Here is a 54,224-nt window from a genome sequence, read left to right on the forward strand (position 1 = left end):
TCTCAGGCTCTGGCACAGGGGCGGCCGGGGGCACGACCTCGACCGCCGGGGCCTCAGGCGACCGGGCCGGGGTGGCCATGAAACCGCGGTGCCCCGTCAGGCCCACGCGGCGGAGGGCCTGGTAGGCCCCGCTCTCGGAGATCCCCCAGCGCGACGCTAGCTCGGGGATGCTCGTCGTCTCCGCGTGATCGAGGCGGATCTGGTCGGCATCCGGGGCGCGGCCGCGCACGCGGGGGGCCGGGGCGGTGGCGGTCTTGGCGGGGGCGACGGTCATGGGGGCTGGCTCCTGGATTGACGGGGTGACCGGTGCCTCGGCGAGGCCCGGGAAGACGGCGGCAATGGCGGCTGGGTCATGCCCGACGAGTGCGGCCGCGAGCTCGCCGTCGGCCTTGGGCAGGCGGTAGCGCCCGGTGCTGGGCTGATCTGGCACCATCGCGAGGGCGACCCGCAGGACGCCAGCGACGGCGCGCTCGTGGGCATGCCGGGCCTCGATGCGGGCGGCTGCGTCGGCATCGCCCCGGTTCGCGGCGTGGCCATCCTGCGCATTGCGGCCGCGATCTCGTGGGGAAATCCGCGGCATGTCGAGGATGCCTCGCTCGTGCTCGACGCACATGAGCGTGTTCAATCCCATGCCGGCCGCCCGCTCTCCCGCCTTGCGGGATCCCAGAACGAACCCCGCCTCGATGGCGACGGCCTCCTGCTCGGGGCTCGCCGTCCGCACCCGGCTCGATGCAGAGACCGTCCCGGAGAGGATCGCGCGGCCGGCGCGGGCCAGGCCCCCCAGGGTCCTAGGTTCGATCCAGTGCCAGCGCTCCTCGGCCGCCTCCGCCCCGCAGGCGGCGAAGATCCTGGCGACCTTCTCGGGCGAGGGCGTCTCGTAGACGAGCTTGTTGATGCTCGCGCAGCCCTCGCCCATCACGACCTCCCGAGCGAAACGAATCGCTCAACCTTCGCGAGATCCAGCGCGGCGAGGATGGAGGCCCCGGGGGCCCGGCGCCCGGCGACGACGTCGGAGACGTATGCCGGGCTGACACCTGCCGAGGTAGCGAACGCCCGCTGGCTACCCGCGTCCCTGATCGCCCGGGACAGGCGCAGGCGGACGTCGTCTTGCGTGAGATCGGTCATGCCGCCCTCCTCGTAGCGGCGACCCGCTCACGGGCGGCGGCGACGTCCGCCGGGCGCCTGGAGGCCCGCGGCCATTCAGTGTGCCCGCGCTCCCGCAAGAGTTTGAGCACGAGCCTGTCCGTCACGCCGGCCGCCCGGGCGGCGTACGCGACACCACCGAGGCTGAAGACCGCGTCGACCACGCCCTGCTCCTCGGCGGGCGAGAGGCGGCGGCTTGCGTTGCGCGCGCGGCCCTCGACGAGTGCGCGGCCTGCTTCGACGAGCGCGCGGACATGGCTCTCAGTGAGCCACCCGTACCTCTCGTAGAGGCACTCCCACACGCCGTGGAGCTGTTCGAGGCGGTGGTACGCCTCCAGCGGCGGGATCTGCCGGTGGAGGGATTGGTCGAGTTCGAGCTCCCTGTGAGACGCCATGCGCACCGTATTACCCTCCGCTTATCCGCGTACTGGAGAGATTGTGAGAAGCGAATCACCAGAATGCCAGAGCCAACGCGGGGTCGAGCTCAAATAAATCGCCCAATGGTAGCTAACTCCAGTTAGCTACCATACGGAACCGCCCGGCACCCTTATTTGCACCCGCATTTCAACAACACGGTGTTGTCCAAAGCGTTGTTGAAATCGTACCTCCGCGTTGTCGAAACAAAGTCCTGGCGGTTTCCAAGGTCCGCGCTACCCTTCGCTTGTACGCGGATTTGTGGAGACGATTCGATGAACACCTGCGAGATGAACACCGCCGGCCCGCCCGAGGCCTTCGACCTTACTTGGGCTATCCGCAAGGAGATCCCCGACGGCCGCGTCCTCTACGTCGCGGAGGCGTCGACGCCCGAGTTCGAACAGGCCTGGAAGGTGATCGGGATGGAGATCAGGCATTTGGGCTTCAGCCTCACCGAAGGGCGGCCCGGGGATGGTTGGACGGGGTCGAGGCCCACGTTCTGGCTGGCGAAGGCAGGCTGGAGCGTCCCGGCCTGGGCGCGCTACCAGGCGCTCCTGCCGGCCGCCATCAAAAGGGTCGCGGAGTACGAAGAGATGCAGGAGCGCATCAAGGCTAGCTGGGCCGCAGACCGGGCCGCAAAGGCGGCCTTCGTCCCGAACGCACGCGCCGCGGCCCGAGCGAGTCTCGATGCCCGCCCGTGGGCATGGACCAAGGCGGAGAACGCCGCCGAGGCCGAGGCCCTCCTCGCGCGTGAGGACCTCGACACCGCCGGTGCGAGGAGGTTGAACAAGTTGACCCGTGCGGCGGACGGGAACGTGGAGCGCGCCCGGGCCACCGCCGCGACCGCCTCCACGGCCGAACTCTCCCGGGCAGGGGATGCCCGGGTCCGGGAGGCTGCCCGGGAAGCGGTCGCGCTGCTCACAGGCAAGGACCTCGACCGCGCCACGACTACGAACCATGAGGGGTGGGGTAGGTCGACCTCGATCCTTGGGCACGTCCTCGCGGACATGGGCGAGCTCGACGAGGCGCAGGCGTCCCACGCCCTGAGGATCCTCAAGACACACAGGCGCCAGTTGCCGGCCGAGTTGGCGGTGCGGGTGTTCGGGTCCTAGCCGGACTTGGGCTGCACGGTCAGGGTGGCCTCGTAGCCACAAGCGTCAAGGGCGGCGAGGAGGCGGGCGAGACCCCACCCCTCGAACGCCTCGGCACGAATTTCTGACCTCACCTTGGGGGACCGGACGCCTTGGCCGAGGGCGGCCGGATATGCGGACGGGAGGCGTTTGCAGACTCGCTCCCGGGCGCCGGGCTTCTCGACCTGGCCTGCCACGAGGGCGAGGAGCCGGTCCTCCATGGAGGCCGCGGCCCGGGCCCCGGCGGCCGCATCGTACCGGGCGATGATCTGATCGCCCCGGGTACGGGTCTCGCGTTTCGTGGTCACCAAGAGCCCCGCCAGCGTCCGGCACAGGGCGGCGTGTTCGGGGTAGCGCGCCTCAGTGGCGTATGACGTGGCGGTGGGCACGGGAGGGCTCCGGAGGCGAATCGCCTATCACCAGAATGTACGGTCGTAAGCCGCTGCCACAATGGGGGAATTCCCTCAAACTGGCCTCAGGCGGCCATCGCAAGCGCGCGGGCCGGGCGGGAAGCGGCCGTCCTCGTCATGCGGGACTGGACCGGGGCGCCGGAGACGGTGATCGAGACCGGGATACCGAGGGCCTGGGCGACGTCGATGAAGGTGGCGGGCGACCATCGGATCGCCGTGGGGCCTTCCAAGAGCTTCCACTTCTTGTGCCGGTCGAACCGCAATCCCGTGAGGGCGGCGACCTCGTCGTTCGTCAAGCCGCGCTCATGGATGACCCGGATCACCTCGCCGTGGAGGTGATCTCGGACCGCGTTCAGGAGGGCGCCGGCGCCGGACAAATCGCTCATGGGGGCCATTGTGCCCCCAAGGTCGGCATACTCAATCCTGCGCGCGAGGGTCGTTCCCCCGTCCTGGGGAACCACGGGCCGCGAATGGTCCAACAATGGTCCGCGGATGGTCCGCCGCCGTCCCATTTGCGGGCCATTTGTGGACCGCGGATGGTCCGCAAATGGGCCATTCGCGGCCTGGGCTCGATCAGCCCCCAACACCCACGATGATGAGGCTCGCACAATTCGCGGCCGGCCCCTTGGCAACGACCTCGACGAGGGACCCGGCCGCCACGAATGCACCGGTCGTAGCCCATACCCCGGCCGTTGCCCCGGCCGCGAACGAGATGGTCCCGATTTCGGAGCCGTTCACCCGGAGCGAGAACGTGACGGCCGCCGTCGGGGCGGGGCTCATGCGGGCGATGGAACCCGGCGCGCCCGACGGAATGAAGAGGAACCGGAGGGGCACGTGGCCCAGCACGACGTCACCCGTCGCGACCGGGCCCCGCCACCGCTCGCGGAAATCGTTGACGCCCTGGATCGTCAGGATCTGCCACCGGTACGTCGTGCCCGGAACGTTGCCGGGGCCGGCGGGGACGGCGTCGATGGCCTGGTACGCGAGGGTCGCCGCCTCGTTGACGGTGACGATGTCCCCGATCAGGTAGGACATGTCGGCCGAGTAGACCCCGGCGTAGCGTTGGTTCGCGTCCTTGCCGCCCCTGGCGATGTACGCGAGCCTGCCGGCCGCGAGATCGCCCTCGAACGTGGTCGCCTGGTGGGCGACGCGGGCGACGTAGCTCGACCGCGTGAGCGGGTAGTAGAACCAATCGCCACTCGCGTAGACCGTCCCGACAAGCCAGCCCTCGGGGCGCTCGTTGAGGGGGGCGGCCGCGAGGGGGATATCCGACAGGGCCCGGCCGGTCGTGGAGACGAGGTGGAACGACCTGCGGTCCGCGGCGACGACGGCGTCCGCCACGCCCTCGGCCTGGAGGCCCTGGGCGTAGAGCGCGTCGATGCGGCCGCGCAGGTAGCGCAGGGTCGCCGCGATGACGCCCCCCTTGAGGGGCGGGTCGCCCGGCTTCCAGTCGGTGAAGACGTCCGTCATGTGTGCACCTGGCCTTTGACTGGGTAGCGGTAGGTCGTCGTCCATGGATCCGGGGCTTTGAGCCCTCTGACCTGCCGGAACGAAACGAACTCGACGCTCCCGCCTGGTTGCCCGGGGTCCGGCGCCGGCGAGGCGATGGCGGCCGCGGGGGGCGGGATCTGGTAGGACGTCTCGACGACGGTGACCTGATCGCCTCCGGCGAACGTGGACCCGTCCCACCGCTCGGCGCTCTCCTCGGTGGTCACCGACCCGCCGGTCACGCGAGGCAGGGTGGCGAGAGGCGCGTTCACGTCCTCGGCGACGTCCTTGATGAGGCTGACGAGTGGATCGGTCGGCATCAGGGCTCTCCCTCTTCGGTTAGGCGGATCCCCCTGGGGGACCGCGTCAGATCGGCCGTCACGCGGTACTCGCGGTCGATGACCTTGGTCGTCACGAGCGGGACGAGCTCCACGTCCACCGTCGTCGCGACCTTCCCGGCGGCGGCGACGGGGTCCTCCTGCCCGAGGGCGGCCGCGCGCTTGAACGCCGCTAGCTGCTCGTCGATCTGACCCCTCTTCTGGTACTGCCGGAGGGCGTACCCGGGCTCCGATAGGAGCTTGGGGTCGACCGGCAGGGACAGGGGGTCCGCCTCCCAAGTCCACTCGATGTCGTCGCCGGCGGTCAGGTAGGTCGTGTCCTGCTCGATGAACTCGGCGTCGGCATAGTCGCTGGCGCCGTAGCTGCCCGTCGCGGCGAGGCGCGCGGCGAGGTCGACGCCGGTGCCGGGCGGGATGGCCAGCGTCAGGTTGACCGTCTCGCCCTGGTCGCCGTGCCACACCTCTTCTATCGACATGACGCGGCCGCGCACGGGCTTGAGGTCGGGCGTCCCCTGCCGGCCGGGCAGGAGGATGCGGACCTCGCAGTCCAGATCCAGGGCGGGCCCGAGGGCGAGGAGGTCCTCGCGCAGGCAGGTGACCGTGACCTGCCAATCCTGGAATCTGTCGAGGCCTGCGACGCGCATGCGCAGGATCATGCCGGCGATGCAGGCCTGGCCCCGGGGGCGCTCGAAGAACTCGGTGGCGGCCGGGTCGTCGAGCGCCGGGGCGAAACCGGTGTCCACCCAGCGTGGGTCCCGCTCGTAGACCGTCTTCCTGATGACGGTCTTGACGAGCCAGAACGAGGTGAGCCCGTCGACGCTCGCGCGGTAGGCCTGTCCGCCTTTCAGGACGACGTCGCCCTCGTTGTACTCGCGCCCCTCCTCATGCTCCGCGAGCTCGGCGAACCCCTCGATGCCGTGCGGGTCGCTGATCGAGATCGTCCCCAGGTCGAGGTAGTCGACCACCGCGCTGGCGCCCGGCTGGACCGGCATGCGCAGGGTGATCCTGGCCGTCTCGCGGATGCTCTGGTTCCACTGGTACGTGACCGGCCACGCCGTCATGACGCTCGTCACGGTCCGGAGACGGACGTACTGGGCGATGCTCTCGTACTCGAACGTGGGCCCGTAGAAGGTGTCGGTCCTCGGGGTCCCGTTGACCAGGACCTGCAGGTAGGAAATGCGGCGGAACGCACCCCGCCAGACCCGGCCGGTCTCGATGGGGGCCGTCTGGCCGACGACCGGAGTGACGATGGGGGAACCCAGATTCCATCCGACGTTCGCCGCGAGCGACCCCTCGGCCTGGCCGGAGAACCCCGTCAGGGAGACCACGGGTCCGATCCACGATCCGATGTCGCAGGTCCCGGTTGCGTTGACCTGGAGTTGGCAGACCAGCTTGGCCCGGACCTCCCGGACCGCACCCTTGCCCGGGACGACCTGGAGGGACGCCGCGTCGTACGCGTCCGCCAAGTTCCAGACCCCACGGGAGGCGGCGTGGTCGCGCCAGGCCACGGCGTGGGTGACGGGGTCGTAGTGCCAGTACCCATGCCGGGTCTGCCCGACGGCGTCCGCCAGGTACTCCAGGCGCCCGAACAGGCGGTCTAGGTAGGGAAGCTGCTCTGCCGTCGGGTCGTCGTCCGCGAGGGTGCCGTCCTCGTCGTACTCGCTGGGCACGGCGACGCCGAGGACGGCCGCGGCCGCGATCTCCTTCGCGCGGATGAGCGCGTCGCTGTCGAGGCTGCACTCGACGTCGAGCGTGAGGGTCTCGCCGGACACCGCGGGCGGCAGGGTGCGGACGATGCCCCGGGCGCGGACCTTCCACGAGAGCATGGCGCCATGCTCCGCCTCGACGAGGGCGCAGGCCCTGGGCTGCCCGGTCTCCCACACGGACCAGCCGGGGTTTTCGAGCTCGATGGACATGTGGGGGAGGCCGTCCCGGGAGCGGGACAGGGTGCACGCCATGACCAGGTCGTCGTGGTCGAGCACATAGAGCATGTCGGCCGTGACGGGCTGCTGCACGTCATCAAGCCAGATGAGGTACGGCAGGGTCACGCGAGCACCACCAGGGCGAGGCCCCAGCCTTGCCTGCCCTCGATCTCCGTGGCGGATCCCGGGTCGATGGACAGGACCTGGCACGGTAGGATGGGGCGGTACCGGACGAGCACGTCGACCTCGGCCGGCTCGGCGAGGGTGACGACGCGGCCGGCGACCGTGAACGCAACGCGGCGGTTGGTGTCAGACCGGTGCGCGATGACCGCAAAGCCGGACGGCTTCCTGGCTTCCGGGCACGGCGAATAGCGGAGCGCGACGGACGAGAGGCCGGCGGGGATCACGGCGCCCTCGAACCGGACGCTCTGGAGGAGCACGGGGTCCCGGACGCGCAGGTGCTCCCACGCCGGGGGGAGTCTGTCCTTGCAGGACAGGGTCACCTTGTGGACACGACGATGGGCGGGCCCGAAAATCTTGGGGAGACCCCGCCAGGTCATGCGGACCTGGTGTTGCTGGAGGTCCTCGTGCGCCTCCTCGATGCCGAGCTCGGCGCCGGCGGCGAGGGGCACGCCCGAGATTTTCGCGCGCGTGTGCCAGGGGATCGGGGGCGTAGCCATGCTCCCAACGGACCCCGCCACCCGTGGCCCGTGCAAGGCCACGGGTGGCGGGATCACATGCGGTTGGCCGCCGCCCTGGCGCGCGAGATCGCGTCCTGGTCCATCCAGCCCGGGACGGCCGTCTGGGTGCCGTCGGCCGCCTTAAGCTCGAACACGACGGGCACGCGCGGGACCTCCGAAGCGACGGGAGTCTGGATCGGGCTGGGCGGGGTGTAGGCGGACGAGAGAACGTCGTTTCTACCGCGCTCCGACCGTAGCTGCTCCTCCCACGCCCGCTGCGCCTGCGTCCGGTCCTGGGAAAGCTGGTTCGCGAAAGTTGAGGCACCCCCCGTCTCCGCGTTCCGTGCGAACTGGGCCTCGACCTCGCGAAGCTTGCCGTCCGTCCCGTTGACCCAGTCGGCCAGCTTGTCCGTCATCATGCGCAGGCCGGAGAGCGGCCCGTCACCCTGTGCCAGCGCGTAGATCCCGAGGCCGCCACCGACGCCCCCGAGGAGGGCCATGACAAGGGGGTTCGTCGCGAAGGCCGCAATTGCGGACAGCTTGCTCCAGAGCCCTGACAGGGCCGTGGTGAGGGCCGCGACGACACCGGCCGCACCCGCGCCAGCCCCGCCCGCACCGGCCGCGGTGGCCCCGACACCGAGGAACGCGGCGAGCCATTTCAGGGGCCCGAGGACGATCCCAAGGGCGGTGGACAATGCGCCCAATACTCCAGTGAACTTCAGAAACGCGACGAAGAATAGTATCGTCTCGAAGTTCAATCCCGTCGTATACTTGACGAAATCGAAGATCTGATCGTAGACGGCCTTGAACCAGGCCCAGCCCTCCTTGGCCGCGTTGGCCACGAAAAGGAAGCTCTCCGCCAGGCCCTGGGCCCCAGGGAAGGTGAGCCCCGCGAGGGCGGCCGTGACCTGCTCGGCAGGCGCCCCGATCTGCGACCAGACAAGGGCCACGTCGGACCCGACCTGCCTGAACCACATCACCCACGCCTCGACCGCCACCTTGGCGGCGTCGAAGTCCTTGAGCATGCCGGCGAGGGCCTGGCCGGGGCCGGTCATGGCCTCCCGGTCACCACCCCACACCGCGCCGAGGTCGGCCCACACACGCTTCACGTCGGTCGCGAACTGGACGATCTTGTCCCTGGCCCCGGGGATCCAGGCGAACTCATAGGATCCGACATCCTGGTCGTTTCCGGTGACGGCGGACTTGAGCTCGAACGCCAGGCGCTTGGCCGCCTCGACGCCCTTTGCGACCCCATCCCGGATCGACAGGAGCCACGGAAACTCGGTCACCTGCGCGCGGTCGTTGACCGCCGCGTAGAAGCTCTCGCGTGCGAAGCGGCCCACCCCCTCGATGCCGGTCCGCAAGGCAAGGAGCCATGGGAACTCGGTCACCATGGCATCGTCGCCACCGATGGTCAGGATGAGCTCGCGCGCCAGGCGCCCGGCCGCGAACAGGCCGGTCTGGAGGTGACCGATCCAGGGGAACTGGGCCCTGGTCGCCTTGTCCCCGGACAGGGCGGCATACAGCTTCTGGAGACCGGGCGTCGCTTTCTGGATGAGGTAATTGACCCAGGACAGGCCGTTGCGCATCTCGATGAGCCAACGGTTCTGGATGGGGTGCCGGGGCGCGAACGAGTGCAGGACGAGGCCGTGCTTGGCGACCTCGTCGTTCGCCGACTTCCACTGGTCCTCGTAGCTCGCGACGCCGTCGTTGGCCCCCTCCCATCCACCGGACCACACCCGCGCAAGGTCGCGCAGGAGGACGCGGCTGTCCTCCGAGAATCTGTAGAGCCACCCCATGGTCTCGTCGCCGAACCGGGTGATCCCGACCGACAGGGCCTGGAGCCACTCCTGGAGGGCGGGGCCCGCGACCACGAGGGCGCGCTGTTGGAGCCCGTCGAACGAGGTGCCGACGTCGTAGACCGCGCCCTTGAACGCCCTGGCCCTGGCGATGGCAGCCTCGTCGATGAAAGTCCCGCTGGCCTTGAGGGAGGCGAGCTCCTTGCTGAGGTCGACGGCGCCGCTCGACAAGTCGTTGAGGAGCGGCATCAGTTTGACGACGTCGTCCTCGCCGAACATCTGGGCGAAGAATGCGACGCGCTCTGTCTCGCCCAGCTTCTTCGATGCGACGATCACCTCCCCGAGGAGGTCATCCATCTTGCGGATCTTGCCATCCGCCCCGCTGACCGAGACCCCGATCTGCGCGAAATAGGCGGCGAGGTCGCCGGCCGGGTCAGAGAGAACGGCTTTCGCCTGGGTCTGGAACTGGACGAGGGTCTGCCTGATGTCGTCGACACCGATGCCGTAGCTAGACCCGGCCTTCGCCAGGGCCTGGTACGTCGAGAAATCCATGCTCGACGTCTGGCTGCTGTAATACTGGTCGAGGATGCGGTCGGTCGAGGCGGAGCTCGCTTTGTAGGCGGCCGCGCTCACGCCGGTGGCCCCGGCGGCGGCGCCGGCCGCGGCCTTGAGGCCCGTGGTGATGCCGGTGCGCGCGACGGTGCCGGCGACACGGACGGCCGTCTGCCCGAGCCGGGCGAGGAGCGAGGTCGCCTGGGCTCCCAACGCTTGCGCCAGGCCGAGCCCGGCGTTCGCCGCGGCGGCCCCGATCTGCCCGACTGTCTCGATGACGGCCGCGGCGGCCGCCTCTGCCGCCTCGGCCTGGGCGGCTGCCGCGGCCTCCGCTTCCTCGGCCGCGCGGGCCTGCTCGTTCGCTAGGCGCTCCGCCTCGTCGGCGGCCTCGCGTTCCGCACGGGCGAGCTCACGAGCCGCGCGCTCCGCGGCACGGGTGGAATCTAGCGTCTGTTCCCTAGCCTCGCGGGCTGCGCGGTCCGCGGCGCGCTGGTCGTCGCGACGCTGCCTGTCCGCTTCCCTCTCGTCGCTACGGCGCTGCCGGTCCGCCTGACGCTCGGCCGCGTCCGCGGCGCGCTCCGCCGCACGGTCGGCATCCCGCTGAGCACGAGCGAGGTCACGGTCACGCTTGTCCGCGGCCCGACGGGCAGCGGCTTCACGGACGGACGCTGCCCGGTCCGCACGGTCGGCCAGCCTCTCGGCCGCGCGCGAGGCATCCCGGGCGGCCTGGTCCGCCTGACGGGCCGCGACCTCGATGGCACGGCGCTCGTCGATGGTCCTGGCGCGGGAGAGGCGCTCCTCCTTGTCCGCCTGGCGCTCGGCCGCACGGACCGCGTCACGGGCGGCGCGGTCCGCATCGCGGGCCTGCTTGTCGATCTGGCGCTGGCGAGCGACCTCGGCCGCGGCCGCGTCACGGGCGGCACGGTCCGCGGCCCGCTCGGCATCGCGCTCCGTGGCCTTCCGGTCGCGTTCGGCCTTGTCCGTGGCACGCTGCTCGGCCGCGCGCTGCCGGTCGGCCTGGCGCTCCTGACGGTCCGCCTGACGCTCTGCCTCGCGGCGGGCCGCGATGGCCTCACGGGCAGCGCGCTCCTCGGCCTGCACGGCCTCCCTGGCGGCCTGCTCCGCGGCCCGGGCGCGCAAGTCCGCCTCGCGCTCGGCGATGCGGGTGACCCGCCTCTCAAGGGCCTCACGCTCGGCGATCTCCTCCCGCACCAGGCGCAGGCGCTCCTCGGCGGCCGCCTGTGCGGCGGCGACGCTGTCACGGCCGTTGTCGAGCTCGGAACGGTGGGCGGCCGCGGCCGCGCGTGCTCGCTCCAGGGCGACGACGCGCTCCGCCTTCGCGGCCTCCAACGCCTGGAGGGACGCACGCTCGGCGTACTCCGACTGGATCGGGCGGTTGTATGCCCGCTGGGCCGCCGCCTGCCTGATCTTGGCAGCATCCGCGGCCGCGGCCGCCTCGTCGGACGCCCGCTTCGATGCGGCCTCGCGCTCGGAGGCCGAGGCTCGGGCGGTGCCCACGCTCCGGCGGCCTTCCTCCTCCGCCTCGCGCAGGAGGCGGGCGTTCTCTCGGGCCGTGTTGACCACCGCGTCCCGGGCGGCCGGAGCCTCCCCGGGGGAACGGACCGCAGGGGCGGCCGCGGCGGCGGCACGGAGCTCAGACTCCCGAACGGCGACGCGCGTGAGCGCACGCTCCAGGGCCTCCCGGCGTTCCTTCTCCTCGGTGGCGAAACGGACGGCGGCCGCGGCCTCTTCCTCATCCGCCAAGGTCCGGAGTGCGGCCTGGCGCTGGGCATGCGCGGTTAGCGCGTCCTCCTCGACCTGACGGCGCTGCGCCTCGTCGGCCCTGGCGCGTGCCTCGGCCTGGGCCTGGGCGGTGGCTCGGGCGCCGGCGTCGATACCCTGCTCGGCCCGGAGCGCGGCCCTGGCCGCCAATGCGGACGCGACGGCGTTCCGGCGGTCCGCCATTGCCTGCGGCCGCAGGGCCTGGTCGCGCTCGCTGCCCGGGTCGATGCCGTCAACGAACCGGCGGCTCTGGGCCGCCTGGGCGCGGGCGGCCGCGAGGCGGTCCCGTGCGGCCCGAATGGCGGGGTCCTCGGCGGCGCGAACGGCCGCGATGACCTCCGCACGCGCACGGGCCCTGGCATCCGCCGCGGTCGTGTCCACCACCGGCGCCGGCGGCACCTGGGGAACCTCGGGCATCGGGGGACGCAGGCGGGCGCGCTCCTCCAGGGCCTCCCCGATGCGAAGGCGCCGGGCACGCTCGGCATCTGATCGGGCCCGTCGCTGGTCGAACGCCTCGTCCGGATCCTCGGACGTGGGCTGGGCCTGGATCTCGCGCAGGGCAAGCCTGGCCTCCGCTGCCCTGGCACGGGCGCGGGTGAGTTCGGCACGCTCCTCGGCATCGGCCCGGACGGCGGCCGGCACCACGGGAGGGGCCGCCTCGACCGGCGGGGACTCGACCGGGGCAGGCTGCGGTGGCCGCGGCCTCTTGTACTTCCTGACCGTCCTGACCTTCGCCTCGGCCTTGACCTCGGCCTCCGCGCGGGTCTCGACCTCGGCGACGACGACGGCCGTGACCTCGCGCTCCAGCGCCATGCGCTCGGCCGCGGCAGCCTGGTCCGCGCGGCGGCGGAGCATGGCCTCGCCCTCGATGGCGGCGGTCGCTTCCCGGGCGGCGGCCATCGCATCGCGGACTTCCGCGCGGCGCGCCAAGGCTGTCTCGACCGCCTTCCGGCGGTAGCGCTGCTGGCTTTGGAGCTCCTGCTGACGCTCCTCGGTGCCGGCCTCGGCGTCACCTGGCTGGGCCGCCCATGCCCGGGTCGCGACGAGATCACGCCTCGCCTCGGCCGCCCTCCGGCGACCGGTGAGGAGTCCTCCCTGGGCAATGTAGACGCGGTTGGCCCCGCGGTACCGGGCGGTCCTGACGTCCCGGTCCGCCGGCTGGTCGTCCTCGACGCCGGCGGCGCGCGCGGCCGCCACGGCCTGTTGGACACGGGCCCGGGCGGCGAGGCGCGCCTGTACCAGGGCGCGCCTCTCGGCCTGCGCCTGGGCCATCCCGGCGGCACCACGGTCGAAATCCGTGGCGCCCGCGCGTGCCGCTTTCCAGGGCTTCTTGAGCGCGGCGAACTGTATGCGCGCGTCCGCCCGGGCCTTGGCCTCGGCGGTGTTGTAGACGGCGTCCGTCGCGGCGGCACGTGCCTCGGCGGCGGCCCGTGCCTGGATCGCCTCGGCCCGACGCTCCTCCGCCTCCGCCGCCATCCGGGCGGCCGCCTGCTCCGCCGCGGCGGCGGCGGCCTTTGCTTCCTCTGCCGCCTGGACCTGGTACCTCGCGAACTCGATTGCCCGGTCCGCGGCGGTCTTGGCAGCCCGTTCCCTGGCCGGTGCCTCGGCCTCGTCGAGCACCCCGGCGCCGGAGGCACGGGTCCGTGCGGACCGAAGGTTCTCGCGCTCGATAACGAATGCCCGCGCGGCATCGCGACGGCGCTGCCCCGCGAGGTATGTCTCCGTCTCAGCCTCAAACCGCTCGCTGGCGTCCCGGGATTTCAGGCCGGGGCGGTAATACCGGAGCTCGTTCCGGGCCTCGCGCGAGGAGGTGCGCGCCTCCTCGATGCCGTCCTGCGCGGACCTGACACCGGCGATGGCGGCCGCTTTGTCCTTGGCCGACGGGCCTCGCGGCTTGCGCGGCTTGCGGACCTTCACCTCTGCCTCCGCGCGGACCTCGACCTCGGCGACGACGACGGCCGTGACCTCGCGCTCCAGCGCCATGCGCTCAGCCGCGGCCGCACGCTCCGCCCGGGCGCGAAGCATGGCCTCGCCCTCGACGGCGGCTGTCGCTTCCCGGGCGGCGGCCATCGCATTGCGTGCGTCCGTCCGGCGCGCCAGGGCGATCTCGACCGCCCTACGGCGGCGGCGCTGCTGGCTCTGGAGTTCCTGCTGTCGCTCCTCGGTGCTGCCCTCGGCGTCCGCCGGCTGGGCCGCCCATTCCCGAGTCGCAACGAGCTCGCGCCTCTCCTCGGCCGCCTTGCGGCGACCGGCGAGGAGGGATGCCTGGGCAATGAAGACGCGGTTGGCCTGGCGGTACCGGGCGGCCCTGGTGTCCGCGTCGCCAGGCGTATCGTCCTCGACGCCGGCTGCACGGGCAGCCGCGACGGCACGCTGGATGCGGGCCCGGGCGGCGAGCCGCGCCTGGACCAGGGCCCGCCGCTCGGCCTGCGCCTGGGCCATGCCGGCGGCACCACGGTCGGCATCCGTGGCGGCCTCGCGTGCCGCTTTCCAGGGCTTCTTGAGCGCGGCCAACTGGGTGCGGGCGTCCGCCCGGGCGCGAGCCTCGGCGGTGTTGTAGGCGGCGTCAGTCGCGGAGGCCCGCGCCTCGGCGGTGGCCCGCGTTTGGATCGCCTCGGCCCGACGCTCCTCCGCCACTGCCGCCAGCCGGGCGGCAGCGTGCTCTGCCGCGGCGGAGGCGGCCTTTGCTTCCTCTGCGGCCTGTACCTGGTACCTCGCGAACGCGATTGCCCGGTCCGCGGCGGTCTTGGCAGCACGTTCCCTGGCCGGCGCCTCCGCCTCGTCGAGGACGCCGGCACCGGAGGCACGGGCACGAGCCTGCGCACGGCTCTGGCGATGGATCACGAATGCCCGCGCCGCATTGAGCCTGCGCTGCTCCGCGAGGTATGTCTCCGATTCCGCTTCAGACCGCTCGTCGGCATCCCTGGAGTTCAGGAGGGGGCGGTAATACCGGAGTTCGTTCCGGGCGAGCCGCGAGGTGGTGCGCGCCTCCTCGATGCCGTCCTGCGCGTCCCGGACGCCTGCAATGGCGGCCGCCCGGACCTTGGCGGATGGCTTACGGGCCTTCGTCTTCGCGGTCGAACGGATCTCCGCCTGCTGTTCCGTGACGCGCGTGAGGTCACGCTCCAGGGCCGCGCGCTGGGCGAACTCCTGCTCGGCGATCCGGATCCTGTCGTCCGCCGCGGTCGCGGCGGAGGCCACCATCTCACGGGCCGCCGCGAGCTCTGCATTGACCTCGCGGCGGCGGGCGAGGCGCTCCAGGACTTCGACCCGGCGAGCGGCCTTGGCGCGCTCCAGGTCGGCCATGGCGCCGGGGGCGCGGTCCATGTCAGAGTCGTCGAGGGTGCGCTGGGCAGCGCGCTGGGCCCGGCGGGCGAGGCCGGCACGGTAGGTCCCGGCAGCGCGAAGGTTGCGCGCCTCCTCGGCCCGGTATGCCGCCTTCGTCTTCGCCGCGGCGAGGTCGTCCGCGGCCGCACGCTTCGCCGCATCGACGATGGCACGGTTCGCCGCGATGCCTGCCATGGCGGCCTGCTGGGCCTTGGTCGCGTCTGCGAACGCCTTCGTTGCGCCGGCGGCGGTGGCCGCGGTGGCGCTGTCCATGCCCTTGAGGCTATCGCGGACGCCCTTGAAGTCGGACTTAACCTTGTCGAGGCCGTCGACGCCGAACTTCGCGCGGAAGTCCGCGACCTCCCTGCGCATGGTCATGGCGTCAACATCTCCAGTCTCAACCGATCCGGTCTAGGACCCACTTGCGGTATGCGTCGGGGTCGGTGCCCATCGCCGCGGCGATGGCGGCGGCGAGCCTGGCCTGCTCCTCACCCTGCCGGGCCTGGCGCCTGGCGGTGCGGGCCCGGACCTCGGGTATGCTGAGGTCCCAGGCCCCGGGGCCGATCTCGGCCTCAAGGTCCAAGGTCTGTCGGATGATCTCCACGAGGAGGTTCCGGCGGATGTCGCGGGTATCAGGCTCTACGTCCGCTTCCGCGACTTCGGCGTGGCCTTCGAGCGGGACCGAGAGGTCGTCGCCTTCCCAGCGGTCCTCGTCGACGTAGTCGGGGCGGACGACGTCTGAGCTGAGGACTGGCTCTGCATCACCCGCATCAGTGTCCCGCTCATCGCTCGTCCGACGCGGCCCAAAAAACCCGCCGGGTCATCCTGCCAGGTGCCATGCTGGATGGTGGTGAGCGCCGGCTCGAACTCGTGCTCCGGGACGCCCAGGAGCCATTGCTCGATCTCCGCGTCGCCCGGGGCGCCGATGCAGATTGCGATATGGGCGGCGTCCGCGAGGGGGCCGTCCACCAACTGGGCCGCCATGTAGGCGTCGATGTCCGGGTCGACCGGGCTCTCCTCGCCGGCCTGGGCCGCCTTTGCGGACACCCCGATGGCGGCGCCGAAGGTGTAGAAAGCTTGGACGCTCTGGAACCTTGCGACGTGCTGGGTGAACTGCGCGACGGTCGGGGGCCTCCACGGGACATGCTTCCCGTGGAGGATGATGGTCCCGCCCTTCGCGGTCGGGGTGACCGCGAGGACGGAGAGGAGCTCGCTGCGCGAGAGGAGGTTCTGGGTCACAGACACGTCCTCAGAGCAGGTCGATCATGTAGCCGTACTCGTAGCCGGCCTTCTGCGTGTAGTCGGCCTCCATGCTGCCCGAGGCGGTCGCCTTGACCACCTCGCCGCTGCCATCGGCGATCCACTGCACGTCGCCACCTTCGCCACCGAAGGTAAGCTGCGGCACGACGATCTTGCGGTTGGTGCCGCGCAGGTTGTTCTGGCGGAGGAAGAACCGCCCGGTCAGGGACAGGGTCTGGAGGAGCTCCACGACGTTGGTGGAGGCGGTGCCCATGACGGCCGGCGCGGAGAACGACACGACGACGTCCTCGTTGACGTCCGCACCCTCGGGCCAGACCACGATCTGCACGACGCCGGACTTGCTGTCGTGGCGGTAGGTGGCGGGCGGGATGACCTCGCCGCCGACGGTGACCGAGGTCACGACGGTCCCGATCAGGCCAATGGAGGCGGCCTCGTCGATGGCGGTGTCGCCGGCCTTGAGCTCCAGCCACTCGTTGACCATGACGCCGGGGAAAGACTGATCCTTGGCGGGCACCAGGGCCTGGGTGAACGGCTTCACATTGGCAAGGTGCGAGAGCGCCAGGCCGAGCGTGTTCATCGTGCCGAACTCAACGTCGACGCCGCCGGTGAGCTGGCCGTAATCCGTGGCGATGATGCCGTTGCCGGGCTCCTCGGGGGTCCGGATCTCGGTCTTCGTCGAGCTCTTTTTGAACGTGGCGGTCGCGTGCCCGAACGGGATGAGCGAGGAGGTGCCGCGCAGCTGGAAGGCGCACTGGCCCGACGGCTTGTTGAGCAGCTTGGGGTCGAGGGGCTTGAAAACGGCTCCGGCCATGATGGCCTCCTGTTACTGACGGGGGGAAATCGTGGCCGGATCGTTCTCCGGGCTCACGTACTGGACGAGGAAGGCGAGGAGGAATCCCCCCTGCGAGCCCTTCTCGGATTGGAATGTCTGGGGCTGGCTGGACACGAGGCGGACGTCCTCGACCTCGATGCCGAGGGCCCGGGGATCCGCCAGCGCGGCGCGCACCTGGTTGGTGAGGGCACGGCTCGCCGCCTTGAAGTCCTCACGCCCCTCGTCGAGCACGACGATGACGTCGACCTGCTGGTGCCGCTCGATGATGCGGTCGCCGGGCTCGCCGACCAGGTAGTCGTGGATGAGCTCGTTCCCGAGGCCGACGACGGCGGCCGGCAGGTGGGCGTCCTTGACCGGGAGCTCCTCCGGCGTGAGCACGCGCTTGAGCCCCGGGACGGCCGCCTTGATGCGGGCCCGAAATGCGTCCTCGATCTGTGTCAGTGCGTCGGCCAATGAGTTGCTCTCTCGTCGTACGAGAGGCAGGTTCGAGGGTCACCCGTGGCCCGTGCAAGGCCACGCCTGAGCCCTGGAGGCCGCGCAGCATGGCAGACGAACTAGGACCCCTGGGATCCGGGCCGATCCGGTGGCCAGGACCCGGCGACAAGCTGTTCACGTCGGGCGGCCCGGACGATGCGCTGCTGACCCCGCATCACGGCCTAAACCTCATGGCGACGGGCTATCTCTCCGCGGCCGGGCTCTTGGTCGAGAAATCGGTCGGACACGACTTCGGCCGTGACACGCTCGTTTGGCCGATTGTGTTCCTCTACCGCCAGTACCTCGAACTGGAGCTCAAGGAGGGCATCGCGGATTTCGGGGCCGCGGCAGGCATCGACGCCAACTGGACGACCCATGACCTCCGCACGCTCTGGAGGAGCTACAAGCGGACGGTTGATCACTATGAGATTGGAGGCGACGTCGAAGCGACTAAGGCGGTCGCGCGGGCCATCAACGAGTTCGCCGAGATCGACCCTGGATCGTTTTCGTTCCGGTTTCCCGTGAACAGGGATGGCAGCCGCATCGCTCGGGACGGCCACGAACGCATCGACCTCGAACGCCTCCGGGACGTGATGCGCGGCATCTCGAACTATTTGTCCGCAACCTCCGGCCTACTTACCGATATGATCAAAGCTTGGCCGGACGACGGACCAGAGTACGACGGACCAGAGTACGAGGGACCAGAGTACTAGGCCGATCCACTTGCGCTCGCGTGCGTTATTTCTCATCGATCCCCGGCATCCAGAAGGAGGTTGCGGCTGCCGTACATGCGATAAGGGGCCTAAGCCCTGGCTAGCGTCAGCCTGCGCCAGGACCCTTCCCAGGGCTCCACCATGAGGACGCGGTAGGTGTCGCCCTCGACCTCAATGGCGCAGGCGCCGGCCGTGCGGCGCTGCCGGACGCGGAACGCGGTGGAGTTCGTGAGGGCGACGATCTCCTCGCCGGCCTCCAGGTCCTCCAGGTCACCCTCGCCGGCGAGGGTGATCCGCACTGCCTCGCCGCTGTCCTTGGTGGCGTCGACGTACTGCGGCTGGATCAACTGGAGCTTCACCAGGCCGCCCCCGTCTGCGAGCGCCGACTGGACCTGCCACAAGGCGCCGGAGACCCAGAGGAGGTCCCCCTTCTCCACGTGCGGCGCGTCGGCCTCGTTGATGGAGGCGAGGGGCTCCCCGTCCAGCATGGGGACCTCGCCGCCCATCCGGTCCCGGACGATCTCCCGGCGGATGAAGCTTGCCCGGAGGGGCACCATGCCGTGCACCCTGCTCTCCAGCCGGGCGGGCTCCGCCAGACTCGATTGCGTCAGAGTGCGGGCGAGGACCGCGAACAGCGGGGAGGTCACTCGGTGGCCCCTTCGAGCGCGACCACCCTGGCCCGGAGGATGGCGACCTCGGCAGCGAGGTTGCGGAGTAGGGCGTCAATACCACGCCCGTCGACCGCGACGCCCGTACCCGACAGTGCCGTGCCTCTACTGGCACCGTACGTAACGCCCAGATCAAAACCGAGTACCTCGGCCGCGTAGGTCGTGTCCGAGCCGGTGAATTTCACGGATGCGTGCCCAGTCGAGGTCAGCGTGTGACTGTCCCGAAGGGCGAATGTGGGCTCCCCGAACGGGGAGCCGCCGGCGGCATTGACGGCCGTGTTCAGCCTGTCGACGACCCTGTCGGGGGTGGTGTCGGTGACGTAGAGCGGGACCGTGACGGGCACCCCGCCCGCCAGGAACGTGACCTCGCCGTCGGCGCTAGGGGCGTAGTAGCGGGAGGGCGCCCCGATGCCGCGGACGAAACTCTCGGTCACGGGCAGGACGGCGCTCAATCTGTCGTTGCCATGTGCCACGTCCTCCGTCGAAAGCGGGAGGCGGGCCTCGACGACCGGCTCAAGGATCGTGGCGGTGTCCAGATCCAAGCCGAGCGCAACGCGGGCCGCGGGCGAGGTGCGGGTGAAATCCAGGCGCAGGAGACCGGCGAGGGTGAGTTTGCCGGCCCCGAAATTGCCCAGCGTGACGGAGACGTCGGGCTCCAGGTATGCGGCGAACGCGTCTCGGATACCCTGCTGGTCGAGCCCGGGAGAGAGTGGGACCGTGAGCTCCATCCTGTCCTCGGGCCCGAATACGAGCTCGAAAACGACGTCGACCTGCTCGCTCCCGGTCGGCGTGACGGCGCTCGGCGCAGTGAAAGCGTAGGGGGCCGTGAGGGTGACCTGCCGGTCCAGGATGACCGGCTTTGCGGACAGGGACTCGATGGCCGCCTGGACCGTCTCGGCGTCCAGCCCGGGGACGGCCGCCAACGCGACGGCGGCCGCGTCGACCTCGGACGAGCCGCCGGACGGACGTCCCGCGAGCTCGGCGATGGCCTCCTGCACGGTGTCCCCGGCAACGCCCGGAACGGGAGCCAGGGGGACGGCCGCGGCGACGATGGCGATGATGGCGGGGATGTGGGTCTGCATGGTCAGGCGGTCCCGTCGATGGTCGCGGCGGCGAGGATGGGCAGGTCGAAATCGGAATCTGCGAGGAGGCGCAGGAGGACCTGGCCCTCGTCCGTCAGGGCCACGGTCCACGTGCCGGCGCGCAGCGGGAACATGACCGCGCGGGCGGCATCGCCTTGCTTGGCGCCAACCTGGGCGGCATGGCCGACGTACAGGGTGCGCCCGGCCGGGACGTCCAGCATGAACAGGCTGGCGGCGCCGGATACGACGCCGTCGAGGACGCCCGGAACGTCCGCATTCACGGACGCCCGGTAGACGCGGCCGCCAAGGGGAAAGGCGTCCGCGGTCTCGGCCCGCTCGAACAGGGCGCCTGCGATGTACTTGTCGGCCATGGGCCCCTCGATACGAGAGAGGGCCCGCCCGGTTGCGGACGGGCCCTCGTTTCAGGACGGGTGGGAGGCCCGGGGTTACTCGTCGTCGCCGATGACGCGGATCTTCACGACCGCGCGGGGGCGGGCGAAGAAGTGGAGGAAGCAGGCCTGCACCAGCATCTCCTCGCCCTTGCCGTGGTCGAGCTCGCGGATGGACGCGTACATGTCGAGGATCTGGCCGCGGAACTGCTTCATGTCCGAGGGGCCGGCGACGGCGCGGGCGAGGCCCTGGCCGATGGGGACCATGTAGGCGTAGTCGTCGTCGACGAAGCGCTCCAGGGTGCCGTCGGGCTTCTTGTAGTTGGTACGGCCGTAGCCGACGATGTCCACGTCCTCCAGGATCGGGATCCCCTTGCGGGCGTCCTTCTGCTGGATGAAGAAGCGGCCCGCGTCGGTCATCGCCTCCTTGGCCTGCTTGTTCTTGCGCAGGCGGCGGTTGGCGTTGCGGCCCGACACGATGACGTAGCGCTCGGCCGAGTAGGAGCCGAGCTCGTCCTCGATCTCCTCCTTCTGCTCGACGATGGTGTCGCCCAGCGAGAACTTGCTGTCGGTCAGATCCCACTCGTTGACGATCTGGGTCTCGCCGAGGCGCTTGAACACGTCCATCCAGACGGCGCCGTCGTTGTCGTAGATCCGGCCTTCGAGCCAACCCTTGGCCCGCTGGAAGCCGCGGGTCAGGGTGATGGACTGGGCCATCGGGGTGATGATCTGGTTGCGGTAGGTCTCGGCCGTCCGCATGGCGATGGACCCGGTCTCGCGGGTCGGCACCAGGAGCTCGCGCTCGTGCAGGGTGTCGGTGACCTCGTAGACCGGCAACTTCAGGTCGACGGTGTCGCGCTTGTTGCGCAGGTTCGGGGTGGGGTTACCACCGCGGCCGGTGATCGGCAGGACCTGCACGAAGCCCTGCTCCATGTCGACCTGCACGCGGTCGGTCATGCACTCGCTGGAGCTCTCGGGGATGATGCCGGCGAGGCCGTCCTCGACCACCGGCAGCTTGTTGATCGCGTCGGTGACGTTCTCGTAGTGGAAGGGATCAGGGTTGCGCTCGGCGGACATGGACGTGTCTCCAGACTGTTCGGGGGGCCGGCCGTTAGGCGCGGAAAAGGATGCCGCGGGCCTCGGCCTCGGCGATGAGGGCGGCCTTGAGCGCGGCGGTTGCGGCCGCATCCACGCCCTTCGGGTAGGGGATGCGATCCGCGAACACCTCGCCGTCGCGGGTCAGAATCGTCGCGACCTCGAACTCGCCCTCGAAGCCTTCGAGGATGCGGTCGACGAGGAAGCCCTCCAGGACCTCGGAGCCGTCGATGCCCTCGTTGTCGTAGGCAACGAGGAACCCGGTCGCGGTCAGGCGGGCGACGGGGGTGCCGGGCTCGTAGACGCGGTCGGGATTGATCTTGCCCACGTTGTAGGAACGGAGGCCGAGATCCGACTTGATGAACTCGGCGGCGTGGGTCCTGCCGGACTGGCGGGTCGCGTACATGGGTCTCTCCTGTGGTCTGGTTCAGCGACGGGCGGCCGCGCGCTCGTCGCGGTACTCGGAGCGGGTCTTGAGGGTGGTCTCCGCCGCACGGGCCCCGCCGGACGGGATCGACACGCCGGCGATCTCGCCACCCCCGGTGTGGATGGCGGCGACGCAAACGGTGCGGAGCTCGTCGACGGTGCCGCCCGTGGCAGCGATGCCTTCGAACTCCTCCAGGACGGCGGGTCCCTTCTTCGAGGCGATGCCCCGGAGGATCTGGACGTGGGCCGCACGGACCGCATCGGCAGCGGGTGCCGGGGCGGGCTTGGCCGCAGGCGGGGCGGCACGGGTCGTGAGCTTGGCCTCGGCCGCAGCGAGGGCGCTGCGAAGGCCATCGACCTCGGCCTGCACGATGGCTTCGGCCTCGGGCTCCACAACGGCCGCCTGGGCTTCGACGGCCACGGGCGGCGTCTCGGTGGAGGCCGGCGCGGGCTCGGCGGAACGGGTGGCCTTGAGGGGCGCGGGGGTGGTCTTGGGCTGGGACACGTCGGGGGCTCCTGAACGGATGCGGGCCGCGCTGTCGGCGGGCACCGCGACGAGGGACGCCTCGCGCGGCCGCCAGCGGCTGATGGTGACGAGGGGGACCTGGCCGTCCCGGAGGGAGGCGGTCTCCTCCAGGATGTCGAAGCCGACGGACACGGACCGGATGATCCCGTCCTCGATGTCGGTGGCGATGTCGGCGACGCCGTCGCGGCGGGAGAGGCGGCCGGTGCACACCAGGCCCTCGTCCGCCAACCGCGCAGACTCGATGACCCCGACGATTGCCTCCACGTCCCAGTAGGAGTGGCTGTTGAGGATGCTCGACCCCACGAGGCCGTCGTCGCCGTCGAGGCCCTCGGCCCCGGCGATGACAAGCTGCTCCTCGACCTCGGTCCACCGGGGATAGCTATCGGTGTCGGTGACCAGGTAGCGGTATGACCGGCAGGGCTTGGACGTCGCGAGGACGAACTCGAACGTCATCGCCTCGGCGTCGTAGCTCTCGGAGGGGCCGGCGGCGGCGCGGACGTTGAGCCCGAGGGCATCGCGCATCCCACGGCTCACGCGGGGCGCACGTGGCGCCGGGGGCGTGTTCGGGGCTGCGGAACGGGGCTTGGCCAAGGTGGTGCTCCAGGTATCTACCCAGAGGCTCCGCCCTCGTGCGTGGCCCGTGCAAGGCCACGCCTCCGCGTTCCGTTCAGTCCTGATCCAGGACGCTGTCCTCGCGGGAGGAGGCCTCCACCAGATCCCTCTCGCGCGCCTCCTCGGCCTCGGCCTCCGCGAGGATCCGGTCGGCCGCCTCGACCCCGCCGGCCCACGTCTCCGCCCCGACCTTCTCCTTGAACCCAAGGGCGACGTCCCGGGCGGCCGCCTTCGCCGCGCGCCTGGCCCGGACCTCGGGACGCATCCCGAACATCGAGGTGGTGACGGTGTCCTTGTCGATGACCTTGGCGTCGATGGCCTTGATCAGGGCGGAGATCTCCTGCGCCTGGCGGGTGATCTGCATGGCAGGCCACTGCCACTCGCACCGATAGGCCTCCCACAGGGGGCGGCCCGGCGGCGGGGTCCACAGGCCCAGCGCGACGACCTGGTCGATGAAGGCGATGCGGGCCGGGTTGAGCACCTGGTGCTCCATGCGGGCGTGCTCGATGTCCGCCTTCCGACGCAGCGAGATGCCGGCGAAGCTCATCGCCCGCTCGGTGATGCTCTCGTAATCGCCGGTCACCTCGTGCACCGGGGTGCCCATGCCGGCGCAGATGTAGAGCAGGTTGATCCGGACCGTGGGCTGGAAGTTGGCGTTCGCCGGAGGGGCGATCATCTTCGCCTTGAGGCCCCTGGGCGGCCGCGCGATCAGGCCGGGCGACAGGCGCATCGACCTGATGAAGGCCTGCTTGTCCGCCTCCGTGGGCTCCTCCTCGGAGCTCTGCGCATCGATGTCCTCCTCGAACATAATGGAGAGGCATTGCGCATTCAGGGCGACGCGGGTGTTGGCGTCCTCCAGGTCGCTGTTCTTGAGCGAGCGCAGGATGCCGGCCGCGAGGGGGACCTCGGGCCTGACGGCGCCGGTCTCGCTGGGCACGTGGAGATGGTAGAACTCGTCCGCCGGGACCCGAGTCTGCGTGAGGGGCGCGTTGAACCCGAAACCGGAATTGTCCCGGGGATGGCGCCGGTATGGCCAGTACGCGGCCCGTGCCCCGATGCCGTCGAGCTCGACGCCCTGCACGAACTGGTTGCCGGGCGCGATGCCTTCACCCGCCCCGGGGGAGAGCGTGTTGCTCGTCGTCAGGTACTGGCTCGAAAGGCTCTGGAACTGGAGCGGCACCAGAAGCCCGCGCTCCGGCACGAACGTGCCATCCCGGAGGCGCTTGACCTTCCGTGCCCGCTTCCGGGCGAATGCCTCGCCGTCCAGCGTGTAGTCGCGGTAAAGGTCGTCCCGGAGCCACCCCCCAAGGTCCTGCACGCCGCGGGCGTCGAACTGGGACGAGGCCGCGCACCACAGGTCGTCGAGCTCGGGGAACTTGGATACCGGGATGGGCCCGGTCGAGATCATCAACTCGCCCGTCTTCTGGACGAGGGACCTGACCCAGTTGTCGTTCCGGTACTGATGGCGCACCAGGCGTTGCGAGGGTCGGAAGAAGCGGATCGCGTCGAAGGGCCCGAGGTCCGCGACCTGGGGGACGTTGCCCCGCTGGGAGGCCGCAAGGTACGGCGGGAGGATGCGGCCGCCACCCATGGAGAAGCCCTCGCCCCGGCTGGCGTCGGGCGCGGTGACGGTGGCGAATGCCCCCCGGAGCGCGTGGGCCGCGCGGGCGATGAGGCCCGGGTTCTGGGACGCGGCCATGTCAGTATCCCGAGTCGTAGTCGACGGCGAAGTACCGCATCGTCGTCTGGATGGTCCGGTTCCTCTTGGGAGGGGCCACCGGCCGCGGCAGGCCACGGAGCTCGTGGAGCCGGCACCGCATCTGCCAGATGTCGTACTCGGCCTCGTCCCGATCCCCGAAGACGGCGCCGCCGCCGGGGCCGGTGATCTGGCGGGCGTTGGTCCCCAGTTGCCCCTGGATGTGTGCGATGCCGGCGACGCACTGCGCCTCGGTGTACTCCGCGTACGTGTTCCAGGTCGCCACTGCGCTCACCCATCGGCCTCGGCATAGACGACGTCGTATCGTCCGGACGCCCGCGCCGGGGCCTCTACGGCAACGGGGGCTGCCCCTCGCGGCCGGTCCCCGGACAGGCGCCTGACACCCGAGAGGGCGCGGGGCGCCACAGCCGGGGCGGGCGCGGGACGGGGCTCACTGCCAGCACGGTTCCCGCTGGGCCGTGGCCCGTGCAAGGCCACGGGGGCGGCGCGCGGCATGTCCGCCTTTGCGGACGATGGGCGCTCCGGCGGGGATTCCGGTTTGCGGTTGGGGCGCATCGCTCTCACGTCCTCATCCAGGCCGATGGCCTTCCTTGTCACGGCGCTCTTCCTCCACTGGTACCGCATGGCCGCGATGGCCATGACCACGCAGTCGAGCGCCTCGTTGGGATGGTGCTCGAACTCCTTCATCCACTTGGACAGGCCCGGCCGCTTCTCGTCGAAGACCAGGGTCTCGGCCGTGAGCTGGCGGAAGAAATCCGTGCCCTCAAGCGAGCGGGCGAAGTGGAACGAGAACGGCTGCCCGGGCTCGATGCCGAGGCACATGTCCACGTAGTCCTTGATCCCCTGGGTGCCGATCAGGTTGAGCTTGGTCGCGCCTCTGGCGACGGTCGCGGATCCCTGGATGGCCTCGGCCCGCTTGCCGACGTACCCCCAGGTCTCGGACCTGCCCTTCATGGCGAGGAACCGCCGGCGCCTGCTCTCGGGGTGGGCGACCATCGCCATGCCCCGCTCCTGCTCGTCGGACACGTCGATGCCCACGCGCTGGATCTTGAGGAGGCTACCGTCCGGGCGCCGCCACGGCTCGTCCACCATGTCCCATAGCTGCCGGGCGGCGTCGGGCCCGAACGGCACTAGGCGCTCCCAGTCCTCGGTCACCACGCCTTCGTCGTCCACGTGCATGGTGGGCACCCGGTCGAGGATGCGGCGGTCGAGGACCCACTTCTCCTCGTTCTTCCCCACGCCGACGAGCACCGCCTCGTGGCGAGGCAGGGTTCCGAACCGCTCCGAGCCGGTCTGCTTGTCGACCCCCCAGTACCCCTCCAGGACCTGCTGCGGGCACGGAGCCTCCCAGTCCTCGCACCGCGCCTCCAGCCCCTCCGGATCCCGCTTCCCCTCGACGTCCGGGACGTAGGGGATGCCGAGCCAAAGGTTGACGTAGTCCTGCCGCTGGGTCGGGTCGACGATGGTGGACAGGTACTTGCGGACGATGTGGATCCATCGAGTCTCGGGGTCCTTCGAGTGGATCGCCCACGTCTCGAAACCGATCAGGCCTGGCTCGTCCGGGCGCCGGGTCGGGGTGAAGGCGCCGGCCTCCATGGTCTCGTCGCGGTCGGCCTCGACAAGCCACTTGCGGCAGGCGGGGTTAGCGCACTCGTACCCGATCTCTCCGACCTCGCGGAACGTCTCGTCCTCCCCCGTCTCGGGGTTCCGGACCACGACGTCGACGCACCGGAACTTGAGGCCGGGCCCGGCGATCTCGGTCTTCGCCCCCGCCTCGGACACGTTCCGGTGGAACTCCTGCACGTGGCCGCAACATGCGAACGGCATCTTGAGGACGCGCTTGTCGGACTTGGCGTGCTCGACGGCGATGACGCTCTCGGGCACCGTGGGGGTGCCGCCGAGGTAGAGCTTGGACCCGACGTACTCGGACGCACGGCGCCCGGCGAGGCCGACCTTGTTGCCCTCCTTGCCCTTGCCGGTGGCGAAGAACACGGGGTCGCCCGCCTCGTCGATGGAGACGATGAAGCCGCGGATCGCCTTGAACGCGCCGTCGGTCTGGACGCCACGCTGCTGGAACACGGCCCCGTTGCGCAGGTAGCGGTCCGTCCACGCGTCCTGCACCCCCGAACGGCTGTCCGGGCGCAGGACGCTCGTCAACGCCGTCGAGGCCTGGAGGATGGGGTAGAGGCGGTCGTCGTGCCACTTCTGGGCATCGCCGTCTGACCGCTCGTAGAAGATCGTGTCGTAGCCTTCCCAGGCCCCGTAGTAGATATGGATGAGGGCGAGGAGGGTGGACGACCCGGCACGGGGCGGCTTGAGCCACGAGATGCGGCGCGCCCCTTCCTCCTGGAATGCGCCGGCGACGGAACGCTGGACGATGTCGAGCTCGACCGGACCCGGCCGGGGCCCGGTCGGGATGACCAGGTTGTCCTCGATCCAGTCGGCGATGGGCGTCGGTTCGTTCGGGATCAGGGCCTGGGACCCACGCTCCATCCCGTCGAACAGGGCCTCGATGCCCGGGGCCGTCAGGTCCCTCAGGACCTCCAGGTCGTAATCGTCGAATACGTCCCTATGGCGCATCGCGGATGACCTTGGCCTCGGCCTTCTGCGCCTCCGCCAGGGCCGCCCGGCAGGTCTTCTCGGCCTGCGCGTACCACCGCCTGACCTTGTCGTCCGGAAAGCCGGCCATGTCCCGGAAGATGCGGCCGGGGATCGACATGACGGTCTGGCGAATGACGCCGTTGGCGCGCTCCCTGGCGGCCTCGATGACGTCCACGGGGGCGACGGCCCCGATCACCTTAGCGGTCATGGCGAAATCGCGCTTGGCCCGGATGATCTTGACCGGGTCCTTGATCCCCATCCAGGTATGCCCCTCGGGGACGGGCGCGTTCACCAGGGCCTCCGCCGCGGCGAGCTTCTCGCGCCACTCCACGAACCGCCGGACGTTGACCTGGAACCCCACCCCCCGGGCGCCGGTGCGCTCCGTCGGCATGCCCTTCTTCAGGGCCCATTCCGAGAGCGTCCCCCGGTCGAACCCGGTCAGCCTCTCAAGCTCCACCAGGTTGACGACGGCCCCGCGATCCGACGCGGTGTCCGCATTTGCGGACGGTCCGGAATCTGGAGCGAACGGATCGGGCGAAATGCTGGGTCCGGTTTCGCGCATGAGTGCCTCGATCCCGCATTCCCGGGAGCGGTTCCCTCTTGGATGTCAGAGACTTCGCCGCGATCCGAATGGGGAATGCGGCATGTGATTTGAAAATTTCACAAGTGTTGAACGTCCGGGGGCGAATGCCTCCCCGCACGTCTCCTTTGGCCCGTGGGGACCCCGTCGACCCCATGCCAGCGTGCGCGGGGTCGGGATCCGATGCGGTGGAGCGTCGACGGCATGGCGTGGCCCGTGCAAGGCCACGCGGACGGGTTGCGTGGGCCGCAAATGGGCCGTGGAACCGGTCACCCGCCCCCTGAACGCCAGCCCCGATGCCGGAGGTTCTCCGCGAGCTCGCCCGCCATCAGGTCCGCGACCCCCCTCTGGGCCTGAGACACGGCGTCCTCGAACGGTCTCTGCATCACCGGCCGGTACTCCGCCCGGGGGATCTCCACCATCAAAATCCTGGGGCGACCGAGGTTGACCACCTTCGGCAAGGCCTTGACCTTGCCCTTGGCGTTGATGAACCTCGACTTGGCGTTGCCGTACTCGTCCGCCTGTGCACGAACCCTGGGCGGCCGGGCGATGTAGCCCATGAGACGGGACCCACCCACCTTCACCTCGCCCCTGTAGACCCCCCAGCGCCCTGCCACGGTCCTCTTGGCGTACTGCCCTTCCGCATTGCGCGCGAGCCTGGCCATGGTCGCCCCGGGAAGGTCGTGGGAGCGGTTGGGGCGTATCCCCTGCGTCAGGGCCAGGTTCTTCCAGTGCGGCACCAGGATGCGATCCTGAGCCAGTCCCACGTCGCCGGGAAACCGCGTGGTCCGGCTGTCGCCCATCGCGTACTTCATGACCACGCTCTGGGGGTCCGCTACGTACGCCTCCGCCTCGACCCCGTCCCTCAGGGACCGCCCCTTCCCCAGGCTCCGACGGTATTGCCACGCCTGGAGCATCCACGGGGTGGCGTCCTTGAAGACGTCATCGGTCGCGTCCCGCATATGGACTTTGACCGCTTTTGCGGACTCGTCGACCGTCCACGCGGCCGCCCTCTCGAATTTCCGGTACGAGACCTCGGAGACGTACTGCTCCTCCCACGACCTGATCGCGCGGGTGAGGTCCTGGACGAACCGGGCGTATGTGGGAGGGGCTGCCATGGGCGTTTCGTACCCGGCATGGCGTGGCCCGATGAAGGTCACGCCTACGGCCCTGGGAAGGGCAGGAAGGGGTATCCCGGTAGCCTACGGCCCTGACGCTGCGCGGGCTCTCCCGAGGCTACGCCCTGACCCCTGGGAGGCTCTCCCGGTGCCTACGGCCTTGACGCTGCGCGAAGGGTCCCGGAAACGACAATGCCCGCCGCGGTTTCCCGGGCGGGCATTGCTTGGGACGATGTGGTGCAAAGTCAGCCAAGTGAGAGTCTCGCGACCTCAGAGGCTAGTGTAGGACCCGCGGACGACTGCCACAAGGGGCAGGCCGTGGGTTAGCCATGGCGGCCCGGACCTCGGCATTGCGGTAGGGTTGGACGATGTGACGGCACCCGTCCTCGACTTCCCACTGGAGGGTTCTGAGGGCCTCAGCCTGTGCCGCCTCCAGTTGCTGGACGTCCACCCGATGCCATTCGATGTACTGGCGACTGGAAAGGTCGGCGACGAGGAAATGTTCGGTGAGGAGCGCCAGCCTCGCGGTCCGTTCCAAGGCCTTCCGGGCCTCCGCTTTCGCTGAGAGCCGGCGGTTCGGGGCCTTGGCGGGGGGCAGGGTCGGGGCGGCAGAGGCAGGCAAGACCACCCCTAGAGTAGCGTGACGCGGAGTGACCACTTCATCCGTAGACGTATCATCGATGGCGGCAGCCAGGGGGGCGATCTCCGTCTCAGTCACTGGCCCGGTGTACTCGATGGAGACGTCGAGCTCGATGATGTCGATGTAGCGCCGTACGGTCGCGCGGGTGATGCCGAGGACCTGGGCGGTCTCGGTGACATTGAGCCCCTCCAGGGCCATCTTCCAGCAGGTCTGAGCCATGACCTGATCGAGTCTGGCGAGCTCGGCCTTGGTCTGGCAGCCCCGGGCCGCCCGGGCCTTGGCTGCCCGTTCCGCGGGCGTCATGGGGCGATAGTCGCCCCCGGTCGGCATGAGGCGCACGAGGCCGAGCTCGCGGGCGAGCGCCTGCGTGATGCCGATCTCGTCGATGATGCGAGCGGTGCTGTAGCCGTAGACCGTGCTCCTCGTGCCGTCGCCCCAAGTGGAGGTCTCGCCCGCCTCGGCCCGACGCAGACGCTTCTCGACGGGACGCAGGTACGCCCGCAGGTTCGCCTCGGTGAGCTTGTACCCGACGCAGTAAGGGGCGAGTTTGGCGGCCCATTCCTCGGCGTCGCCGCCGGCGCCGGAGTACGCCCATGCCGAGGCGATGTGGTGCGCGATGCGTCCGCGAATGCGGCCGTCCTTCAGCCCCTGCGGGCCGAGGTGGGCGGCGACCTTCAGGAGCTCGTCCGCGATGGCGCCGTAGAACCCTGTGCCGTGGTTCGTCACCCGGGGGGCCTGCTGCGTGCGCCCCTCGGCCGCCGCCTGGGCCGCGAGGGCGGCCCGGTTCGCGTTGCACTCGGCGAGATACGCCTCCGTCTCCATACGCGAGAACGGCATGACCGCATCAGCGAACACCTCGAAATCCTGGCGCTCGACCTCGGCCCACGAGGAGGGCCAGACGAGGCGAACCGTTTCGCCGGACTTCTCGTTGCGCGTGCCCGCGAGCCGGTAGACGCGGGGCATGTCCCCAACGGCCATATCGAGGTCCATGCCATCCCACATGGCCTTCAGGCGGTCTGCCTTGGCCTGCACAGCCTCGTCGCGTGAACCCCGTCCGCTCTTGAGCGAGCCGCCCCAGAAGTGGTGGAGGGCCCGCTTGACCCGCCGCTGGGCGCTGGCCGGGAGGGGGCGTTCAGGCTGCCAGACACCCCAGATTCCGCGGCCCGAGAACGTAATGTGTGACGGACGCGGCACGCCGTTCTCGTCGAACCGCGACAGGAGTATGCCGGCGATCTCCTCGGGGGGCATCCCGAAGAACGGAGAGGCCTCGGTGATCTCGCAATCGAACCACGCGAAGGCCGAGATCTTCGCGAGGCCCTCGCCCTGGCGGGTGTCGTGAAATCTTTGGAGCGAGACGTGCGTGGCCTCGAAGGTCCTCAGGGCCCGTGGGAGGTCGCGCGGGCGGACGTCGATGGACTGCTCGAAATTGTACCCCATGAGGGTGACTAGGCCGCGGCTCCGGGCCGGGTGCAGCACGGACAGGTGAGCGATCTGGGCAGCCAGGGCGTCACGCTCCACCGAGGCACGCGGATGCGCGCCGGCACCAGCGCCAATCATGTGCGCAGGTGGGAGAGAGGGGGACTGGAGGGATTGGGTCTGCACTGATCTCTCGATGGCTGTGCGGGGCACCACTCCCGCGAACGAAGACTATGTTAGCCGCGAGGACGACATCCACAAGTCCTCCACGTCATTGCATGGGGGCGTACCCTTAACAGGGGCGGCCCCGAAGGTCCCGGAGGCCCGATCCTTCGGGTTTTGGCCCGCTTGGCGACGAATCGGTATGTGCATTCTCGCCGGTTCCCACGCCCGGGGGAACGACCTGCTCCGGCACCCTGGTGACGCCGGTCCGACGCGGCTTTGCTGAGCTCCTGACCTGTCCAGGAGAGCTCCCGTGTCACACGTCTCGTCCCATCGCGCCCGCGTCACCGACCACGCCGTTCGCCGGTTCGCCGAGCGCGTCCTGCACCGCACCGTTCCGGCCGGCCTGACCGACCGCCAGGCCGTGGGCGCGCTCCTGGCGCAGGGCGTAGACGTCGCGGACGCGCAGGCGCGCCTGGCGGCCTGGGGAGGCATCGTCCTGGCCGCCAGGCAGGTCACCGGGACCGTCCTCGTGCCTGAGGAGGGCATGCGCGTGCGCGTGGCCGACGGCGTCGTGGTGACCGTCCTGACGCCTCCGCCGCGTGTCCGTCCCGCCCGTCACCTCATGGCCATGGAGCGCGCCGCCTGACGGGGCGTGGCCTTGCACGGGCCACGGGGCGGCAGGTCCCCTGGGGACACTGAGGCCGTCACCGGCGGCCATGCCCCCGAGGCCCCGTGTCCGCCCAAATCATCCCATTCCCCGAACGGCCGCTCGCCGACCCCTGCGGGGATCCGGTCGCCTGCGGTCACCTCGTCGAGCTCCCGGGCTCCGAGGGACGCACCCTGGTCTGCCTGCGCTGCGGGCTGGCCGGCCATGACGACACCCGCCTGACCGCCCTCGACGCGGCTCTCGCAATCGAGGAGGCCGCCGGTGCCTAACCTGCCCGCTCCCTACGCCTGGCTGGCTCGCGAGACCGGCCCGAATATTCTGCTGGAGGCCCTCGCCCTCTACGGGACCAAGGAGACGCCCGGCGCCGCCTCGAACCCCGCCATCCTGGCCTGGGCTCGCGAGACGGGCGTCGCCGGCGCCTACGTGAATGACGGCATCGCCTGGTGCGGCCTGTTCGTCGCGGTGGTGGCCAAGCGCGCCGGTTTCGAGCCGGTCAAGAACCCCCTGTGGGCCCGCAACTGGGCAACGTTCGGGACCAAGGCGGACAAGCCAAGCCTGGGCGACGTCCTGGTGTTCGAGCGCGCCGGGGGCGGCGGCCACGTCGGCCTCTACATCGGCGAGAGCGCGACCGTCTTCTACGTCCTGGGAGGCAACCAGGGGGACGCGGTCAGCATCGCGCCCATCGCCAAGGGCCGCCTCCTCGCCGTCCGCCGTTGCCCCTGGAAGATCGCCCAACCCGCCGGCGTCCGCCCCATCCGTCTCGCCGTGACCGGTGCCCTCTCGACGAACGAGGCCTGAGGTGACCGCGCTCCTCGGCCTCCTCGGATCCGGGCTCGGACCCGCTGGCATCGTCGCCGCCCTCGTGGCCGCGACGGTCGCCGCCTGGGTCTACCTCGGGCGGGCCGGGGCACTCGCGGTCGCGCTGCTCGGCCTGGTGCTCGTGGCGTACGTCGCCGGGGCCCGCCAGGCCACCGTCGCGGCCGACCTGGCGACCGCCTATGCGGACACCGCCCGGGCCATGGCCGCCCTTGCCGAGGAACGCCGCCAGGTCACCGCGGCCGCCTCCATCGCCGCCGCGGACGCCCGTCGGGCAATGGCGGCCGAGGACGCCGCGGAGGCCTCGACGAATCGCCTGCGCGATCTGGAGGCCTCCCTGACCGCAAAGGCGGACACGACCTGCGCCACGGCCGACGACGCGCGTCGTCTGAGGGACCTGTGATGCGCCTCGCCCTCGTGCCCGCCGTCGCCGCCCTCGGCCTCATGCTCGGGGGCTGCCCCGACAAGGCCGCTCTCGACCTCTCGACCCGGCCCAACCTGCCGCCGGTCCCTGCCGACCTTACCGCCTGCTTTGCGCGGGCATTCCCGGAGATTCCGGATCGGGCCCTGTCCCGTGCCGACGTCGTCCGGATCATCGCAACCGCCAAGCTCACGGACCGCGCCAAGACGGCGTGCGGCGAGCGGCTCCTCGCCTGGGCGTCCGACGTCCAGCGCGAGTACGGGAGACACTGACGTGGACGCCATCCTCACCACCCTCGTTGGCGATGCCAAGCCGCTCGCCCTGATCGCTGGCATCCTCGGGGCCGTGCTCCTGGCATGGCCCTGGATCCGGAAGAATTTCCGCGAGATCTCGGATGCCGAGGCCATCCGCGTGGCCGGCGACGCCCTTCGCAAGGAGATGGGCGAGCTCCTGGACAAGGAACAAGCGAAGGTCGTCACGTTGACGGCGTCCCTCGACGAGGCGTCGACGCAGATGCGCGGCCTCCGGGAGGAGAACGGTGGGCTCAAGGCCGACATGGCGAGCCTGCGCAAGGAGGTCCGGGCCATGGTCCGCATGTGCCTGTCCATGCGCCGGGCGATGCAGCGTGCCGTCGACACCGGAGACTGCGCACCCCTCCGCCTGTGGCTCGACCTAAACCCCGGCGACGAGGACGAGGACATGAGGCCCGCGGCATGACCCCGGCGGCCGGCCTCCTCGCGCTCTACTGCGTCGCCGCGGCGCCGTCGCCGTCCGTGAATGCGGACGTGCTCGCCGCTCTCCAAGGCGCCCCGGTGCCGGCCGCGGCCGCAAAGGCGGACGTGGCCCTGGCCATCCGGGCGGCGGCCGCCATGCGCAAGGGGGACCGTCATGGCCGTTGAGATCGCCACTCGTGCCGTCATCGAGGCCGCGAACGCCCTGGTGCGGTCCCGCCGGTGGTACCTCGAACTGCCCGACGACCGGCCCCTGCCGGACGATCTCGCGGCCGCCCTCGAACGGGCCCTCGCCGCCCTCAACGCCGCGGAGGCCTCCCATGTGTGACGCGGATCCCTGCCGCAGGGCCCTGACGCCCGTCGAGGAGGCCCGCCTGTTCGCCATCGACGCCCTCCGTGCCGCCCGTGCCGCGATGGCGGCGCCCGGGGTCCCCGCCGGCGAGGCCATGCTGGCGGTCTTCACCGTTCTCGCCGCGGCCGCCCTGTTCCCGGAGCTCGTCACGGATCCTCCCGCAGGGGGCTAGTGACGGTCGTTCCGGGCGGTGGATGATGGGCTCCTCACCAACTCAGGAGCCCCCCGTGAAGCCCGAGTACCTCGAACTCGCCACCAAGCTCAACGCGACGCGTCAGGGCTACATCCACGAAGTGGAGACCTGGAGCGGCCGCTCGCTCACCCAGGGCAAACCCGGGGCTCACCGGGGGTTCGCCTTCGGGATCGAGCTCGATGCCGGCATCGAGGATGCCCTCTCGGGCGCGCTGCTGCACGAGCTCTACCGCCGGATCGCCTCCCTCGGCGTCGAGCTCCAGGGCCTCGGTCTCGACGTCGCAGAATACGCGGAGCCTTTCTGAGCCATGGCCCGTACGAAGGAGGAGGCCCGGGCGCTCCGTGAGGCGGTGCTAGACCGCTGGGCGTCCGGCATGGCCATGGCCGAGATCGCCAGCGAATGCGGCATCACCCGCCCGTACGTCGGCGTCATCCTGAACGGCGCCCGGGCGAGGTTGGACCGCCGCGCCGGGTATCGCTACGCCGTCCACGGCCTCGTGCGGCTCTCGCCCGCGCCCGCCCCGGTACGGCCTGCGCAAGCCCTGACGCCGCCCGCCCCTCCACGTCCGGGCGGGAGGCCAGACCCTGCCCGCCGGGAGGCCATCCTCGACGCATGGGCGTCGGGACTCGATGCCCCCACCATCGCCGCCCCTCTCGGTATGCGGTGGCGGTCGGTCATAATGGTGGTCGTCAGGGCACGGGCGAAGGGGGACCGCCGTGCCCATCGCCGGCAGCCCGATGCGGCTAACGGCCTGACCGACGCGTACCGCCGGACCCTCGACCGGCTGGATCGCCTCTACGGGGTCCGCGCCGTGCTCCAGGAGGACGCCCGTGTCGCGGCGTGACTACGTGCTCCACGAGTGGCTGCCAGAGCATGGCACCTGGCTCGCCCTAGTGTGCTCCGTCCTTGCCGGCGTCACCGCGCCGGACGTCCCGGGCGCCGCGCAGGCCCTTGCCTGGCTGGGCGCGGCCGTGTTCTGGCTGGGGTTCCTGCTCGTCCTGCGCGCGCTCACATGGAAACCCTGGCCGGAGCCCGAGGCCGCGCGACGGCCGTATGCGGAAAACGTCGTGCCGCTGCGCCCTGGCCCGGACCGGCCGGCCTGATCGAGCACGCGAAAAACGAATCGCTATCATTCGTTGTCAGCCCCTCGCGGAGGGGCGTCCCCCCGGAGGCGCTGTAACGCCTCAACGGAGGGACTGACCCAGACAACGGATGGTCCCGATGTCCAAGGCTGACAACCACTCTACCACGCTCCCCGCCACCATCACCACGCCCACGCCGGTGGTCATGCTCGTCGACGGCGAGCCCATGGCGGACAGCCGCGAGATCTCGCTGCGGTTCGGCAAGCGGCACGACCACGTCCTGCGCAGCATCGACGCCCTGGTCGCGTCCGGCGAGGACCTTGGGTACGCCCGGTTCGCCCCCGCCAGCTACGACCTGGATGTGCTCCCCAAAAATGGGGAGGAGGGTCGGAGCCACGTCCGCACCCACCGCTGCTACCGGATGAACGAGGCCGCGTTCAGCCTCGTGGTCATGGGGTTCACCGGCGGCAAGGCGCTCCGGTGGAAGGTGGCCTACGCCACCGCGTTCCGCGCGATGGAGACGGAGCTACGGGCCCGGCAGGCTCCCGCCCCGGCGCTGGACCTGAACGACCCCGCCGCCCTCAGGGGACTCCTCCTCGGGTATTCCGAGCAACTCCTCGCCGCCAGGGCCGAGGTCGCCCAGACCCGGCAGGCCCTCGTGGTCACGGAGCAGCGTGCGGCCGTTGCCGAGACGGTCATCGCCGAGACCCGCCCGGCGGTCGAGTTCTACCACCAGTTCGCCGAGGCGGGCGGGCTCTACAACCTCCAGAACGCCGGCCGGGCCCTCGGCGCCCCGCCCAACGGGTTCGTCGCCTGGCTCCGCAAGGCCTACCTGTTCAACCAGGGCGGCAGCCTCGTGCCCAAGGCGCCCTTCATCAAGATGGGCCTATTCGAGGTTCGGGTCGTCATCGTCAATGACGTCGCGCGGTCCCAGTCCCTCGTGACCCCCTGGGGCCTGACCTACCTGGCCAAGGCCTGGGCCAAGGCGGAGGCCGAGAAGCGGCGCGCGGCGTCGGAACAGGACCTGTTCGGGAACGCGGCCTGACCGTGCAGCGAAAGCGTAGCTAACCCCGGTCAGCTACGCATCACCGCCGTCCGGGCATCCCGGGCGGCATCCTCGCGGGCACGGATCGCCCCTGCCTCGGAACGGTACTCGTCGCTCCTCCACCACCAGCGCCGGTGGAACAGGCGCAGGAACCGGGTCTTCTTGATAGGCTCCGCCAGGACCGCCGCCTCGGCCTCGTCCGCGCGCTCATCTGCGGTCATCGCCATTCTGCACAGAGGAAGCCCATGGCGCTGGGCGACATCGTCGTACGCTGCTTGAAACGCCGTCTCGTATTGAAGCTCGGCGCTGCCATCGTCGTACGTCCTGCCCGTAATCCGGAGGGCTGGGTCAGATGGCGCGCATGCCTTTAACGCTCTGCTCAGTATCTGTATTTGCGCCAACCTTCCCGCATCCGTAGCTTTCTCAGATGCCTTGGCTTTTGCAAGTTGGCGCTCCAAGCGCTCCGCGTAGCGCTGCCACGACATCGTAGCCTCTGCCTGGTCCGCGACAGCATCACGGGCCGCCCAAACTAGACCAATCCGCGCATAGTCGACACCCTGATATCCACTCACTGTACCACCCTCCCATCAGGAATAATCCTGATAAACGGCAATTCTATAGAGACTAGCGACGGAGCATATCCCCCTCCCACATCGAGCCCAGGGACAACTGCCGGTGGCAGGCTAAAAATCGCACGAGGGTTAACGTACGCCTATTGCTATACGCAAAGGCGGGCCGCATATTGGGTCCAGGAGACGGTTACGCCGCTCCCCCTCAAACGATGGACACCTCCTCGATGGCTTCCTCCCCCCTTCCCACCACGCTCACGACGCCCACCGCCCTGATCCGACTGACCCTGGATCAGATGGAGCGCACAGCCGCGATCCTCAGCAAGCACGGGCTCGACGACATCGTGGCCGTGCTTGCCGGCGACCTGCACGGCTACGGCCCGACCGGGCACCTGGTCATCCGCGGCGGCTGGACCGTCTGGGCATACGACCCCCAGGACGGCGAGCCCGAGGGCGTGGGCGCCCAGCCCACGCGGCCCGATGACCAAGACCTGATCAGGCCCGGCACCCGGATCGTCTGCCGGAACGCGTCCGCGTTCGAGGTGACCCGGATAGTCAGGGACGCCCGGGCAAACACCCCGGCCTAAGCCCCCCCAGCCCCCCGGGTTCGCCGGGGGGCCAGCCTCCGAGGCTCACATGCTCCCGTCCGACAAACCCCCAGCGAAGCGCATTGGTCGCCCGCCTTTGCCCCCGACGTCGACGACCGTCCTCGCTCAAGTCGGCCGCCTGATCCTGGGGCGCGAGTGGCAGCGCCCGATGGCACGCCTGCTCGGGCAACTGCACCCCGAGGGCCCACGCGAGACGATGGATCCGCGTCTGATCCAGCGCTGGGCCGGTGGCCTCCGCCGGGTCCCCGAGTGGGTCGTCCCGAAGCTGACGGAGCTCCTGGAAATGAGGGCGGTAGAGCTCCAGCGACAGTCGCGGGAGGCCTACGAACTCGCAGAGCAACTCAAGCATCACGGTCTCGCCGAACCACCAGTCGATCCCAGCACACTCGACGAATACGACGAATACTAGAACTGCCCCCCGTCTCAGGAGCCCCTCGTGTCGTACACGCACATCACCCCCGCGGCCCGTTCCATCGCGTTGAGCCTGGCCAATGGCCGCTATCAAGATTCCCTTCTCGGTGGCTCTGAGGCTTGGAGCGGATCCACGCTCAAGGGTAGCGCTCGCAAGCACAGCGGGCGCTACCATGCCTCGCGCCAGGACCTCCTCGCGCGCCTGCGGGCGTGCCCGGACCTTGAGGTCCGCGACGTGACCGGCCCGCACAACAGGCGCGAACTCGACATCCGCGTCGTCGGCGAGCTCACCGCGGACGTGACCGGCGAGGACGCCGAGGCGCTCGCCGGAATCGCAGCCTGAGCCGTCCTCGGGTGTGTCAGATTTCCTGACACACCCCGACCTCCCGCCAGTCGCCTCTCAGGGGGACACTGGCCGGGGGCCGGATACTCCGGTTCACCGCACGCACCCCATGAGGGAGCCCTATCCGCCGGCAGGGCACCGGCACCCCCCCATGGGACATTTCCGATGATCGACCTCAACACCCGCATCGAGACTGCCGAGACCAGGGCCGCCTGCAAGATGGGCATGGCCAAGACGCGCCGGCACTTCCACATCCTCCTCGCCCCGGAGGACGCAAAGGCGCTGGGCGTCTGCGGCGGCTCGCTCAACCTCGATGTCGCCGCCCGCCAGGGCACGGTCGACCTGGTCTACGCCTCCGTCGACGGCGCCTGCCGCGAGATCTCGGACGAGCCCTCCGAGCCCGAGGCGCAGGCTCTGACCGTCGCCCACGCGCGCCGCAACCCGGTCGGCGCCGCGCTGGAGCTCCTGCGTATCGACCTCGAACGCCGCGCTGCCTGATCCCACCACCCGCCGGGGCCCAGCGCCCCGGCCCCTCTCCGGGCGCCTCCGACATGGGGCGTCGGGACGGGGGCCGGCACACCCGCCCGCTGCCCGATCAGGAGCTCGCAAATGCTTTTCCCGTCTACCTTGGGCCCCACCGGCGCCCGAGTCCCCACCGAGGCCGAGGCCAAGGTGTTCGCCAGGCGGCCGCTCCACTGCCGAGCGACCGGGGCCTCTCTGTCGTACCCGCAGCGCAAGGTGCTCTCCCTCGCGACGTCCGATCTGCTTGGGTTCCCCGTCTGGGCGATTGCCCAGCTGGAAGGCATGACCAAGGTCGAGGTCCTCGCCCATGCCCGCGCCCTGCATGTCCGGGGCCTGGTCCACCTCGACCGCGTTGACGGTGAAGCGCACCTTTTTCCGTGCCCCCTCGGCCTCCGCGTCAAGAACCGGGCGCGCCACGTCGCGAAGGCGCTCGGTCATGGCGCATAGGCCTCGCTCCGCCGCGGAGCACATCGCGGAGATCGCCGCACGGGTCGCCGCTCGTGCGATGGAGCCCGCCGCCGAGACCAAGCCCGAGCGCGAGTGGCAGCATGCCAAGCGCGACCGCCATGAAGTTGGCGGCAACGGAGGGCCCCTGTTGGAGCCCGTCGGACCCGACCTGCGCTTCGGTGCTCGCGAGGTCCTCAAGGTCGCCGAGTTGATGCTCGGTAGCCGGTGCACGACCTCCGCCGCGCTGCTCCTCGGCGAGAATCCCAGGCAGGTCCGCCGGTGGAGGTCTGGCGATGCCGAGCCACCCCGGGCGGCTCGGCACTGGCTGGTCATGGAATGCCGGACCCGGATCGCGGAGCTCCAGGCCGCGGTCGAGGAGCTCGCGAGACTCGATCCGCCGCCACCACCGCCGGAGCCCCCCGCTCCGACCGCACCCCAGCGCCAGCCCTGCGATCCCAGGCAAGTCGACCTTGAGGACTGGCTCGACGCGACGAAACCCTAGCCTAAGCGAGGGCGATCTCCCGTGATCGGGAGACCCCAGATATCGACTGACTGGCCAGGGACGGGGATCCACCGACCGGCCCGTACCGCATCGACGCCGGCGGCCACAGCCGCGGCTCGATCCGGCCCCAACATTCTCATGCGTGCTCTGAGACGCGCGGCCCCTGGGCGAGCCGCGATACGTGCGAGTGCATGCTCGACACTACTCCCCCCGTCTCGTCCACTGCATTCGTCAGGTCCGCCAACGCGTCCAACAGGGACCGCTCCGCCGGCACCTCGTCCGGCGCCAGGGCCGTGATCAGGGCCTCCAGCAGCCTGCGCTGCGCGGCTTGCTCCGCAATGATCTGATCCAACCTGCTGTCCATTTCCATCTCCATGCTTCTCTAGGGTGAGGCCCGCCAGGCGTGCCTTGACGGCCGCTGCGGGAATTCGTGTGCCGTCTGCCCGGCGTGCGGCCGCCCCGACGAGACGAGTGGCGAGATGGGCAGTGCCGCTGCCGTCCACGATGACCGGACCGGACCGCCCCTCGCGAAGGTCGAGGCCTCGTTCACGGAGCGCCGCCAGAAACGAATCGCCTTCGTCGGACACCCGCCATGCCTCCAGCGCGGCCGCCCGCAGGTCGTCGAGGGGGACGCCGGTGCGCTCCTGGATCAGGCGCTCGGTCGGTGACAGGCGGGCCACGGGGCGCTCCGCCGTCGTTGCGCCGGCGGCTTCCATCCAGTCGGCGACGTCATCGCGGCCGCCCTCGCGCAGGGCCCTGACGATGGCGCGCGAGTGCTTCGACGGCGTGGGCACCGGCATGCCGAACTCGAACTCAACCGTCCGGGCCACGCGCTCCCGGCGGGCGAAGTCGAAGCCGACGTCCACGACACGGCCGTCCGGGCGCACGAGGCTGTAGACGCGGTGCTCGTGCCTGCGCCCGTGTTTGACGTGGACAGCACCGCATACGGGCTGGCCGGCGAGCCCGAACTCGGCCTCGAACAGGGCCCAGAACCGCTGCCTGGCCCCGTCGTTGTCCGCGATCTCAAGGTCTGGATCGCAGTGCACGTGATAGACGGGGCGGTCCGTCCGGCCGCCGAGGCTGAGGGCGACGAGCTCGCGAACCTGGCCGACCAGATCCGGGGAGCCAAGGCCCCGGGCAGGGATGACCAGGACCTGCTCATTCTCCGGCTTGAGTAGGTGGTGAGCGAGGGCGTCGCCGCCCTGGCCCCGCATGGCGCCCGAGATCACGCGGACCTCGCATTGAGCCCGACGACCATGGGCACGAGCGCCGCGCGAACCCTGTCCAACCCGGCGATGACCTCGTCCGCCTTTCCGGACCGGGCCGGGGCGTAGAGGCCTCCGACCTCCCTGACCAGGCCTGACAGAATCATCAAATCGGCATCGGGGATCCGCTGCCTCGGGCCCGACCCCCGGTCCGCCTCGGCATCGAGCCCGAGGGCATCCGCGACGAGACGGCGGACGTAGGCACCGTCCGTGACGCCGGCCTGTTTGGCCGCCTCCGTGAGGGCGCCGCGGAGAGGGCCGGTCAACCTGACGTCCACCTTGGAGGCAAGCTTGCGACGGTCGATAGCCGCAGGCACTTGGGGTCCACGGGGCGTAGCCCCTGGCAGTCCCACGCCCGGAGGGGGTGGGGTGGCGGCGGACCCGTGTCCGACCGCCATGGCTGGCTTAACACTCATTTCTACTGCTCCTGATCCTGGAATGTCGGACGAACTCTGTCGGACGGCCGTTTGAAGTCTTCACCGCTACTTGGGACCCGGGGGCACGTAGGTCTCCGGCTCCTCCTCCGTCGCGTCCTTGGGGTCCTTGCTGCCCGTCGTTCCTGGGGGGATGACGGCCGTCCCAGTGGCCCCCGCATTCCCCCCTGCGCCGGTCGTCCCAGTCGTCCCCGTGCCCCCTGCAATCCGCTTCGCCAACCTGGCCGCTTTCTCTGCGGCGGCCTTGGCGATGGCCTCCTGGATCGGACCGGGGACGTCGAGCTCAGGGGGTGGGGTCTCCCCGATTTTCGTTGCGTCCGACCGCTCGCGCAGGGACGCGAGCCATGCCCGATCCCAATCTTCAACGGAGGTCTCGCGGAGGCGCGTGAACTCGATCCTGTAGGCTGCGCACCGGTGCGGCAGCAGGAGGAGGTCCGGCCCCAGGAACGGGACGGGAACCGCGGCCAGGCGCATCGCGCGCAGGAATTCCAGGACCTCAGGACCGACGAATCGCTCGGCGTCCGCAAGGGTTTTGGCGTTCGTCTCCATTTCGCGCGCGGGGTTGTGATGCCTTACGATTACCCCAATCGACCGGGCGAAAAGCTTGTCCGCCTCCTCCGCCTGGCGCGCGAGGGTGGCCGCCCGCTGCTCGGCTTTCACGGCGTCACGGACGGCCTGTTCCGCCGGCGTCAGGGGGACGACGTCGGACACCGGCGCCGGCTTTGTCGGACGCGGTCCGACGGGCTTGTCGGACCGCCGGGAGAGGGGCCGCGCGGGCGGCTGGGGGGCGGGCGTGAGCCCAGCGAATTGCAGGAGTTTGGTGAGCATAGCGGCCTCGTTGGTGTCTGACCGCTATGGATTGTCCGGGCCGTCAGCGACCATCACAAGGGGGCTATGCGGCCCCCGCGACACCCCATGCGGCCGCGTCGTACCCTTCGAGATTCCGGAGCAGGGCCTCCCGCACCTTGCTCAGGAAGGCAGCCGCGTCGGACGTGGGCCACCCGTCGTGCTCGACGCACTGGTACTCAAGGCAGTCCACGAGCTTGGCGGCCTCCGCGATGCTGGGCACCGGCACTTGGCGGGGCACGTAGACGTCGGCGATCCGGCCGGCGATGACGAGCGCCTCGGGATCCCCGAGGTAGCGGACACCCACGCTCAAGATGTTCGCCTCCCAGAGTTGGCGCCCCTCGTCCATCGCGCTCCGCTTCGTGAGGCCCTCGACCCCGTACGCGAGGCCTGCGGAGATGATGCTGTCGATGTGGCTCTTGCTGACGATGAATGCGCTCATGGTGCTCTCCCGTTGGCCGCCCGGTGCGGCCTCGATGGGGGCCTGGGGAGACGGGGGACGCGGCGCGCACCGGAGGCCGCAACGCAGTGGAGGACGGCAAGGCCGCAACGCAGTGGAGGACGGCAAGGCCGCAACGCAGTGGAGGACGGCAAGGCCGTTGCGGGTGGTAGCGACCGCTGTCGGACGACCCCAATTCGAGAGGCCGCTCGGGGGCATGGGCCGCGAATGGGCCGCATATAGGCCGCGAGTGGACCGCGGATGGTCCAACTGCGTACCGCGGATGGGCCGCGGATGGGCCGCGTTTGGTCCGATGTTGGGCCGCGCCGATGAACAGGCGTTCACCGGGACTTGTGACGGTCGCTCCGGGAGGGGGACGATGCCCTCCTAACCCCAGGAGAGCTCATGTCCGAAGCCCTGATCCGAGACGCAGACGCCATCATGCCGGGGCTCCGCGCCCGCCTCGCGCGTCTCGACGCTGCCCGGCCGGGGTGGGAGGAGCTCTACCGCGCGGCGGCGATGGCCAACGCCGTCGGCGGCCGCGTCGTCCTGGAGATGCCGAACGAGCGCCTCCTGGCATGGCACCGACTGATGCTTGATGAGGGGCAGAACCACTGGCTGTCCGTGAAAGCGGACAGAAGCGTGGGCCTAATCGACCTCGGGGACGGCCCCCTCGTCACCATACGCCCCATCCCCGAGAGCGGACGCGACTTCGGTCAGGCGCTCACGTGGCTGCGCCAGGGCGAGCGCGTCCGCCGGGCCGCGTGGCGCCGGGCGTACCGGTACCTCGTGCGCCGTCCCGACGACCAGGGCGACGGCATCTACCTCGTGGAGCCCCGCCTCGATGACGCACGCTGGGTCGGGGACAGCGAGGACCTCCTGGCTCAGGACTACGAGCTCGTGCCGTAGGGGGCTGGTGACGGTCGCTCCCCGGGGTGGAGGATCTCCAGGAACGCAACCGGAGATGCCGACGTGAACGAGAATGAAATCGAGGCCCCCCTGGCCTCGGAGAAATATAGCATCGGTTGGGGGCAACTCATGTTCCTCCCGTTCCATGAGCCGGACCCCAAGATGAGCCGCCGTCGCCGGCGTCGCCTGCGTGGGAAGCGCAAGGCGGGCCTGCTCAAGCCTTGGGGGTTCGAGTTCCTGGGCGAGGTAGAGATCTACAAGGTGGCGGTCGCTAGGAGGCAGGCATGACCGACCGCATGAAGGCAGCCGCCGATGCGGCCCTGGCACGGCTTCACACCTTCCCCATCGAGCGCAGGGTGACGCAGGCGGACCTTCGGACGATCCAGACCGATGGCTCCCTGATGCTGGGCCGAGAGAGTTTCGAGACCGAGGAGGAGTGGCGGGAGTTCACGCGCAGTCTCGGCGTGGGCAACGTGCCGCCGAATTTCCGGATCTCGTTGACCCCCCAGGGGGAGCATCGTCTGTGTGATGATTCCGATTTCGATACCATCGAGATCTCGGGATCCGTCACCTACCTCGGCTAAGAGGCCCCGGTCTCCCGGGGCCCCTGAGGGCTAGGCCGCCTCGGCCAACTCCTGCCGGAGTGAGGTCAGGTACCCCGCCGCCCGGGACGCCGCGCTCGCCGCGGTGAAGATCGCCTTGGGGTCGCTCCGGAGAAGCTTGAGCCACGATGCCAGGTAGCTCGCGTGGGTCGGGTGCGGCTCCGCCTCCAGGCCATGCTCGGCCATGAGGAAGGCGCTGCCCAGTTCGGCCACGAGCTCCTCCGCGGCGTAGGCGGAGGTCTTGAAGCGCCCGGTCAGGTCCCGGTCGAGGCGCCCCTTCGCCCCGCTCCAGTGCACGAGCTCGTGGGCTGCGGTGCTGGCGTAGCCCTGCGCCGTGGGGAACCGGTCCCGCTTCGGGAGGACGATGCGGTCCTCGGAGGGCTGGTAGAAAGCCGCGTCCCCGCCGTGGGTGATCCGGGCGCCGGTGGCCTCGACGAACCGGTCGAATGTTTCGGGGGTGGCCCAATCGCTGGGGGCCGGAATGGATGCGGCCGCGGGGGCGCCCTCCACCTGCGCGGCATTGAACCCGTAGCTCGCGCGGGCGACGAAGCGGCGCCGGTCCTCCTCGCCCTCGATGGCGAGCTCCTTGAAGAAGACGATGATGGTGGACCGCTCGCCCTTGCGGACCTGGGCACCGAGCTCCTGCCATTGCTTGTACGTCGCCCACCGCGTGTCGCCGTACCCGTTGGCCTGCTCCGCGCACCAGAGCATCAGGGTGTTGACCCCGCGGTAGGCGTTGCCGGTCCTCGCGTTGGTCGGGAGGGAGCCGCCCTTCCGGTGCCAAGGGCACTGCCAGTCGCCTGCCTCGCCGGCTTCGAGGGTCGCGATGATCGTGTCGGTGACGGCCTGGTGAACGTCGAACTGGGCCATGATGCTCTCCCGTCGTGCCGCCCATCGCGGCCTCGTGGGGAGGCCTGGAGACGGCCGGGAGCGACCCGCACCGAAGGCGGGAACGGAGTGGACGACCCCGCCAGGGGTTGCGGGGAATAGCGACGGACCGTCGTATGAACCCCCAATCGAGAGGCCGTGCGGGCGCGTTGGGAGAGCTTGGCCTGATCGGTTTCCGAGGGGCGTCCGTGTCCCCGGGCATGCCGTCCCTGGCTCGCCGGCGTCCGTGACGTGTGTCCCTCAGGTACCACCGGGCCATCCTGGTTAACGTAGCCGTTGTCCTGCCCGCCGCGCGATCGATACAGTCCCGCAAAATCGGGAGAGCGAATCAGTGAGTACGGCTGCGACCAAGGCCTCGACGCTCAAGCGAGCCACCGTAGACGACGCCCTGCTCAATAAGGCAGCCGACCTCCCATACGACCTGAGGGTCAGGAACATCGTCGCGGCGATGGAGGACGTGTACGACTTCTTCCACGACGTGAACGGGATCCTGATCGCGAAGGGGCTCAAGCGGCTCGACGAGATGCTCCGGCCGGCGGCCATGAGCGGCATCGTCTCCGACATGCTGACGGCCTCGGTTGCGCGCCAGTCACGCACCCTCGTGGAGAACGGCCACTTCAACGGGCACCCCGACCTCCTGGTGCGGGGGCGCTACCCCAACGACAGCGCCAAGTCAGGCACCGACGGCATCGAGATCAAGTCCACCCGCAAGGCGGGCGGCGCCGTCGACACGCATGGCGGCCGCAATCAATGGATGTGCGTGTTCGTCTACGAGGTCTCGTTCGACCCAAAGCTCCCCGCCATCGACCAGGAGCCAATGCGGTTCACCGAGGTCTACCTCGGCGAGGTCGAGGAAACCGACTTCCGGCACAACGAGCGGGGCGCGCTCGGCACCAGGACCTCGACGCTCCATGGGGATGGCATCGCGAAGCTCCGCCAAAGCTGGGTCTACCTCGTCCCAAAACCCGTCCGGGAGAAGGCCATGCCGGCGACCCCGCCCCCTCCGAAGCGGCGGAGGGGGACGAGCGGTTCTTAACACTCGTCCCGGCAAAGTGGGCTCAGCGACAAAGTAGCGTTTGACGTCCGGACGTCGTGGGTGTCTTGCTGCGGACGTACGGAGATGAGACCAATGCACGCCCCCGGCAAAGTCCGCGATGCCATCGTCGGCTACCTCAAGAGCATCGGGACCGATGCCCAGTCCGACGACATCCATTCCGCCGTGGAGCGCTCCATCGGTGCGGTCAACAAGTCTTCGGTCCGTTCGTACCTGCGCCTGAACACGGGCAGGACCTTCGTCCGGACGGGGCACGGCCGGTACATGCTGGTCGGTGGCAAGCCGTCCGCGCCGGCCAAGACCAAGGCGGCGCCCAAGGGCGATTCCAAAAGCGAGAACCCCGAGCCGGCCCCCGTCTTCGTCGACAACCTCACGCGCCTCTACCACGCGGACTGCTTCGACTGGCTCGCGCGCCAGCCCGACCAATCGATCCATGCCGTGGTGACCGACCCGCCGTACGGTCTCGTCGAGTACACCGTGAAGGAACAGGAGAAGCTGCACGCCGGCAAGGGCGGCGGCGTCTGGCGCGTCCCGCCGTCGTTCGACGGGCACCAACGCGCGCCTCTCCCCCGGTTCACGGTCCTCGATGCCGACGACCGGTCGGAGCTCTACGAGTTCTTCTTCAAGCTCGGTGACCACCTCCGCCGGGTGACCGTCCCCGGCGCCAACGTCGTCGTGGCGGCGAACCCCTTGCTCGCCCATATCGTCGCCGGCGCCATGTCCGATGCCGGGCTTGAGCTTCGCGGGTACATCGCCCGTCTCGTGATGACGATGCGCGGGGGCGACCGCCCGAAGAACGCGCACCAGGAATTCCAGGACGTGAGCGTCATGCCGCGTTCGATGTGGGAGCCATGGGTCGTCCTCCGCTCGCCCCTGGAGGGACGGGTGCAGGACAACCTGCGCAAGTGGAAGACCGGAGGCTTTCGTCGACCGTCCGTCGACAAGCCGTTCGGTGACGTGATCCGGTCCCACCCGACCCCGGCGAGCGAGCGTCGGATCGCGCCCCATCCGTCCCTCAAGCCGCAGGCCGTGCTGCGCCGGATCGTGCGCGCGTCCCTGCCCCTCGGGGAAGGGGTCGTCCTCGATCCGTTCGCGGGTTCGGGGTCCACCCTCGCCGCGGCCTGCGCAGTGGGGTACCCGAGCATCGGTGTGGAGATGGACGCGCGGTACATCCAACTGGCCAGCAAGGCGATCCCGCGCCTGGCCGGACTGGTCGTGCCCGAGAGCGACGCCATCGTGATGTAGGCCTCGGCCTTTCGAACGGAGATACGGTTATGGCAAGAGGCGACAAATCGCAGAGAGCAATGCAGCAGAAGATCGCCGCGGGCATGGACATCGTGACCCGTGTCGGCGGGGAGGCTCCGCCCTCCAAGGCGGAACTGCGCGCCTCGATCCCCGCCTATGACGAATCGATGGTCAAGAAGATCGACCCGAAGGTGAAGGGCAAGAAGGTGCCCTCCACCCGCTAAGGGTCCTGGACCGGAAGGTCGAGCGACCGAGCCAACCGTGCCCCTGATCGGGCCACGGGGGCCGTGCTCCAATAGCCCTGTGCCGCCTTTGCGGACCGGATCGAACCGGTCTCGCCGCGTCGCCGACCACCCCGCCGGAGAGCCTCCGAGTGGGGTCTGAACACGTTTGCGGTTCCGGTTTCGGTTCCGGTAGCCCCGGGAACGCCCCGTCGCGGGGGTGGTTTCCGAGGCTCTACAGAGGGAAAATGATGGTGGGCCCGGCAGGACTCGAACCTGCAACCAGACCGTTATGAGCGGTCGGCTCTAACCATTGAGCTACAGGCCCAAGTCGCTGTGGCGACTTGTACTCTGGCTATTCCAGCGACGACTGACACCCGGCGGGTGACAGAAACGGCGACGGAAACCCTGGCGTTGCGTACCGCGAAGAGCAGCCATCGGCAAGGGGAGGGGAGGGCCTATCAGGGCTTTCGCCAGCCGTCCCGGACCGCTATCCGGTCCGGCCCGCGCCAATCGCCGGACCACATGTCAGCCTCACCGAAACCATGGTTCGTCGAGGCAAATTCGCCACTTGTCGCGAGCAAGCATGCCCCGCCCTTTCGTACGACAGACGACGCCGGGCATTCACTTGAGAGAATATTTTTCGAACGCTATCGGGAAGACTCGGATCGGCGCCGAAACAGGACGGTTTGTGCCTTTTCTATCAAGCACATCGATTCAGTAAGCCGAATTTTTCTTCACTCAAAGAAGTCATATAAGTCATTACAGTTTCAATTCCACGAATCATTCGATTATTAGCGCCGCTGCGAAGATTAAATTTATTTATCATTCCTGATAAATACAGATATATAAGTCCCGCCTATCTTACCTTGATTAGTATTTATTAAAAGATTTATTGATCGAAACCTATGCGCCCCTTGGTGCAGTCCGATGGACATGATGCGCCAGGGCTGGGCGACGAGCGTGTTCCAGGCCGCGCAGCACGGGTCGAGGATGTCGGGATCGGATGGGAAGATCCGGTTGCCGAGCCGGGTCTCGCCCCTGAACCGCCAGAGGTTCTCGTCCGGAGAGATCGCGTTGCTCAGCGTTCAGGCGCGGACGGGCACCGAGAGCCTTGCCGTCGACGGCGCCAACAGGCGGCGGGCCTGGGCCGGATCGCGCGATCCCTTGGCCGCAAGGCTTGCGCATCAGAAGCCGACCGAAGCGGCACCGGAGCAGCCATCGCATCCGCCTCGGGCATCAAATCCAGGGACCGGATCACAGCCCGCTCCGTCCCGCTACTCCCTGGTCAACGAGGCTCGGTACAAGGTCCGTCTCGCTGTAACGAACCGCGCCGCCGCGGCACCGGAGGCTCACCGGGCCGGCGTCGATTTGGCCCGTCCGTCCGCGATGGTCCGGGGTGACCTTCGTTCCTGTCCGCTCAGGCGGGAACGGGCGCCCTGCCGCGTGCCTCGCCCGCTTGCCGACGCAGGCGGTCCGCAAAGCGGGTCAGCACGCGGGCGAATGGCGAACGCCACAGGCCGAAGCCATCGTCGCAGAGCGGATCGTTGACCACGGGACTTCCGTCGACACCGACCAGCACATTGCCGACGTTCGGGTCGAGCCCCTGCGGCGACACGGACCGTAAGGCCGCGACATAGGCCTCGTAGTCGGGCCACGCCGCCCGGAACGCCTCGCGGATGCCGTCGAAACTCGGATGGTCGACCCTGGGCTCGTGCCCCGGCCACGCCGCCTTGAACCGGTCCCGGACCCCTTGGTCCATCGCGACGCCCGGGTGGTCCGCGATGACGGCATAGGCATAGGCCAGCCACCAAGTGTCCCGAGCGGGATCGCTCAGCCGCGATCCGACGGTCAACAGGGCGCCGCAGCGGCTGACATGCATGTCGTGGATGCGCGGCGCGTGCGGTCCATCCGAACCTGCGAACCCCTTGCGCAGCAGGGCCGCATAATCGCCGAACCCGTCGGCCTTGCGGGCGAACCGCACGACGACATGCGGATGGTCCGGATGCGCATGGACGGTACCGTGGTAGCCGAAACCGATCTCGGCCCAGCCCGTGGCGAGGAGCGCGGCATAGGCGTTCGTCGCCGACCGTTCGACGATGCCCAGGGCGGTGAGCGAGCGACCGGACGTCTTTTCCCGAGTCCAGAATCCGAGCATCACAGCCCCTCCTTCCTGCCGATGGGTAAACCCGGCACGACGCGCTCCCGGCCGCCACATGGACGCAGCGCCGAGGCGAAACCGGACGGGCATGTCCGTCGAAGGTCGAGGTGACCCTGTCGATGTCGGGGGCAGCGTGACGCGAGTGTCACTCCACTGTCATGGAATGACCTGCGGCTCTCGAAAGTTCAATCCCTAAGGGAGCGTAAACGGGCGCAACGCCGAAACGAGCCGGCCCGACGCGTCGCCTGTCGCGGGTCCTACATCCTCGCCAGCCGGCTCCGGGCCAGAGCGACATCCGCCTCGCGCAGCCCGGCCTCCGCGAGCGGCCGGACGTGGCGACCCGCATGGGCGGGGCCGACCTCGACGTCATCGAGGACGAGGTAGTGGGTGATGCGGTTGCGCGTCGCGTGCTCGGTGATCTCGTCGCCCCGCCCAGCCTGCTCCGCGGGAAGCATCCCCCCCGTCTCGGCATCCCGGCTCGTCGGCAGGATGGCCGTCCTCCAATCCGGGTGAAAGCAATTCTCCGGCAGGCCGGCTTCGACCAGCGTCGGACGGCAATCGTCGACGCGCCAGGTCGACGAGACCACCACCCTGGCGTCGAACTCCCGCACGAGGGCCGCGACGAGGGCGACCTGGGCTGGATTGAGCGTGTCCTTGCCGGCCTGCCTTTGATAGCCGACCGTCGTCACGACGCCATCCACGTCGAGGTAGAGTGTCGGCGGTCCCATCCTGCCAAGCCCGTCCAAGTGGCCAACCTCGTCCCGCGCCGCAATCCTGCAGCCCGGGCGGACGCCTACAGCGCGCCGGTGCGAGCGTCCAGCGTCGGCCCGCCACTGCTGCACGACCCGGCCGTTGCGGCGTCGGCCTCTGATCAGCGCCGCCGTTCCCGACCTCGGTGTTCCGTCTGGTCAGATCAGGACCGGGACCTTCGGCACCGACCGGCGCGATCCCGTCCGGCAGGCCGGCGCAGGCCAGTCACTGCGCGACCTCGCTCAACGAGCGGACGGCCGGATCGGGCGTGCCTGCCGCTCCGGATCGCGGGAAACCTCCACGGTGACGCGGACGAGCGGCGACGTTCGAATGGTGGGGGATATTCTCGGCGAGGACGAAGGGGGATGGCGACACCTTGGCTGGCCGAGTCGAGCCGGACGCTGACGGCGCGTGGGAAGCCTGGCACCCGACGCCGGCGGGTCACCGGGACAGCCGACGTCCGCCCGGATCTCACATCGATCCGGAAGCGGGCAGGTCGCATTGCATCCGAAGCCCTTCGCTCCGCTCCCGCCCCGGGTCGACCTCAGGGAGGCTTCTCCGAGTCCCGCGAAGCGGACATTCGGCCCTGGGCTACAGGTAGCTCAGGCCGGGCCAGGCGGCGCGGCGCTTCAGGCCGACCATCCAGCGGCAGGCGAGCCAGAGCGGCGGGACGAGGGCGGCGGCGATCAGCCAGATCTGCACCGGAGACCCCGCCTCGATCCGACCGGAGGGTCCGGCGAGGCCGAGCGCGAGGGCGCCGTCATGGAGCAGGCGCAGCAGCCAGAGATGCGCGAGGTAGAAGAACAGCGGCGCCCCCCCGAAGATGCGCAGAACTCCGAGGCTTCGCACCGGCACGGCCTCGATCAGGGCGAGGAGGCCGAGGCCGAGGCCCAGGGTCAGCAGCAGGAAGTCGGCCGAGGGCGGGTACTTGGTCAGGTTCAGGAAGGAGAGGGCCGTCAGGAGCGGCGTCGCCCCCGTCTGCCACGGCACCGGATCGCCGTAACCGTTGAAGCCCCGTAGGATGAGGAAAGCGGCGAGCGCCGCCCCGCCGAGCGCCAGGAGCGCTGCGCGGCGGGTGGCCGGCCCGACCGGTCCGGCGAAGAGCGGCCCGAGGGCGTAGCCCGCCGCGATCACGCCGAACCAGGGCAGGACGGGATAGGAGGTGCGCGCCACGCCCCAGGGCGATCCGATGAAACCGCGCTGGTGCAGGATCGACCAGAGCACGTAGCCGGTGTCGCCGGATTGGAGCACGAGCCCATCGAGCAGGTTGTGGCCGAGCATCACCGCGAGGGCGAGGAGGATCAGGCCCACGCGGGGCAGCCAGAGCAGGGCGGCCAGCGCCACCATGCTGAGGCCGATGGCCCAGATCACCTGAAGGTAGAGGATCGGCGGCGCCCAGCTGCGGGTCCAGGCGAGGCTGACCAGCGTCACCTCGAGGAGGATCAGCAGGAGGCCGCGCTGGAGCAGGAAGGCGCTGGCCGCACGCCGGTCGCCATGCTTCCGGGCGTAGAGGCTGGCCGAAAGGCCGGTGAGCAGGATGAAGACCGGGGCGCAGAGATGCGAGGTCAGCCGCGTCAGCACGAGATCGGGCTGGGTGACGGCGAGGTCCATGGGATCGCGGACCTGGGCATGCAGGTAGACGAACTCCCGCACGTGGTCGACGAGCATGAGCAGCATGACGAGGCCGCGCAGGGCATCGATCGAGACGATGCGAACCCCCGAAAGCGGGCGGGTCGTTGGAGCGCGTTCGGCCATCAGAACCATGCCGTGATGCTGACGGTGACCCGACGCGGTTCGCCGACGCCGACCCAGAAGCTGTTGTAGGAACGCTCGTAATAGATCTCGTCGAAGATGTTGTCGACGTTGATCCCGAAGCGCAGGTTCCCGTAGCGGTAGTAGGCCAGCGCGTCCGTCAGGACGTAGCCCGGCAGCCGGAAGCGTTCGTTGCCGCTGTCGCCGAGGCGCGAGCCGACCGCCCGGAACCCGCCACCGATCCCAAAACCCTTCCAGTCCCCGGCCTGGACCTCGTAGATCCCGAGGATGGAACCGCTGTGGCGCGGGATGTTGAGGAGCGGCGAGCCGACCCGCAGGACCGCGTCGCGGGTGACCGCCGCATCGATGAAAGCGTAGCCTCCGATGACCCGGAACTCGGGCGTGACCTGTCCGACCAGGCTGACGTCGAAGCCCTCGCTGCGCACGGCACCGGCGGCGATCTGGAAGAAGAAGTCCGCCGGATCGGTGGTCAGCACGTTCTGCTTCTCGATGTGGAAGGCAGCGGCCGTCACGCTGAGGCCGTCGAACAGGTCGAGCTTGGCCCCGACCTCGTAGGCGAACCCGGTCTCGGGCGCGAAGGGCCGGGACGCGCTGTCGAAGCCGGTGTTGGGGCGGAACGAGGCGGCGACGTTGCCGTAGAGGGCCAGGAACGACAGCGGCTGGTAGACGAGGCCGGCCCGCGGCGAGAAGCCGGTGCGGTCCTGCTCGGTCCGCTCATCCGCAACCTTGTCCCGGAAGGTCTGGTTGTAGAACTCGGTCCGGTTGCCCAGCAGCAGCTTCCATTCCGGGCTCAGGGCGATCTGGTCCTGGAGGTAGACGGCCGTGTTGCCGACGTTCTCGCTGGCGCTGTAGCGGCGCGTGAAGGGGGGCTTGGCCTGTCCGTAGACGGGATCGAACAGGTCGAGGGCGAAGGGGTCGAGGCGCGGGGTCGAGCGCCGCAGGTTCTCGGTGCTGTTGTAGCGCTCGTGCTCCAGGCCGAGCAGAAGGGTGTGGGCGAAGGGTCCGGTCTCGAAGCGACCGAGGAGTTCGGCCTGGCCGATGGCGACACCCCAGGTGAAGTCGTGCCGGCGGAATTCGCGCAGGAGCGTGCGGCCGTCGTCGAGGATACCGGTCGCACCGGTCTGCAGGCCCGTGAGGCTGCCGGTGTTGAGATGGGTGGCGACCCGCAGCTGCCAGTCGGTGTTGAAGGCGTGCTCCAGCCGGACCTGCAGCAGAGCGCTCTCCGACACGGAATCGTCGCCCGGCTCACCGAAGAAGCGGGAACGTGGCACGAGGCCGAGGCGATTGTTCACCGAGACCGTGCCGCGGTCGAAGGTCTGGCGGTTGCGCAGGTACTGGGCTTCGAAGGCGATCTTGGTGTCGGGCGTGACCTGCCAGCTCACCACCGGCGCGACCAGCACGCGGTCGCCGTCGACAAAGTCGCGAAAGCTGTCCTGGCGGGCGAGCACGCCGCTGAAGCGATAGAGCACGCTGCCGTCCTCGCTCAGCGCGCCGCCGGCATCCACCGTCGTGCGGGCGGTGCCGAAGCTGCCGAACAGCGTGCCCATCTCCACGAAGGGCCGGGCCACGGGCTGCTTGGTCAGGATGTTGACCGTGCCGCCCGGGTCGCTGCGGCCGTAGAGGGCACCG

At 69.9% G+C, this 54,224-nt stretch carries 65 protein-coding genes, 1 tRNA gene and 1 pseudogene (2 of these 67 running past the window's edge); 30 read left to right on the top strand and 37 right to left on the bottom strand.

What is annotated here, in order from left to right:
- The 3 genes in view from ASF49_RS14325 to ASF49_RS14335 are tightly spaced (each overlapping or abutting the next) and all read right to left on the bottom strand, a layout consistent with a single transcriptional unit that may run on beyond the window.
- Positions 1–916: the 5' portion of a hypothetical protein gene (locus ASF49_RS14325; RefSeq protein WP_056473881.1), read on the bottom strand. 242 nt of this gene lie to the left of the window's left edge; the window shows 916 of its 1,158 coding nt (coding positions 1–916); it begins with the start codon at positions 914–916; its stop codon lies off the left edge, out of view.
- Positions 916–1,125, bottom strand: coding sequence for a helix-turn-helix domain-containing protein (locus ASF49_RS14330; protein ID WP_056473884.1), 210 nt, complete (start codon positions 1,123–1,125; stop codon positions 916–918). The genes ASF49_RS14325 and ASF49_RS14330 overlap by 1 nt, the downstream gene beginning before the upstream one ends.
- A complete protein-coding gene (locus ASF49_RS14335) occupies positions 1,122–1,538 on the bottom strand; it encodes a hypothetical protein (RefSeq protein WP_056473886.1) in 417 nt (138 codons plus the stop codon). Before ASF49_RS14335 ends, ASF49_RS14330 begins: the two co-directional genes overlap by 4 nt.
- Positions 1,539–1,832: 294 nt before the next feature.
- Here ASF49_RS14335 and ASF49_RS14340 point away from each other — a divergent pair, with 294 nt between their 5' ends.
- Positions 1,833–2,669, top strand: coding sequence for a hypothetical protein (locus tag ASF49_RS14340; protein WP_056473888.1), 837 nt, complete (start codon positions 1,833–1,835; stop codon positions 2,667–2,669).
- Here ASF49_RS14340 and ASF49_RS23715 read toward each other — a convergent pair.
- The 11 genes from ASF49_RS23715 to ASF49_RS14395 all read right to left on the bottom strand — a co-directional run bounded on the left by ASF49_RS23715 (position 2,666) and on the right by ASF49_RS14395 (position 17,530).
- Entirely contained in the window at positions 2,666–3,076 is a 411-nt protein-coding gene (locus tag ASF49_RS23715) for a hypothetical protein (protein WP_056473889.1), read from the bottom strand. The genes ASF49_RS14340 and ASF49_RS23715 overlap by 4 nt on opposite strands.
- A gap of 86 nt (positions 3,077–3,162) precedes the next feature.
- A complete protein-coding gene (locus ASF49_RS14350) occupies positions 3,163–3,483 on the bottom strand; it encodes a hypothetical protein (protein ID WP_156653015.1) in 321 nt (106 codons plus the stop codon).
- Between the two features lie 187 nt (positions 3,484–3,670).
- Positions 3,671–4,567 (bottom strand): hypothetical protein, encoded by an 897-nt coding sequence (locus tag ASF49_RS14355; RefSeq protein ID WP_056473894.1) that lies wholly within the window; start codon positions 4,565–4,567, stop codon positions 3,671–3,673.
- On the bottom strand, positions 4,564–4,905 hold the full coding sequence (locus tag ASF49_RS23720; protein ID WP_056473896.1) for a hypothetical protein: 342 nt from the start codon (positions 4,903–4,905) through the stop codon (positions 4,564–4,566). The genes ASF49_RS14355 and ASF49_RS23720 overlap by 4 nt, the downstream gene beginning before the upstream one ends.
- Positions 4,905–6,971: a hypothetical protein gene (locus tag ASF49_RS14365; RefSeq protein WP_056473898.1), complete on the bottom strand. Its 2,067-nt coding sequence runs from the start codon at positions 6,969–6,971 to the stop codon at positions 4,905–4,907. Before ASF49_RS14365 ends, ASF49_RS23720 begins: the two co-directional genes overlap by 1 nt.
- Entirely contained in the window at positions 6,968–7,525 is a 558-nt protein-coding gene (locus ASF49_RS14370) for a hypothetical protein (RefSeq protein WP_056473901.1), read from the bottom strand. Before ASF49_RS14370 ends, ASF49_RS14365 begins: the two co-directional genes overlap by 4 nt.
- Positions 7,526–7,578: 53 nt before the next feature.
- On the bottom strand, positions 7,579–15,363 hold the full coding sequence (locus ASF49_RS14375; RefSeq protein WP_056473903.1) for a hypothetical protein: 7,785 nt from the start codon (positions 15,361–15,363) through the stop codon (positions 7,579–7,581).
- A gap of 19 nt (positions 15,364–15,382) precedes the next feature.
- Positions 15,383–15,589 carry a hypothetical protein gene (locus tag ASF49_RS14380; RefSeq protein ID WP_056145417.1) on the bottom strand — a complete coding sequence of 69 codons (207 nt, stop codon included), beginning with the start codon at positions 15,587–15,589 and terminating at the stop codon, positions 15,383–15,385.
- Positions 15,590–15,624: 35 nt separating this feature from the next.
- The gene (locus ASF49_RS23725; RefSeq protein WP_056473906.1) at positions 15,625–16,224 is read right to left on the bottom strand and encodes a hypothetical protein; all 600 of its coding nucleotides are present in this window, start codon (positions 16,222–16,224) and stop codon (positions 15,625–15,627) included.
- Positions 16,225–16,234: 10 nt separating this feature from the next.
- Positions 16,235–17,056, bottom strand: coding sequence for a hypothetical protein (locus tag ASF49_RS14390; protein WP_056473909.1), 822 nt, complete (start codon positions 17,054–17,056; stop codon positions 16,235–16,237).
- A gap of 12 nt (positions 17,057–17,068) precedes the next feature.
- Positions 17,069–17,530 (bottom strand): hypothetical protein, encoded by a 462-nt coding sequence (locus tag ASF49_RS14395; RefSeq protein WP_056473910.1) that lies wholly within the window; start codon positions 17,528–17,530, stop codon positions 17,069–17,071.
- A gap of 89 nt (positions 17,531–17,619) precedes the next feature.
- Here ASF49_RS14395 and ASF49_RS14400 point away from each other — a divergent pair, with 89 nt between their 5' ends.
- Complete coding sequence (locus tag ASF49_RS14400) at positions 17,620–18,264, top strand: hypothetical protein (RefSeq protein WP_156653016.1); 645 nt, start codon at positions 17,620–17,622, stop codon at positions 18,262–18,264.
- Positions 18,265–18,353: 89 nt separating this feature from the next.
- Here ASF49_RS14400 and ASF49_RS14405 read toward each other — a convergent pair whose 3' ends face one another.
- The 12 genes from ASF49_RS14405 to ASF49_RS14460 all read right to left on the bottom strand — a co-directional run bounded on the left by ASF49_RS14405 (position 18,354) and on the right by ASF49_RS14460 (position 31,236).
- Positions 18,354–18,911 carry a head-tail joining protein gene (locus ASF49_RS14405; RefSeq protein ID WP_056473915.1) on the bottom strand — a complete coding sequence of 186 codons (558 nt, stop codon included), beginning with the start codon at positions 18,909–18,911 and terminating at the stop codon, positions 18,354–18,356.
- Positions 18,908–20,014 (bottom strand): hypothetical protein, encoded by a 1,107-nt coding sequence (locus ASF49_RS14410; protein WP_056473917.1) that lies wholly within the window; start codon positions 20,012–20,014, stop codon positions 18,908–18,910. Before ASF49_RS14410 ends, ASF49_RS14405 begins: the two co-directional genes overlap by 4 nt.
- A 2-nt stretch (positions 20,015–20,016) precedes the next feature.
- On the bottom strand, positions 20,017–20,385 hold the full coding sequence (locus ASF49_RS14415; RefSeq protein WP_056473919.1) for a hypothetical protein: 369 nt from the start codon (positions 20,383–20,385) through the stop codon (positions 20,017–20,019).
- Between the two features lie 75 nt (positions 20,386–20,460).
- Entirely contained in the window at positions 20,461–21,480 is a 1,020-nt protein-coding gene (locus ASF49_RS14420) for a major capsid protein (RefSeq protein ID WP_056473921.1), read from the bottom strand.
- Between the two features lie 34 nt (positions 21,481–21,514).
- Positions 21,515–21,904 (bottom strand): head decoration protein, encoded by a 390-nt coding sequence (locus ASF49_RS14425; protein WP_056473923.1) that lies wholly within the window; start codon positions 21,902–21,904, stop codon positions 21,515–21,517.
- Positions 21,905–21,925: 21 nt separating this feature from the next.
- The gene (locus ASF49_RS14430) at positions 21,926–22,972 is read right to left on the bottom strand and encodes an HK97 family phage prohead protease (protein ID WP_056473926.1); all 1,047 of its coding nucleotides are present in this window, start codon (positions 22,970–22,972) and stop codon (positions 21,926–21,928) included.
- A 145-nt stretch (positions 22,973–23,117) separates the two neighbouring features.
- Positions 23,118–24,761, bottom strand: a complete 1,644-nt coding sequence (locus tag ASF49_RS14435; protein ID WP_056473928.1) for a phage portal protein — start codon at positions 24,759–24,761, stop codon at positions 23,118–23,120.
- Position 24,762: 1 nt separating this feature from the next.
- A complete protein-coding gene (locus ASF49_RS14440; RefSeq protein WP_056473930.1) occupies positions 24,763–25,053 on the bottom strand; it encodes a hypothetical protein in 291 nt (96 codons plus the stop codon).
- Complete coding sequence (locus ASF49_RS14445; protein ID WP_056473933.1) at positions 25,050–27,359, bottom strand: terminase gpA endonuclease subunit; 2,310 nt, start codon at positions 27,357–27,359, stop codon at positions 25,050–25,052. The genes ASF49_RS14440 and ASF49_RS14445 overlap by 4 nt, the downstream gene beginning before the upstream one ends.
- Entirely contained in the window at positions 27,349–27,837 is a 489-nt protein-coding gene (locus tag ASF49_RS14450; protein ID WP_156653017.1) for a hypothetical protein, read from the bottom strand. Before ASF49_RS14450 ends, ASF49_RS14445 begins: the two co-directional genes overlap by 11 nt.
- A 392-nt stretch (positions 27,838–28,229) precedes the next feature.
- A complete protein-coding gene (locus ASF49_RS14455) occupies positions 28,230–29,078 on the bottom strand; it encodes a hypothetical protein (protein ID WP_056473936.1) in 849 nt (282 codons plus the stop codon).
- 277 nt (positions 29,079–29,355) lie between these two features.
- Positions 29,356–31,236 (bottom strand): hypothetical protein, encoded by a 1,881-nt coding sequence (locus ASF49_RS14460; RefSeq protein ID WP_056473939.1) that lies wholly within the window; start codon positions 31,234–31,236, stop codon positions 29,356–29,358.
- A gap of 373 nt (positions 31,237–31,609) precedes the next feature.
- On the opposite strand from ASF49_RS14460, the gene ASF49_RS14465 reads away from it, so the two are divergent.
- The 13 genes from ASF49_RS14465 to ASF49_RS14520 all read left to right on the top strand — a co-directional run bounded on the left by ASF49_RS14465 (position 31,610) and on the right by ASF49_RS14520 (position 36,606).
- The gene (locus tag ASF49_RS14465; protein WP_056473941.1) at positions 31,610–31,945 is read left to right on the top strand and encodes a hypothetical protein; all 336 of its coding nucleotides are present in this window, start codon (positions 31,610–31,612) and stop codon (positions 31,943–31,945) included.
- Between the two features lie 86 nt (positions 31,946–32,031).
- Positions 32,032–32,235: a hypothetical protein gene (locus ASF49_RS14470; protein WP_056145448.1), complete on the top strand. Its 204-nt coding sequence runs from the start codon at positions 32,032–32,034 to the stop codon at positions 32,233–32,235.
- Entirely contained in the window at positions 32,228–32,764 is a 537-nt protein-coding gene (locus tag ASF49_RS14475) for a TIGR02594 family protein (RefSeq protein ID WP_056473944.1), read from the top strand. Before ASF49_RS14470 ends, ASF49_RS14475 begins: the two co-directional genes overlap by 8 nt.
- A gap of 1 nt (position 32,765) precedes the next feature.
- On the top strand, positions 32,766–33,185 hold the full coding sequence (locus ASF49_RS14480) for a hypothetical protein (protein WP_056473947.1): 420 nt from the start codon (positions 32,766–32,768) through the stop codon (positions 33,183–33,185).
- Positions 33,185–33,475, top strand: coding sequence for a hypothetical protein (locus ASF49_RS14485; protein ID WP_056473949.1), 291 nt, complete (start codon positions 33,185–33,187; stop codon positions 33,473–33,475). Before ASF49_RS14480 ends, ASF49_RS14485 begins: the two co-directional genes overlap by 1 nt.
- Position 33,476: 1 nt before the next feature.
- Positions 33,477–33,920, top strand: a complete 444-nt coding sequence (locus ASF49_RS14490; RefSeq protein ID WP_056473953.1) for a hypothetical protein — start codon at positions 33,477–33,479, stop codon at positions 33,918–33,920.
- Positions 33,917–34,102: a hypothetical protein gene (locus ASF49_RS14495; protein ID WP_056473955.1), complete on the top strand. Its 186-nt coding sequence runs from the start codon at positions 33,917–33,919 to the stop codon at positions 34,100–34,102. Before ASF49_RS14490 ends, ASF49_RS14495 begins: the two co-directional genes overlap by 4 nt.
- Entirely contained in the window at positions 34,092–34,262 is a 171-nt protein-coding gene (locus ASF49_RS24240; protein ID WP_200930054.1) for a hypothetical protein, read from the top strand. The genes ASF49_RS14495 and ASF49_RS24240 overlap by 11 nt, the downstream gene beginning before the upstream one ends.
- Entirely contained in the window at positions 34,255–34,458 is a 204-nt protein-coding gene (locus tag ASF49_RS14500; protein ID WP_056473956.1) for a hypothetical protein, read from the top strand. Before ASF49_RS24240 ends, ASF49_RS14500 begins: the two co-directional genes overlap by 8 nt.
- 55 nt (positions 34,459–34,513) lie before the next feature.
- Entirely contained in the window at positions 34,514–34,783 is a 270-nt protein-coding gene (locus tag ASF49_RS14505; RefSeq protein ID WP_056473959.1) for a hypothetical protein, read from the top strand.
- 3 nt (positions 34,784–34,786) lie between these two features.
- Positions 34,787–35,323, top strand: a complete 537-nt coding sequence (locus ASF49_RS14510) for a hypothetical protein (RefSeq protein WP_056473961.1) — start codon at positions 34,787–34,789, stop codon at positions 35,321–35,323.
- A complete protein-coding gene (locus ASF49_RS14515; RefSeq protein WP_056473963.1) occupies positions 35,310–35,582 on the top strand; it encodes a hypothetical protein in 273 nt (90 codons plus the stop codon). The genes ASF49_RS14510 and ASF49_RS14515 overlap by 14 nt, the downstream gene beginning before the upstream one ends.
- A 118-nt stretch (positions 35,583–35,700) precedes the next feature.
- The gene (locus ASF49_RS14520; protein ID WP_056473965.1) at positions 35,701–36,606 is read left to right on the top strand and encodes a phage regulatory protein/antirepressor Ant; all 906 of its coding nucleotides are present in this window, start codon (positions 35,701–35,703) and stop codon (positions 36,604–36,606) included.
- 29 nt (positions 36,607–36,635) lie between these two features.
- On the opposite strand, the gene ASF49_RS14525 is transcribed toward ASF49_RS14520, so the two are convergent.
- A complete protein-coding gene (locus ASF49_RS14525; RefSeq protein WP_156653018.1) occupies positions 36,636–36,827 on the bottom strand; it encodes a hypothetical protein in 192 nt (63 codons plus the stop codon).
- Positions 36,828–37,402: 575 nt separating this feature from the next.
- Here ASF49_RS14525 and ASF49_RS14530 point away from each other — a divergent pair.
- The 6 genes from ASF49_RS14530 to ASF49_RS14555 all read left to right on the top strand — a co-directional run bounded on the left by ASF49_RS14530 (position 37,403) and on the right by ASF49_RS14555 (position 40,008).
- The gene (locus ASF49_RS14530) at positions 37,403–37,762 is read left to right on the top strand and encodes a hypothetical protein (protein WP_156653019.1); all 360 of its coding nucleotides are present in this window, start codon (positions 37,403–37,405) and stop codon (positions 37,760–37,762) included.
- A 49-nt stretch (positions 37,763–37,811) separates the two neighbouring features.
- Positions 37,812–38,192: a hypothetical protein gene (locus ASF49_RS14535; RefSeq protein ID WP_200930055.1), complete on the top strand. Its 381-nt coding sequence runs from the start codon at positions 37,812–37,814 to the stop codon at positions 38,190–38,192.
- A gap of 27 nt (positions 38,193–38,219) precedes the next feature.
- Positions 38,220–38,537 carry a hypothetical protein gene (locus ASF49_RS14540; protein WP_056473973.1) on the top strand — a complete coding sequence of 106 codons (318 nt, stop codon included), beginning with the start codon at positions 38,220–38,222 and terminating at the stop codon, positions 38,535–38,537.
- Positions 38,538–38,702: 165 nt separating this feature from the next.
- The gene (locus ASF49_RS14545; protein ID WP_056473975.1) at positions 38,703–39,035 is read left to right on the top strand and encodes a hypothetical protein; all 333 of its coding nucleotides are present in this window, start codon (positions 38,703–38,705) and stop codon (positions 39,033–39,035) included.
- Between the two features lie 111 nt (positions 39,036–39,146).
- The gene (locus ASF49_RS14550; protein WP_056473977.1) at positions 39,147–39,506 is read left to right on the top strand and encodes a hypothetical protein; all 360 of its coding nucleotides are present in this window, start codon (positions 39,147–39,149) and stop codon (positions 39,504–39,506) included.
- The gene (locus ASF49_RS14555) at positions 39,496–40,008 is read left to right on the top strand and encodes a hypothetical protein (protein WP_056473980.1); all 513 of its coding nucleotides are present in this window, start codon (positions 39,496–39,498) and stop codon (positions 40,006–40,008) included. The genes ASF49_RS14550 and ASF49_RS14555 overlap by 11 nt, the downstream gene beginning before the upstream one ends.
- A gap of 136 nt (positions 40,009–40,144) precedes the next feature.
- On the opposite strand, the gene ASF49_RS23730 is transcribed toward ASF49_RS14555, so the two are convergent.
- A complete protein-coding gene (locus tag ASF49_RS23730; protein ID WP_056474431.1) occupies positions 40,145–40,372 on the bottom strand; it encodes a hypothetical protein in 228 nt (75 codons plus the stop codon).
- Positions 40,373–40,487: 115 nt separating this feature from the next.
- Between ASF49_RS23730 and ASF49_RS23735 the strand changes: the two genes are divergently transcribed.
- From ASF49_RS23735 to ASF49_RS23745, 3 genes are all read left to right on the top strand, one after another.
- Positions 40,488–40,676 (top strand): hypothetical protein, encoded by a 189-nt coding sequence (locus ASF49_RS23735; protein WP_056473983.1) that lies wholly within the window; start codon positions 40,488–40,490, stop codon positions 40,674–40,676.
- 105 nt (positions 40,677–40,781) lie between these two features.
- The gene (locus ASF49_RS23740; protein ID WP_056473987.1) at positions 40,782–41,186 is read left to right on the top strand and encodes a hypothetical protein; all 405 of its coding nucleotides are present in this window, start codon (positions 40,782–40,784) and stop codon (positions 41,184–41,186) included.
- A gap of 3 nt (positions 41,187–41,189) precedes the next feature.
- Positions 41,190–41,342 carry a hypothetical protein gene (locus ASF49_RS23745; RefSeq protein WP_156653020.1) on the top strand — a complete coding sequence of 51 codons (153 nt, stop codon included), beginning with the start codon at positions 41,190–41,192 and terminating at the stop codon, positions 41,340–41,342.
- A 413-nt stretch (positions 41,343–41,755) separates the two neighbouring features.
- Here ASF49_RS23745 and ASF49_RS14580 read toward each other — a convergent pair whose 3' ends face one another.
- Positions 41,756–42,418 carry a hypothetical protein gene (locus tag ASF49_RS14580; RefSeq protein ID WP_156653021.1) on the bottom strand — a complete coding sequence of 221 codons (663 nt, stop codon included), beginning with the start codon at positions 42,416–42,418 and terminating at the stop codon, positions 41,756–41,758.
- A 181-nt stretch (positions 42,419–42,599) separates the two neighbouring features.
- Positions 42,600–42,995, bottom strand: coding sequence for a hypothetical protein (locus ASF49_RS14585; protein ID WP_056473997.1), 396 nt, complete (start codon positions 42,993–42,995; stop codon positions 42,600–42,602).
- A gap of 402 nt (positions 42,996–43,397) precedes the next feature.
- Here ASF49_RS14585 and ASF49_RS14590 point away from each other — a divergent pair, with 402 nt between their 5' ends.
- The 3 genes from ASF49_RS14590 (at position 43,398) to ASF49_RS14600 (ending at position 44,485) form a co-directional block, all read left to right on the top strand.
- Complete coding sequence (locus tag ASF49_RS14590) at positions 43,398–43,901, top strand: Thoeris anti-defense Tad2 family protein (protein WP_056474000.1); 504 nt, start codon at positions 43,398–43,400, stop codon at positions 43,899–43,901.
- 63 nt (positions 43,902–43,964) lie between these two features.
- Positions 43,965–44,189, top strand: coding sequence for a hypothetical protein (locus ASF49_RS14595; protein WP_056474003.1), 225 nt, complete (start codon positions 43,965–43,967; stop codon positions 44,187–44,189).
- Complete coding sequence (locus ASF49_RS14600) at positions 44,186–44,485, top strand: hypothetical protein (RefSeq protein ID WP_056474005.1); 300 nt, start codon at positions 44,186–44,188, stop codon at positions 44,483–44,485. The genes ASF49_RS14595 and ASF49_RS14600 overlap by 4 nt, the downstream gene beginning before the upstream one ends.
- Before the next feature lie 30 nt (positions 44,486–44,515).
- Here ASF49_RS14600 and ASF49_RS14605 read toward each other — a convergent pair whose 3' ends face one another.
- On the bottom strand, positions 44,516–45,373 hold the full coding sequence (locus ASF49_RS14605) for an ArdC family protein (RefSeq protein WP_056474008.1): 858 nt from the start codon (positions 45,371–45,373) through the stop codon (positions 44,516–44,518).
- A 349-nt stretch (positions 45,374–45,722) separates the two neighbouring features.
- Between ASF49_RS14605 and ASF49_RS14610 the strand changes: the two genes are divergently transcribed.
- The 3 genes from ASF49_RS14610 (at position 45,723) to ASF49_RS23750 (ending at position 47,914) form a co-directional block, all read left to right on the top strand.
- Positions 45,723–46,427, top strand: coding sequence for a hypothetical protein (locus ASF49_RS14610; protein ID WP_200930056.1), 705 nt, complete (start codon positions 45,723–45,725; stop codon positions 46,425–46,427).
- 84 nt (positions 46,428–46,511) lie between these two features.
- A complete protein-coding gene (locus ASF49_RS14615) occupies positions 46,512–47,690 on the top strand; it encodes a DNA-methyltransferase (RefSeq protein ID WP_056474011.1) in 1,179 nt (392 codons plus the stop codon).
- A 59-nt stretch (positions 47,691–47,749) separates the two neighbouring features.
- Positions 47,750–47,914, top strand: a complete 165-nt coding sequence (locus tag ASF49_RS23750; RefSeq protein WP_156653022.1) for a hypothetical protein — start codon at positions 47,750–47,752, stop codon at positions 47,912–47,914.
- 249 nt (positions 47,915–48,163) lie between these two features.
- Here the strand turns inward: ASF49_RS23750 and ASF49_RS14620 are convergent.
- The 6 genes and pseudogenes from ASF49_RS14620 to ASF49_RS14640 all read right to left on the bottom strand — a co-directional run.
- A tRNA-Ile gene (locus tag ASF49_RS14620) sits at positions 48,164–48,239 on the bottom strand.
- A gap of 793 nt (positions 48,240–49,032) precedes the next feature.
- Positions 49,033–49,172, bottom strand: a pseudogene (locus ASF49_RS24860) (IS630 family transposase); the annotation flags it as partial.
- 159 nt (positions 49,173–49,331) lie between these two features.
- Positions 49,332–50,069 carry a hypothetical protein gene (locus ASF49_RS14625; RefSeq protein ID WP_056474014.1) on the bottom strand — a complete coding sequence of 246 codons (738 nt, stop codon included), beginning with the start codon at positions 50,067–50,069 and terminating at the stop codon, positions 49,332–49,334.
- Between the two features lie 260 nt (positions 50,070–50,329).
- Positions 50,330–50,800 carry an HAD domain-containing protein gene (locus ASF49_RS14630; protein WP_056474018.1) on the bottom strand — a complete coding sequence of 157 codons (471 nt, stop codon included), beginning with the start codon at positions 50,798–50,800 and terminating at the stop codon, positions 50,330–50,332.
- A 613-nt stretch (positions 50,801–51,413) separates the two neighbouring features.
- Positions 51,414–52,577 carry a DUF1624 domain-containing protein gene (locus ASF49_RS14635; protein WP_056474432.1) on the bottom strand — a complete coding sequence of 388 codons (1,164 nt, stop codon included), beginning with the start codon at positions 52,575–52,577 and terminating at the stop codon, positions 51,414–51,416.
- Positions 52,577–54,224 carry the 3' portion of a TonB-dependent siderophore receptor gene (locus tag ASF49_RS14640; protein ID WP_243214428.1) on the bottom strand. The gene runs 422 nt beyond the window's last position, so only the last 1,648 of its 2,070 coding nucleotides appear in the window; its start codon lies off the right edge, out of view; it ends in the stop codon at positions 52,577–52,579. Before ASF49_RS14640 ends, ASF49_RS14635 begins: the two co-directional genes overlap by 1 nt.

This window comes from Methylobacterium sp. Leaf104 (assembly GCF_001422885.1).
Classification (GTDB): domain Bacteria; phylum Pseudomonadota; class Alphaproteobacteria; order Rhizobiales; family Beijerinckiaceae; genus Methylobacterium.

What these genes read in the sequence shown, in the direction of transcription:
- ASF49_RS23735 (WP_056473983.1), top strand. Translation starts at nt 40,488, where the DNA reads ATGGGCAGTGCCGCTGCCGTCCACGATGACCGGACCGGACCGCCCCTC.
- ASF49_RS14455 (WP_056473936.1), bottom strand. Translation starts at nt 29,078, where the DNA reads ATGGCAGCCCCTCCCACATACGCCCGGTTCGTCCAGGACCTCACCCGC.
- ASF49_RS23730 (WP_056474431.1), bottom strand. Translation starts at nt 40,372, where the DNA reads ATGGACAGCAGGTTGGATCAGATCATTGCGGAGCAAGCCGCGCAGCGC.
- ASF49_RS14500 (WP_056473956.1), top strand. Translation starts at nt 34,255, where the DNA reads ATGTGTGACGCGGATCCCTGCCGCAGGGCCCTGACGCCCGTCGAGGAG.
- ASF49_RS14590 (WP_056474000.1), top strand. Translation starts at nt 43,398, where the DNA reads ATGTCCGAAGCCCTGATCCGAGACGCAGACGCCATCATGCCGGGGCTC.
- ASF49_RS14600 (WP_056474005.1), top strand. Translation starts at nt 44,186, where the DNA reads ATGACCGACCGCATGAAGGCAGCCGCCGATGCGGCCCTGGCACGGCTT.
- ASF49_RS14390 (WP_056473909.1), bottom strand. Translation starts at nt 17,056, where the DNA reads ATGGCCGGAGCCGTTTTCAAGCCCCTCGACCCCAAGCTGCTCAACAAG.
- ASF49_RS14510 (WP_056473961.1), top strand. Translation starts at nt 34,787, where the DNA reads ATGGCCCGTACGAAGGAGGAGGCCCGGGCGCTCCGTGAGGCGGTGCTA.
- ASF49_RS14520 (WP_056473965.1), top strand. Translation starts at nt 35,701, where the DNA reads ATGTCCAAGGCTGACAACCACTCTACCACGCTCCCCGCCACCATCACC.
- ASF49_RS14420 (WP_056473921.1), bottom strand. Translation starts at nt 21,480, where the DNA reads ATGTCCGCCGAGCGCAACCCTGATCCCTTCCACTACGAGAACGTCACC.
- ASF49_RS14635 (WP_056474432.1), bottom strand. Translation starts at nt 52,577, where the DNA reads ATGGCCGAACGCGCTCCAACGACCCGCCCGCTTTCGGGGGTTCGCATC.
- ASF49_RS14410 (WP_056473917.1), bottom strand. Translation starts at nt 20,014, where the DNA reads ATGCAGACCCACATCCCCGCCATCATCGCCATCGTCGCCGCGGCCGTC.
- ASF49_RS14445 (WP_056473933.1), bottom strand. Translation starts at nt 27,359, where the DNA reads ATGCGCCATAGGGACGTATTCGACGATTACGACCTGGAGGTCCTGAGG.
- ASF49_RS14615 (WP_056474011.1), top strand. Translation starts at nt 46,512, where the DNA reads ATGAGACCAATGCACGCCCCCGGCAAAGTCCGCGATGCCATCGTCGGC.
- ASF49_RS14545 (WP_056473975.1), top strand. Translation starts at nt 38,703, where the DNA reads ATGATCGACCTCAACACCCGCATCGAGACTGCCGAGACCAGGGCCGCC.
- ASF49_RS14335 (WP_056473886.1), bottom strand. Translation starts at nt 1,538, where the DNA reads ATGGCGTCTCACAGGGAGCTCGAACTCGACCAATCCCTCCACCGGCAG.
- ASF49_RS23720 (WP_056473896.1), bottom strand. Translation starts at nt 4,905, where the DNA reads ATGCCGACCGATCCACTCGTCAGCCTCATCAAGGACGTCGCCGAGGAC.
- ASF49_RS14400 (WP_156653016.1), top strand. Translation starts at nt 17,620, where the DNA reads ATGGCAGACGAACTAGGACCCCTGGGATCCGGGCCGATCCGGTGGCCA.
- ASF49_RS14555 (WP_056473980.1), top strand. Translation starts at nt 39,496, where the DNA reads ATGGCGCATAGGCCTCGCTCCGCCGCGGAGCACATCGCGGAGATCGCC.
- ASF49_RS14340 (WP_056473888.1), top strand. Translation starts at nt 1,833, where the DNA reads ATGAACACCTGCGAGATGAACACCGCCGGCCCGCCCGAGGCCTTCGAC.
- ASF49_RS14485 (WP_056473949.1), top strand. Translation starts at nt 33,185, where the DNA reads ATGCGCCTCGCCCTCGTGCCCGCCGTCGCCGCCCTCGGCCTCATGCTC.
- ASF49_RS14430 (WP_056473926.1), bottom strand. Translation starts at nt 22,972, where the DNA reads ATGCGCGATGCCCTCGGGCTCAACGTCCGCGCCGCCGCCGGCCCCTCC.
- ASF49_RS14630 (WP_056474018.1), bottom strand. Translation starts at nt 50,800, where the DNA reads ATGGGACCGCCGACACTCTACCTCGACGTGGATGGCGTCGTGACGACG.
- ASF49_RS14370 (WP_056473901.1), bottom strand. Translation starts at nt 7,525, where the DNA reads ATGGCTACGCCCCCGATCCCCTGGCACACGCGCGCGAAAATCTCGGGC.
- ASF49_RS14350 (WP_156653015.1), bottom strand. Translation starts at nt 3,483, where the DNA reads ATGAGCGATTTGTCCGGCGCCGGCGCCCTCCTGAACGCGGTCCGAGAT.
- ASF49_RS14375 (WP_056473903.1), bottom strand. Translation starts at nt 15,363, where the DNA reads ATGACCATGCGCAGGGAGGTCGCGGACTTCCGCGCGAAGTTCGGCGTC.
- ASF49_RS14435 (WP_056473928.1), bottom strand. Translation starts at nt 24,761, where the DNA reads ATGGCCGCGTCCCAGAACCCGGGCCTCATCGCCCGCGCGGCCCACGCG.
- ASF49_RS23750 (WP_156653022.1), top strand. Translation starts at nt 47,750, where the DNA reads ATGCAGCAGAAGATCGCCGCGGGCATGGACATCGTGACCCGTGTCGGC.
- ASF49_RS14525 (WP_156653018.1), bottom strand. Translation starts at nt 36,827, where the DNA reads ATGACCGCAGATGAGCGCGCGGACGAGGCCGAGGCGGCGGTCCTGGCG.
- ASF49_RS14415 (WP_056473919.1), bottom strand. Translation starts at nt 20,385, where the DNA reads ATGGCCGACAAGTACATCGCAGGCGCCCTGTTCGAGCGGGCCGAGACC.
- ASF49_RS14495 (WP_056473955.1), top strand. Translation starts at nt 33,917, where the DNA reads ATGACCCCGGCGGCCGGCCTCCTCGCGCTCTACTGCGTCGCCGCGGCG.
- ASF49_RS14535 (WP_200930055.1), top strand. Translation starts at nt 37,812, where the DNA reads ATGCTCCCGTCCGACAAACCCCCAGCGAAGCGCATTGGTCGCCCGCCT.
- ASF49_RS14330 (WP_056473884.1), bottom strand. Translation starts at nt 1,125, where the DNA reads ATGACCGATCTCACGCAAGACGACGTCCGCCTGCGCCTGTCCCGGGCG.
- ASF49_RS14625 (WP_056474014.1), bottom strand. Translation starts at nt 50,069, where the DNA reads ATGCTCGGATTCTGGACTCGGGAAAAGACGTCCGGTCGCTCGCTCACC.
- ASF49_RS14355 (WP_056473894.1), bottom strand. Translation starts at nt 4,567, where the DNA reads ATGACGGACGTCTTCACCGACTGGAAGCCGGGCGACCCGCCCCTCAAG.
- ASF49_RS24240 (WP_200930054.1), top strand. Translation starts at nt 34,092, where the DNA reads ATGGCCGTTGAGATCGCCACTCGTGCCGTCATCGAGGCCGCGAACGCC.
- ASF49_RS14605 (WP_056474008.1), bottom strand. Translation starts at nt 45,373, where the DNA reads ATGGCCCAGTTCGACGTTCACCAGGCCGTCACCGACACGATCATCGCG.
- ASF49_RS14530 (WP_156653019.1), top strand. Translation starts at nt 37,403, where the DNA reads ATGGCTTCCTCCCCCCTTCCCACCACGCTCACGACGCCCACCGCCCTG.
- ASF49_RS14585 (WP_056473997.1), bottom strand. Translation starts at nt 42,995, where the DNA reads ATGAGCGCATTCATCGTCAGCAAGAGCCACATCGACAGCATCATCTCC.
- ASF49_RS14550 (WP_056473977.1), top strand. Translation starts at nt 39,147, where the DNA reads ATGCTTTTCCCGTCTACCTTGGGCCCCACCGGCGCCCGAGTCCCCACC.
- ASF49_RS14425 (WP_056473923.1), bottom strand. Translation starts at nt 21,904, where the DNA reads ATGTACGCGACCCGCCAGTCCGGCAGGACCCACGCCGCCGAGTTCATC.